Source organism: Dehalococcoidia bacterium (genome assembly GCA_035310145.1).
Taxonomy (GTDB): domain Bacteria; phylum Chloroflexota; class Dehalococcoidia; order CAUJGQ01; family CAUJGQ01; genus CALFMN01.
This window is the reverse complement of the sequence record DATGEL010000063.1, coordinates 1-55,831: the sequence shown is the minus strand read 5'-3', so window position 1 is coordinate 55,831 and position 55,831 is coordinate 1. Positions and strand designations below refer to the sequence as shown.

General features: G+C 68.8%; 55 protein-coding genes. 29 read left to right on the top strand and 26 right to left on the bottom strand.

The window, feature by feature from the left end:
• Positions 1 to 52 precede the first annotated feature (52 nt).
• The 6 genes from VKV26_12720 to VKV26_12695 all read right to left on the bottom strand — a co-directional run bounded on the left by VKV26_12720 (position 53) and on the right by VKV26_12695 (position 6,002).
• Positions 53 to 1,443, bottom strand: a protein-coding gene (locus VKV26_12720; GenBank protein ID HLZ70757.1) for an IS3 family transposase whose coding sequence is annotated in 2 segments (ribosomal slippage) — positions 53 to 1,084 and positions 1,087 to 1,443 — 1,389 coding nt in all. Because the reading frame shifts where the segments join, the coding sequence is not laid out codon by codon here.
• 107 nt (positions 1,444 to 1,550) lie between these two features.
• A complete protein-coding gene (locus tag VKV26_12715) occupies positions 1,551 to 1,865 on the bottom strand; it encodes a hypothetical protein (protein ID HLZ70756.1) in 315 nt (104 codons plus the stop codon).
• A gap of 113 nt (positions 1,866 to 1,978) precedes the next feature.
• The gene (locus tag VKV26_12710) at positions 1,979 to 2,533 is read right to left on the bottom strand and encodes a hypothetical protein (GenBank protein HLZ70755.1); all 555 of its coding nucleotides are present in this window, start codon (positions 2,531 to 2,533) and stop codon (positions 1,979 to 1,981) included.
• A 1,156-nt stretch (positions 2,534 to 3,689) separates the two neighbouring features.
• On the bottom strand, positions 3,690 to 4,259 hold the full coding sequence (locus tag VKV26_12705) for a MauE/DoxX family redox-associated membrane protein (protein HLZ70754.1): 570 nt from the start codon (positions 4,257 to 4,259) through the stop codon (positions 3,690 to 3,692).
• A 158-nt stretch (positions 4,260 to 4,417) separates the two neighbouring features.
• On the bottom strand, positions 4,418 to 5,101 hold the full coding sequence (locus tag VKV26_12700) for a LuxR C-terminal-related transcriptional regulator (GenBank protein ID HLZ70753.1): 684 nt from the start codon (positions 5,099 to 5,101) through the stop codon (positions 4,418 to 4,420).
• A gap of 223 nt (positions 5,102 to 5,324) precedes the next feature.
• On the bottom strand, positions 5,325 to 6,002 hold the full coding sequence (locus VKV26_12695) for a hypothetical protein (protein HLZ70752.1): 678 nt from the start codon (positions 6,000 to 6,002) through the stop codon (positions 5,325 to 5,327).
• Positions 6,003 to 6,888: 886 nt separating this feature from the next.
• Between VKV26_12695 and VKV26_12690 the strand changes: the two genes are divergently transcribed.
• A complete protein-coding gene (locus tag VKV26_12690; GenBank protein HLZ70751.1) occupies positions 6,889 to 7,551 on the top strand; it encodes a TetR/AcrR family transcriptional regulator in 663 nt (220 codons plus the stop codon).
• 200 nt (positions 7,552 to 7,751) lie between these two features.
• Complete coding sequence (locus VKV26_12685) at positions 7,752 to 9,002, top strand: Rieske 2Fe-2S domain-containing protein (GenBank protein ID HLZ70750.1); 1,251 nt, start codon at positions 7,752 to 7,754, stop codon at positions 9,000 to 9,002.
• A gap of 154 nt (positions 9,003 to 9,156) precedes the next feature.
• Here VKV26_12685 and VKV26_12680 read toward each other — a convergent pair whose 3' ends face one another.
• Positions 9,157 to 9,660, bottom strand: a complete 504-nt coding sequence (locus VKV26_12680) for a cupin domain-containing protein (GenBank protein ID HLZ70749.1) — start codon at positions 9,658 to 9,660, stop codon at positions 9,157 to 9,159.
• A 116-nt stretch (positions 9,661 to 9,776) separates the two neighbouring features.
• Between VKV26_12680 and VKV26_12675 the strand changes: the two genes are divergently transcribed.
• Entirely contained in the window at positions 9,777 to 10,244 is a 468-nt protein-coding gene (locus VKV26_12675) for a MarR family transcriptional regulator (GenBank protein HLZ70748.1), read from the top strand.
• Positions 10,245 to 10,390: 146 nt separating this feature from the next.
• Positions 10,391 to 10,741: a hypothetical protein gene (locus VKV26_12670; protein ID HLZ70747.1), complete on the top strand. Its 351-nt coding sequence runs from the start codon at positions 10,391 to 10,393 to the stop codon at positions 10,739 to 10,741.
• 388 nt (positions 10,742 to 11,129) lie between these two features.
• On the opposite strand, the gene VKV26_12665 is transcribed toward VKV26_12670, so the two are convergent.
• Entirely contained in the window at positions 11,130 to 12,365 is a 1,236-nt protein-coding gene (locus tag VKV26_12665; GenBank protein ID HLZ70746.1) for a competence/damage-inducible protein A, read from the bottom strand.
• A 410-nt stretch (positions 12,366 to 12,775) separates the two neighbouring features.
• Here VKV26_12665 and VKV26_12660 point away from each other — a divergent pair, with 410 nt between their 5' ends.
• The 7 genes from VKV26_12660 to VKV26_12630 all read left to right on the top strand — a co-directional run bounded on the left by VKV26_12660 (position 12,776) and on the right by VKV26_12630 (position 19,802).
• Complete coding sequence (locus VKV26_12660) at positions 12,776 to 13,717, top strand: MoxR family ATPase (GenBank protein HLZ70745.1); 942 nt, start codon at positions 12,776 to 12,778, stop codon at positions 13,715 to 13,717.
• An 18-nt stretch (positions 13,718 to 13,735) separates the two neighbouring features.
• Positions 13,736 to 15,070 (top strand): DUF58 domain-containing protein, encoded by a 1,335-nt coding sequence (locus tag VKV26_12655; protein HLZ70744.1) that lies wholly within the window; start codon positions 13,736 to 13,738, stop codon positions 15,068 to 15,070.
• Between the two features lie 43 nt (positions 15,071 to 15,113).
• A complete protein-coding gene (locus VKV26_12650) occupies positions 15,114 to 16,487 on the top strand; it encodes a DUF4129 domain-containing protein (GenBank protein ID HLZ70743.1) in 1,374 nt (457 codons plus the stop codon).
• A gap of 219 nt (positions 16,488 to 16,706) precedes the next feature.
• Complete coding sequence (locus VKV26_12645; GenBank protein HLZ70742.1) at positions 16,707 to 17,540, top strand: hypothetical protein; 834 nt, start codon at positions 16,707 to 16,709, stop codon at positions 17,538 to 17,540.
• A 48-nt stretch (positions 17,541 to 17,588) separates the two neighbouring features.
• On the top strand, positions 17,589 to 18,017 hold the full coding sequence (locus VKV26_12640) for a hypothetical protein (GenBank protein HLZ70741.1): 429 nt from the start codon (positions 17,589 to 17,591) through the stop codon (positions 18,015 to 18,017).
• 97 nt (positions 18,018 to 18,114) lie between these two features.
• Positions 18,115 to 18,765 (top strand): hypothetical protein, encoded by a 651-nt coding sequence (locus tag VKV26_12635; protein ID HLZ70740.1) that lies wholly within the window; start codon positions 18,115 to 18,117, stop codon positions 18,763 to 18,765.
• On the top strand, positions 18,762 to 19,802 hold the full coding sequence (locus VKV26_12630; GenBank protein ID HLZ70739.1) for a kelch repeat-containing protein: 1,041 nt from the start codon (positions 18,762 to 18,764) through the stop codon (positions 19,800 to 19,802). Before VKV26_12635 ends, VKV26_12630 begins: the two co-directional genes overlap by 4 nt.
• 195 nt (positions 19,803 to 19,997) lie before the next feature.
• On the opposite strand, the gene VKV26_12625 is transcribed toward VKV26_12630, so the two are convergent.
• Both VKV26_12625 and VKV26_12620 read right to left on the bottom strand, forming a co-directional pair.
• Positions 19,998 to 21,611 (bottom strand): Ppx/GppA phosphatase family protein, encoded by a 1,614-nt coding sequence (locus tag VKV26_12625; protein ID HLZ70738.1) that lies wholly within the window; start codon positions 21,609 to 21,611, stop codon positions 19,998 to 20,000.
• Positions 21,612 to 21,698: 87 nt separating this feature from the next.
• On the bottom strand, positions 21,699 to 22,109 hold the full coding sequence (locus VKV26_12620; GenBank protein HLZ70737.1) for a hypothetical protein: 411 nt from the start codon (positions 22,107 to 22,109) through the stop codon (positions 21,699 to 21,701).
• A 590-nt stretch (positions 22,110 to 22,699) separates the two neighbouring features.
• Between VKV26_12620 and VKV26_12615 the strand changes: the two genes are divergently transcribed.
• The 7 genes from VKV26_12615 to VKV26_12585 all read left to right on the top strand — a co-directional run bounded on the left by VKV26_12615 (position 22,700) and on the right by VKV26_12585 (position 28,878).
• Entirely contained in the window at positions 22,700 to 23,731 is a 1,032-nt protein-coding gene (locus tag VKV26_12615) for a Tad domain-containing protein (protein ID HLZ70736.1), read from the top strand.
• A gap of 117 nt (positions 23,732 to 23,848) precedes the next feature.
• Positions 23,849 to 24,301, top strand: coding sequence for a TadE family protein (locus VKV26_12610; GenBank protein HLZ70735.1), 453 nt, complete (start codon positions 23,849 to 23,851; stop codon positions 24,299 to 24,301).
• Positions 24,302 to 24,308: 7 nt separating this feature from the next.
• On the top strand, positions 24,309 to 24,776 hold the full coding sequence (locus tag VKV26_12605; protein HLZ70734.1) for a TadE/TadG family type IV pilus assembly protein: 468 nt from the start codon (positions 24,309 to 24,311) through the stop codon (positions 24,774 to 24,776).
• 50 nt (positions 24,777 to 24,826) lie between these two features.
• On the top strand, positions 24,827 to 25,750 hold the full coding sequence (cpaB, locus tag VKV26_12600; GenBank protein HLZ70733.1) for a Flp pilus assembly protein CpaB: 924 nt from the start codon (positions 24,827 to 24,829) through the stop codon (positions 25,748 to 25,750).
• A 204-nt stretch (positions 25,751 to 25,954) separates the two neighbouring features.
• Positions 25,955 to 27,109, top strand: coding sequence for a D-alanine--D-alanine ligase family protein (locus VKV26_12595; protein HLZ70732.1), 1,155 nt, complete (start codon positions 25,955 to 25,957; stop codon positions 27,107 to 27,109).
• A gap of 97 nt (positions 27,110 to 27,206) precedes the next feature.
• Entirely contained in the window at positions 27,207 to 28,055 is an 849-nt protein-coding gene (locus tag VKV26_12590; GenBank protein ID HLZ70731.1) for a helix-turn-helix domain-containing protein, read from the top strand.
• A gap of 19 nt (positions 28,056 to 28,074) precedes the next feature.
• Positions 28,075 to 28,878 carry a GNAT family N-acetyltransferase gene (locus VKV26_12585; GenBank protein HLZ70730.1) on the top strand — a complete coding sequence of 268 codons (804 nt, stop codon included), beginning with the start codon at positions 28,075 to 28,077 and terminating at the stop codon, positions 28,876 to 28,878.
• A 6-nt stretch (positions 28,879 to 28,884) separates the two neighbouring features.
• Here VKV26_12585 and VKV26_12580 read toward each other — a convergent pair whose 3' ends face one another.
• Complete coding sequence (locus tag VKV26_12580) at positions 28,885 to 29,541, bottom strand: response regulator transcription factor (protein HLZ70729.1); 657 nt, start codon at positions 29,539 to 29,541, stop codon at positions 28,885 to 28,887.
• A complete protein-coding gene (locus VKV26_12575; protein ID HLZ70728.1) occupies positions 29,513 to 30,832 on the bottom strand; it encodes an ATP-binding protein in 1,320 nt (439 codons plus the stop codon). The genes VKV26_12580 and VKV26_12575 overlap by 29 nt, the downstream gene beginning before the upstream one ends.
• A 131-nt stretch (positions 30,833 to 30,963) precedes the next feature.
• Between VKV26_12575 and VKV26_12570 the strand changes: the two genes are divergently transcribed.
• The 5 genes from VKV26_12570 to VKV26_12550 all read left to right on the top strand — a co-directional run bounded on the left by VKV26_12570 (position 30,964) and on the right by VKV26_12550 (position 33,836).
• Positions 30,964 to 31,617, top strand: a complete 654-nt coding sequence (locus tag VKV26_12570) for a PRC-barrel domain-containing protein (GenBank protein ID HLZ70727.1) — start codon at positions 30,964 to 30,966, stop codon at positions 31,615 to 31,617.
• Positions 31,618 to 31,910: 293 nt separating this feature from the next.
• Positions 31,911 to 32,273 (top strand): metalloregulator ArsR/SmtB family transcription factor, encoded by a 363-nt coding sequence (locus tag VKV26_12565; GenBank protein ID HLZ70726.1) that lies wholly within the window; start codon positions 31,911 to 31,913, stop codon positions 32,271 to 32,273.
• Positions 32,248 to 32,766, top strand: a complete 519-nt coding sequence (locus tag VKV26_12560; protein HLZ70725.1) for an SRPBCC domain-containing protein — start codon at positions 32,248 to 32,250, stop codon at positions 32,764 to 32,766. Before VKV26_12565 ends, VKV26_12560 begins: the two co-directional genes overlap by 26 nt.
• Before the next feature lie 134 nt (positions 32,767 to 32,900).
• Complete coding sequence (locus VKV26_12555) at positions 32,901 to 33,476, top strand: dihydrofolate reductase family protein (GenBank protein ID HLZ70724.1); 576 nt, start codon at positions 32,901 to 32,903, stop codon at positions 33,474 to 33,476.
• A 90-nt stretch (positions 33,477 to 33,566) separates the two neighbouring features.
• Entirely contained in the window at positions 33,567 to 33,836 is a 270-nt protein-coding gene (locus VKV26_12550) for a DUF2277 domain-containing protein (protein HLZ70723.1), read from the top strand.
• 7 nt (positions 33,837 to 33,843) lie between these two features.
• Here VKV26_12550 and VKV26_12545 read toward each other — a convergent pair whose 3' ends face one another.
• The 3 genes from VKV26_12545 to VKV26_12535 all read right to left on the bottom strand — a co-directional run bounded on the left by VKV26_12545 (position 33,844) and on the right by VKV26_12535 (position 37,078).
• The gene (locus VKV26_12545; protein HLZ70722.1) at positions 33,844 to 34,542 is read right to left on the bottom strand and encodes a phosphatase PAP2 family protein; all 699 of its coding nucleotides are present in this window, start codon (positions 34,540 to 34,542) and stop codon (positions 33,844 to 33,846) included.
• Between the two features lie 104 nt (positions 34,543 to 34,646).
• On the bottom strand, positions 34,647 to 36,284 hold the full coding sequence (murF, locus tag VKV26_12540) for a UDP-N-acetylmuramoyl-tripeptide--D-alanyl-D-alanine ligase (protein ID HLZ70721.1): 1,638 nt from the start codon (positions 36,282 to 36,284) through the stop codon (positions 34,647 to 34,649).
• Positions 36,281 to 37,078: an alpha/beta hydrolase gene (locus tag VKV26_12535; GenBank protein ID HLZ70720.1), complete on the bottom strand. Its 798-nt coding sequence runs from the start codon at positions 37,076 to 37,078 to the stop codon at positions 36,281 to 36,283. The genes murF and VKV26_12535 overlap by 4 nt, the downstream gene beginning before the upstream one ends.
• A 264-nt stretch (positions 37,079 to 37,342) precedes the next feature.
• On the opposite strand from VKV26_12535, the gene alr reads away from it, so the two are divergent.
• From alr to VKV26_12520, 3 genes are all read left to right on the top strand, one after another.
• Complete coding sequence (alr, locus tag VKV26_12530; protein HLZ70719.1) at positions 37,343 to 39,985, top strand: alanine racemase; 2,643 nt, start codon at positions 37,343 to 37,345, stop codon at positions 39,983 to 39,985.
• A 71-nt stretch (positions 39,986 to 40,056) separates the two neighbouring features.
• Positions 40,057 to 40,398 carry an AbrB/MazE/SpoVT family DNA-binding domain-containing protein gene (locus VKV26_12525; GenBank protein ID HLZ70718.1) on the top strand — a complete coding sequence of 114 codons (342 nt, stop codon included), beginning with the start codon at positions 40,057 to 40,059 and terminating at the stop codon, positions 40,396 to 40,398.
• A 1-nt stretch (position 40,399) separates the two neighbouring features.
• Positions 40,400 to 40,756 carry a type II toxin-antitoxin system PemK/MazF family toxin gene (locus VKV26_12520; GenBank protein ID HLZ70717.1) on the top strand — a complete coding sequence of 119 codons (357 nt, stop codon included), beginning with the start codon at positions 40,400 to 40,402 and terminating at the stop codon, positions 40,754 to 40,756.
• A gap of 323 nt (positions 40,757 to 41,079) precedes the next feature.
• Here VKV26_12520 and VKV26_12515 read toward each other — a convergent pair whose 3' ends face one another.
• From VKV26_12515 to VKV26_12480, 8 genes are all read right to left on the bottom strand, one after another.
• Positions 41,080 to 42,132 carry a class I SAM-dependent methyltransferase gene (locus VKV26_12515; protein HLZ70716.1) on the bottom strand — a complete coding sequence of 351 codons (1,053 nt, stop codon included), beginning with the start codon at positions 42,130 to 42,132 and terminating at the stop codon, positions 41,080 to 41,082.
• A gap of 167 nt (positions 42,133 to 42,299) precedes the next feature.
• Entirely contained in the window at positions 42,300 to 42,464 is a 165-nt protein-coding gene (locus tag VKV26_12510; protein ID HLZ70715.1) for a hypothetical protein, read from the bottom strand.
• Between the two features lie 80 nt (positions 42,465 to 42,544).
• Positions 42,545 to 42,916 (bottom strand): hypothetical protein, encoded by a 372-nt coding sequence (locus VKV26_12505; protein ID HLZ70714.1) that lies wholly within the window; start codon positions 42,914 to 42,916, stop codon positions 42,545 to 42,547.
• A gap of 123 nt (positions 42,917 to 43,039) precedes the next feature.
• On the bottom strand, positions 43,040 to 43,426 hold the full coding sequence (locus VKV26_12500) for a cupin domain-containing protein (GenBank protein HLZ70713.1): 387 nt from the start codon (positions 43,424 to 43,426) through the stop codon (positions 43,040 to 43,042).
• 96 nt (positions 43,427 to 43,522) lie between these two features.
• A complete protein-coding gene (locus tag VKV26_12495) occupies positions 43,523 to 45,112 on the bottom strand; it encodes an HD domain-containing phosphohydrolase (protein ID HLZ70712.1) in 1,590 nt (529 codons plus the stop codon).
• Between the two features lie 120 nt (positions 45,113 to 45,232).
• Complete coding sequence (locus VKV26_12490) at positions 45,233 to 45,880, bottom strand: HAD family phosphatase (protein HLZ70711.1); 648 nt, start codon at positions 45,878 to 45,880, stop codon at positions 45,233 to 45,235.
• A gap of 33 nt (positions 45,881 to 45,913) precedes the next feature.
• Positions 45,914 to 46,264: a hypothetical protein gene (locus VKV26_12485; GenBank protein HLZ70710.1), complete on the bottom strand. Its 351-nt coding sequence runs from the start codon at positions 46,262 to 46,264 to the stop codon at positions 45,914 to 45,916.
• Positions 46,265 to 46,409: 145 nt separating this feature from the next.
• A complete protein-coding gene (locus tag VKV26_12480; GenBank protein ID HLZ70709.1) occupies positions 46,410 to 46,619 on the bottom strand; it encodes a hypothetical protein in 210 nt (69 codons plus the stop codon).
• Between the two features lie 147 nt (positions 46,620 to 46,766).
• Between VKV26_12480 and VKV26_12475 the strand changes: the two genes are divergently transcribed.
• Together VKV26_12475 and VKV26_12470 are read left to right on the top strand one after the other, a co-directional pair.
• Entirely contained in the window at positions 46,767 to 47,753 is a 987-nt protein-coding gene (locus VKV26_12475; protein ID HLZ70708.1) for an LLM class flavin-dependent oxidoreductase, read from the top strand.
• 23 nt (positions 47,754 to 47,776) lie between these two features.
• Complete coding sequence (locus tag VKV26_12470) at positions 47,777 to 48,649, top strand: VOC family protein (protein ID HLZ70707.1); 873 nt, start codon at positions 47,777 to 47,779, stop codon at positions 48,647 to 48,649.
• A gap of 17 nt (positions 48,650 to 48,666) precedes the next feature.
• On the opposite strand, the gene VKV26_12465 is transcribed toward VKV26_12470, so the two are convergent.
• Together VKV26_12465 and VKV26_12460 are read right to left on the bottom strand one after the other, a co-directional pair.
• On the bottom strand, positions 48,667 to 49,269 hold the full coding sequence (locus VKV26_12465) for a hypothetical protein (GenBank protein ID HLZ70706.1): 603 nt from the start codon (positions 49,267 to 49,269) through the stop codon (positions 48,667 to 48,669).
• 14 nt (positions 49,270 to 49,283) lie between these two features.
• Complete coding sequence (locus tag VKV26_12460; protein HLZ70705.1) at positions 49,284 to 50,381, bottom strand: phosphotransferase family protein; 1,098 nt, start codon at positions 50,379 to 50,381, stop codon at positions 49,284 to 49,286.
• 792 nt (positions 50,382 to 51,173) lie between these two features.
• On the opposite strand from VKV26_12460, the gene VKV26_12455 reads away from it, so the two are divergent.
• Positions 51,174 to 53,672, top strand: coding sequence for an IPT/TIG domain-containing protein (locus tag VKV26_12455; GenBank protein HLZ70704.1), 2,499 nt, complete (start codon positions 51,174 to 51,176; stop codon positions 53,670 to 53,672).
• A 735-nt stretch (positions 53,673 to 54,407) separates the two neighbouring features.
• On the opposite strand, the gene VKV26_12450 is transcribed toward VKV26_12455, so the two are convergent.
• A partial coding sequence (locus VKV26_12450) for an IS66 family transposase (GenBank protein HLZ70703.1) occupies positions 54,408 to 55,831 on the bottom strand: 1,424 nt, incomplete at its 5' end.

Here is a 55,831-nt window from a genome sequence, read left to right as displayed (position 1 = left end):
CGGAACCTGTCAACCTTGTTGAGACCACCCGTTGGGAAAATTAGCGGAGGATTCACTCTGGCATCGTCGTCACCTCCTCAGGCAGCGGGAACGGCGGATTGATCCAGGCAGCCGTCGGGATCGCGGGTGGGGTCGGTGGCTGCTGGACGAAGCGCTCGGGATGGGCCGCGTAGGCGGCGTCCAGGGTTTCGCGCCGGACGCGTTGCCGCCCCGCCGCCAGCCCGTAGTGGAGCGCCTCTGGCGTGTGCAGGCCGAGGCTGCTGTGATGATGTTCGCTGTTGTACCAGGGGAAGAACGTCTGGCAGAACGCCCGTGCCACCTCGACGGAGGCAAAGCGAGCGGGAAAGGCCGGCCGGTACTTCAGCGTCTTGAACTGGCTCTCGGAGTAGGGATTGTCGTTGGACACGTGGGGTCGGGAATGACTCTGCGTGATGCCCAAGTCTGCCAGCAAGCACGCCACCGGTTTGGAGGTCATCGCGGTGCCCCGGTCGGCGTGCAACGTGAGCGTGCCCGCGTCGATGCCCTGTTTGGCCGCAGTGGCGCCGATGAAGTCCTGCGCCAGTTCCGCCGTTTCGCGCAGCCCCACCATCCAGCCCACCACGTAGCGACTGAAGACGTCGAGGATCACGTACAGGTAGAAATAGGTCCATTTCGTCGGGCCCAGCAGCTTGGTGATGTCCCAGCTCCAGACCTCGTTGGGGCGCGTCGCCAGCAACTCCGGCCGGGTATAGGTGGGATGCCGCGCCTGGTCGCGGCGCTCGCGCGCTTCGCCGGCGGCGGCGAGCAGCCGATACATCGTGCGCTCCGAACACAGGTAGCTCCCTTCATCCAAGAGCGTGGCATAGACTTCGGCCGGCGCGGCATCCCGGAACCGCGCACTGTGCAGCACGTCCAGCACCGCGTGCTGTTCGGCTGGGCTGAGCGCCCGTGGTTGGTGCCCACCACCGCCGCCCCGCGTCCCCGTGGTGGGTCCCTGCTGCCGGTAGTAGCTGGCGCGGTTGACGCCCAGTGCCGCGCACGCCACCCGGATGCCCGTCGTGGCGGCGAGCGCCGTTACGGCGCTGGCGGTGGCTCCGGCAACGTCAGCCCCAACACCGCCGCCAAGTTTTTTTGGGCGGCAATGATCGCCTCGGCGACGGCGACACGGCGACGGAGCTGGCCGTTCTCCTGCTGCAGCCGTAGCACCTCGCCCGCAGCGGGATCAGCGGGCTTACGGCCACGCGGCTGCGCCAGCGCCTGGCGACCACCCGTGGCCCGCTGCTGGCGCCAGTGCGCCAGGTGCGAGTAGTACAAGCCTTCCCGCCGCAAGAGGGCGCCGACCTGGCGGGCTTCTGCACAGGCATCGGCTTCGGCCAGGATGCGCAGCTTGTAGTCCACCGTGAAGCGGCGGCGCGTGGGCCGCTCGCGGACCTCGGGATCCGGGCGTTCGGGAACTGCCGCCATCGGGGGACGGCCTTGAAGGGGGGAACGGTCTGCGGGGATTGGTTCGGCAACCATCAGGCGTTTCTCTCCCCGCCCTACACTAATTTCGAGACTTCGATTGTCTCACCTTAGGTTGGCAGAGAGGGATGCGCGCTGCGTCGCTGCAGCACAAGCGGGTTGTAGGTGACCTGGATAGTCGCTACCTCAGCACCCGTGCCAGCATCGGTCAGGCTCACGACAGCGGCATTCGGATCTAAAGTGACAATGAAGTTGCCGTCCCGATAGGCCGGTGAAACCGTGACATGCCAGCCATCACCACCCTGTGCGGCAGCTACACCCTCGGGGGCAAGACGCGTTCTGCCGCTGTGCCCGCCTGACCGACTGCTGGTTTGCCAAAGCAGCAGCCCCACGAGGCCAAGCCCCGCGCCGAGCAGCATCACCATGAGTGCGGCGAGGACTAGCGGGCGTCGTCCATCCCATCTCCGACCACGTCGCGCGGCTACGCCTATCGATGACATTGGGTACCCCCTTACCGCCAGACCGCTGTCAGTATGCCTCAAAGGAACGCTAAACCCGCCAGTCCACCGACACGCAACCGCTCATCGATGGCCTGGAGCCGGAGCATCAACACCCTCGGCTCCCATGCGTGAGCACGGGCAATGAGGATCAGTTGCAGGCCTCGTGTTAGCCCGTAAACGCCGCCGAGTACACAACCAGCGAAAGGGTCAGCCAGCCAGATCAGTATCGCGACCATCGCCCACAGTGCCCACGTGTTCACTCGCGTCAGCACCCCGACACCCAATTGCACGCCCCAGATGATGGCTGTCTTTGGCAATGAATTGCAGAGCATCGTTCCCGGGGCAACTTGTCGCTTCAGCCCCGCATAGCACCTGCGATCCGACACCAAGGCTTCCCGCGCCACGAGAGCCAACAGCATCCCCAAGACTATTTCTACCACTCGGGTGGTAGCTGACCAATCACCCACCACCACACAAATACAGGCGGCGCATAGGCCCATCGTTGCACCACCGGCCGCCGTCGCACCAGCAAATAGCCAAAGCACCCCGGTTGACTCCGTCTTGCGCACGGCAAGACACATGGTTCCCACCATGGACCATCCTCAGGCTGTCCACCAACTCTTGACTCCAGCCTCAACAGCGATGATTAGCGCCGCAATATACGCGATCCAACGGTTCAACACGATCCTCCCGTCACAACGTACGTGCAGTCATAATTACCGCTACACCAAGTATCTTGTGGACAGTTGTTCTTACACTGGTTTGTCGAGTTGGCGCATGGCGTGTATATCGTACAGCAATCGTAGTAGTAGTACCAAACTCGCAGTCCTGTGATATAGTATGCCCAATACGATGAGCCAGTAGAATCACCCGAAGGGCAGCTCGTGACGGTTCCGTCATAACAATGATCACAGGGCAAACCACACATACCTAGTTCGGCTGTTCCACTGCAGTATGTCTGTGCTAATGCCGACTTTGGTGTTACTTCCGCCAGCGAACGTGCCACCAGACCGATACCAACTGCACCGAAAACTACCTTACCGGTGCGCCTGATAAAGCTTCGGCGGATAGAGCGATTTGCTAGTCGCTGCAGGAGGTATTCGCCGCTCATTTCCAGCCTCCTACTGCCTGGCTATGCATGCTGCGAAGACAATTCTGAGTCCGATAGAATGAGCTCGCGTCGCATATCAACGTGTGACTCTACGGTCACTAAGCTTTCGAGATGTTCGAGACTATTAACAATGCCTATTGATCGTATTGTGTTAGCATTATCCAGTAATATCGCGTACGGTGTCATAGTCACACCTAGACGTTCGTGCAGCTCTTGAGAGACTGTGAATACCATACCGTGGCGTTTGAATCGGTTGATATAGTCTGCAACGTCGTTGTCATCGCTTGTTCTCTTAATGCCAACTACTGTTGTATTAATTACGCCTTTGTAGGCTTTTGCGAACACAACGAGTGACGGGAGTAGTGATTGGCAGATAGGGCATGTGGGCGAAGTGAACAGCAGAAGGTTACTGGTGGACTTCGAAGGTCGCGCATGGCGCTGTGTACCATCTATACCAACAACTGAAAAGGCGTCGATTACTGTACCAACCTCCGGACCATGTGCAGATGCCTTGGCATGAGGTGGTCCAGATCGCGCTAGCAATACACCGAGTTCTCTCGCTAGACCGAGAACTGCCGCTAAGAGAAGGATGTTAGCGAGCAATGATGTGATCACACCGGCTACGAGAAGAGCACTCACTACTTTGCCTCACAATAGTAACGATCAAGTCGGCTGATGTCCTGATGCACCAAGCGAAGAGAGCGTCCGATAGCTGTACCAATGAGGAGTTGAAGTGGTATAAACAAGGTAAAGAGCTGCTCTGGCAGCGATACCTCGCGAGGCGCAAGGGCTGGCCAGAACGAAGCACCGACCACCGCGATGCAGCCGGCGAGTAAAGCGAGCGACGCGACGCTGATGACATGCGGCCAGCTAACACGCTGGGTCGGCAACAGGCCGCCACAGCCGCAAGCGTCTGAAAGGCCGACCTTAGCCCATACAGCCAGCACGACGGCGAAACTTGCCAAGAGTCCACAGGCGGCGATCGCAGGGACGGGCGAGTCGATCGGCAAGAACAAGCCGATTCCGATGAGGAACTCGCTCAGGATTACCAGCCAGACGATGCGTCTAGCCACGCGCGCGGTAAAGGGAAGGCGACTGGTAAGCAGAGTGGCTAGCTGCGCTGGCTGCCAAGCTTTCTCCAGCCCTGCACTGATGAGTATCCACGCAAGACTGCCGCGGCCGAGGAGAATGACCAGAATCCCTATCATGGTTGGCCTCCCAGAGGCCGGGCAGGGCGGGGGCGCTGACGGCTACAGTCTGCAGGCAACCAGCAGCCCTGTCTGTAGTGAATGCCGTATGGCGATGTAGGTAATCCACCACAGAACCTGTGCGGAATTCCTGACAGCACCGCTGGAATACCATCCGCTCAGCCACCAAGGAGACATCGCCGCCAAGCAGCATCCACCAAATGCGGGCGGTTTCGAGAGTGCAGTTTCTCGCACAATCGCCCGACGTAGCTATCCACGGTGCTGGGTTGGATCTGAAGCGTGGTGGCGATGGCTTTGTCTGTTTCGCCGGCGGCCACCAGCGCGAGCACTTGCTGCTCGCGCGGCGTCAACGTCACTGACGGCTCCATGTCCTGCGGCCGCTCGAGGAGGGTCCGTGCCGCGAGTTGCACACGGACGCAGTTGGTAATGGCGCCGGCGCAGACGAAGATCCCGGTGCGCCGGGTGAACGCCAGCGCCTCGCACAAAAGCGGGATCGGTCGGTTCAGCTTGACCAGGTAGCCGCCCACGCCCAGCGCAGTCACCGCGGCCATGGTTTCCAAGCTGAAATACGCGCTGCGTAGGACGACTCGCGCGAGCGGAACGGATCCCACCACCTCGCCGGCCAAGCGCAGGTCCAAGCCCGTCTCGTCACTCGGATCGAGCAGCACCACGTCCGATCGCAGGGCGGCGGCTACGGCGGGCGGGCAGTCCTCGGGTGCGAAGACGCCGACGACGGCAAAGCGGCCATCCGCCTCCAGAAGGCGCCGGACCATCGCTTGTTGCGTCGGATCGGGGTCGAGCACCAACGCACGCATGCGACCGTCTTCGTCCATGCGGGCCATGGCACACTCCTCCTCTCTCCCTGCACCGCGGTTCTGACAGCAGCCGGCCCCTCGTCGCGGACAAACCGATGCTGGAAATACAATGCGTATAGAGATGAAGCCGTGATACAGTGGCCCGATTATGCGGCGTGCAGCGACGGTTGCCTAGCTGGAACAAGACGCCAGCGGTTGGCGCGTTTGGACACCGGTGCACGATCGTTGCCAGACCCAATGCCGCGATGCCTCAGGCGATGCCGCGCCGCACTGCCTCGGCACAGAGCTGCCCCACCGTCTGCGCGCCGAAGCGTTGCTGCAGCCGCTCACTGATACGCTGGACGTTGCGGGCGCTGATCTTCCTGCCTTCAGCAGTGAGCGCCGCGGCGATCGCCTTCACGCTCTGGCCGCCGACGAGTCCGCGCAGCAATTGCTGCTCCAGCGGGTTGAGGTCCGGCGTGGGGAGCTGCGGGCCGAGCAGCCGCGTGGCGACGAACTCAGTCCGCAGGGCCTCGACAATCGGCACGGCGACGACCACGACCTCTCCCGCGCCGGCCAGCGCCAGCATATCGCCCAGATCCGATGAGCCGATGGCTGCCTTCGGCAGGACATCACGCACCCCGAGCAGCAGCAGATCGCCGAAGGCAGTCGCCTCCCAGGACGCGGTGCAAACAACCACGCACGCCTGCGGAGCCATGCTTAGCAGCTGGCGCAGGTAGCGCAGATCGAGGCGTCCATCGCTCAGCGGGTCGACCACGATCAGATCAGGCCGTAGCGTATCCAGGGCAAAGCCGACACGCAGCTTGGCCTCGCCAACGATGGCAAAGCGCCCGTCGGCCTCCAGCAGGGTTCGCAGGAGCTGGCGCTGCCTCGCGTCGTCATCGAGGATCAGCGTCCTGAAGGGAGGGTCGCGGTGCGCAGCGGTCATGAGGGCGGCGATTCTGTTCGCGGCAGCGGCAAGTCAGCAGCGGTGCCGGGCAGCACAACGGCGTCACGCTAGAAAGAACGCGGTGCGCGCACGCATTGGCACGCGCTGAAGGACGGTACACAATCGGACAGGACGGGGGGAGATCCGACCGTCTGTCAGCGGACCCTGCGTGCCGTCCTGCGGTAGCCTCCGAATGCGTCGAAAACCAGCGTTAGTTTTACACCGACTACGATATCGCGCTCAGTGCGTGACTCCAGGAGCACAGCCGCTACGCTGGGCGGCATGCGCGACCATTCCCCGGTTGGCTCCGGCTATTGCGGCGTCGGAGTGGCCCCACACCTTGTGCCCGTGTGCCCGTTTCACCAAGAACCGCTGTGCGAGGCCTGCCACGCCGAGGTGCTGCGGTTCGTGACTGAGATGCAGGTACGCGGCCGTGGCCGCACCCGCGCCGGCGTGGGCAGCGTCAGAACTCAGCACCCCGACCACTCGTGTGGCCGTCGCCGTTACGCCAGCTAGCGCTGACGAAGCCGGGCCACGTACCGGCGAACGTGACGTTCGTGCATGCGTATGAGCCCCGCGGCGACCCATGGCGCAGAGTTGTTCGTGATTGCACGCGGTACATAGATGCCCTCTGCACTCGTTTGCAGTGCGCGCACCCACGCCCGCGCCTCGTAAGAGCTGCGGCAAAGGTTCGGCACGTTCTCATCGGTCAGATACTTCACGCACGGCCCTCGCTGCGCCGCGTAGCCGGTGGCCAGCGCCTGCTGCGAGTGGCCGTCGCGGGGGCAATCCGGCGGCGCCGGACGTGCTGTATCCTGAAGGCAGGCGGCGCGGGGCCGGGGATCAGCGGTACGAACAGGGCGATAGGGATCGGGCGATTCGCGGGATGATGGTGCAGCGAGGCCGGCATGAAGAGGTGCGGCGACGTACGCAGGCCGAGCGGCGGGCTGCATCACGGCAGCGAGTGATCGACGCCGCGATCGCGGTCATCGGCAGGATGGGGTACAACGGTACGACGCTGGCCGAGATCGGCCAGGTCGCCGGCTGCAGTCGCGGGCTGCCGCACCACTACTTCGGCTCCAAGCTGGAGCTGATGGGAGCCGTCGTCGCAGAGCTCAGCCGTCGATTCCAGGAGCGGGTGTTGCAGCCGCCGCCCGCCAGCCAACCGGGGCTGGACGCGGTGCTCGGCTTCGCTCAGGACTATCTCGGGTCGATTGCGGCGGCCGGACCCGAGCGGATGCGCACCGTCCACGTGCTGATGCTCGAGTCGCTCTCGGTGGCGCCGGAGCTGCGGCCGTTGGTGGCCGCAATGTCAGAAGCGCTTCGGGCCCAGATCCGCTCGCTTATCGACGCTGGCATCGCCGACGGCACGATCCGGCGGGACGCCGAGCCGGGGACGCAAGCGGTGCTGATCCTAGGTCTGCTGCGCGGCGCCGCGCTGCAGTGGATGGTTGATCCTGCCGGTATCGACCTCGATACAACACGCGGCGAGATCGCCGCCACGATCCGCGGCCGGCTCGCGCCCGACCGAATTCCAAGTGTGCTGTAGACCGGACGGCACGCTCGGCTCAGCTTCTGACGCCGACCCTGCAGTTCGCCCGCAAAGATACTTGCAGGGCGTTCAACAAACGGCCTACAATCGCGGCGCGTTGCCGTCGACCGGGTGCGGCGCGGCGCTGCGCGGCTCGAAGGGCACAGCCCGGCCTCATCCGGGGTCGTGGAGGTGACCGGGGACGGAGGAGCGAGACGATGTTGAGTGCGCAGGACAACGAGCTGCTCACGCAAACGGGCAAAGGCACGCCGATGGGCGAGCTGTTTCGCCGCTTCTGGCTGCCCGCGCTGCTGCCCGAGGAGCTGCCTGCGCCGGATTGCACGCCGGTGCGCTTCCGCATCCTGGGCGAAGACCTGGTCGCCTTCCGCGATACGAACGGCCGCATCGCGTTTGTGCAGGAGGCCTGTCCGCACCGCCGGGCGAGCCTGTTCTTCGCACGTAACGAAGAGTGCGGCCTGCGCTGCGTCTACCACGGCTGGAAGTTTGACGTGGCGGGCAACTGCGTCGAGATGCCCACCGAGCGGGCAGGCAGTGGCTTCAAAGAGAAGATCCACATCACCGCCTACCCCGGCGCCGACTGGGGCGGCATGATCTGGATCTACATGGGTCCGGCCGAGCGCCAGCCGCCGCTGCCGCTGTACGACTGGTGCGTGCGGCCAAACAACCCGCACCTGCGCGTGTGGAAGTGGATGCAGGAGGCCAACTACGCGCAGGGGCTGGAAGGCAACATCGACTCCGCGCACGTCACCTACCTGCACCGCTGGTTCGACCGGCCGATCCCCGGCGCGCGGCAGCAGATCCTGGACGGCGCTCCCGAGATCGAGGTGCAGGAGACGGACTTCGGCTTCGTCTACGGCGCGCGGCGCGACGTGGCCGACGGCCGCTACTACTGGCGTCTGACGCCGTTCGTGCTGCCGGTCTTCACCACGATCCCCGGACCGGCCGGCGGCCCCGGCGCCGGCTTCTTCGTGCTGCCGATGGACGACGAGCATAGCTGGTGGTGGACGATCACCAGCACGCCGCGCCCGCCGAGCACCACAAACGAGCCGCCATACATCGATCTGATTCCGGGCAGCTGGCGGCTGACGCGCAACAAGGATAACAACTACCTGATCGATCGAGAGATGCAGCGCTCCGTCAACTACACGGGACTGCCTACCAACCGCGTGCAGGACGCGGCGATGACCGACTCGATGGGTCCGATTGTGGACCGCAGCGACGAGCACCTGGGCAGCACGGACGTCGCCATCATCTTCATGCGCAAGCAGTTACTGCGCCTGGCGCAACGCCTCGACGACGGGGTCGAGCCAGAGCTGCCGCTGCATCCCGAACGGCACCGCGTCTGGCCGCTGGATACGATTAGCGACGAGCCGCGCATGGGGCCGATGTGGGACGCGCACTACGCGGAGTTCCAGGCGCAGTTCGCCGCCGAGCCGGCCACGGTGTAGGCGTTGCGCCGGCGCACGGACGGAGCGGAGCGTGCCGCGGCCCGCCCGTGCCGTTGAGCCACAGACGGCGCGCGTGCGCCATGGCAAGTCATCCGCGCAGGGAGCCGGTGGCCGGGAGTCGGGTGCGCTCGCCGCCACCCGGGCGAACGGCCGTCTAGTGGCCGGGCGGTGGGCCGAGCAGCTCAACGCGATACGCAGTGGCCAGCGCGGCTAACCGCGCGAAGTCAGGCGGACCGGCCTCCGCGGCGTCGATCGGTGCGCCCGCCTCGACGAAGAAGCGCTCAAGCCCGGCAGGCAGATTGAGCTGCAGCAGCCGTGCGGGCCGCTCACCGCCGACGGCGAAGTGGTGCGCCACACCTCGGGGCAAGAAGACGAAGCTGCCGGCGGTCGCAGCCCAATCCTGGTCGCCGCAGGTGAAGGTGGCCTCGCCTTCGAGCACGTAGAAGGCCTCGTCTTCGGCGTGGTGGATGTGGGGCGGGGCGGCGAAGCCCGGCGGCGCCACCTGTTCGATCAGGCCAAAGCCGCTGCCGGCGCCCGATGCCTTCAGCGTCATTTGCGTGCCGAGGAAGGCGAACGTTTCGCCTTCCTCACGCCGGAACGCGTACCCTGTTGCCCTGGGCGTAGAGTTCGAGGTATTCGAGATATTCGACGCGCTCATCGCCGCGTCCTTTCGCGCGTTCGGCTGCCGTGGCTCGGGTCGTGGCGAGCCAATTAGGAAGTAGTACTGACTATATAGCCAGTATACTTTACTATCTGTCAAGGGGGGAGATGGGCGTGCAGCAAACCCGGCGCGAGCGGCTACGCGACCTGGAGCGTCAGAACCTGTCGCAGTTGCTGCGCATGCCGTACCAGGCGTTCATCGCGGAGCTGCACGCCCGCCTGGCCGACGCCGGCTATCCCGATATCCGGCCCGCGCACGGCATCGTCTTTCAGCACCTGCGCGCCGAGGGGGTTCGGGTCACGGAGCTGGCCGAACGCGCCCAGCTCACCAAGCAGTACATCGGGACCCTGGTCGCAGATCTGCTTGCACGCGGCTATCTCGAACGGGTGCCCGACCCCGCCGACGGCCGGGCCAAGCTCGTGCGCATGACGGAGCGCGGCTGGGAGCTGACCCGTGTGGCGGAAGCGATCATCGCGGAGCTGGAAGCCGGCTGGGTCGAGCGCGTGGGGCCACAGCGCCTGAAACAGCTCCGCCATCGCCTCGAACATCTGATCCTCGCCCTCGACCACCGATTGCCCTGACTTGCCGGCGGCCGTGGCACCAGAGCGTACGCAGCGTCCCTAAGTTGAGCAGGCCCCACATGGCCACGCTTCACTCTTCGCCTTCCCTGGAGCGAATCGGGCACGGTGTATGCTGAAGACAGGCCGCGGTGAGCGGAGGGCAGACTATGGCGACCGAAATTGTGGACGAAGCCGAGCGCATGCGGCGCGTGCCGGGGATCATGTTCACCGGCGCACCGGGGCATCGCAAGGCGCGCATCATCGGGCACCGCATCGACGTCTGGTATATCATCCAGTGCTGCCGCGACGCCGGCGGCGACCGCGCGCGTTTGCCCGAATATCTGGAAACGCTGACGCCGGAGGAGATCGACGCCGGCCTGCGCTACTACGAGCTGTATCCCGAGGAGATCGACAAGCGGTTGGAAATCAACGCGAAGATCGCCGCCTATGCTGAAGCGCATCCGGGGCCGTTCTTTCCGCCGTTCCCTCAGGAATTGAATGACCTTCTTGATATGTAGTGGACGTAGTACGAGGGCACACCATCCGGGAGCTGTCGCTCAAACGCCAGGATTTGCGTCACCACATATGGCGCATCGTGCGTGCGCATCGACCACGTCGCGCAGATGACGCCAGCGTGACCGAGCACCTGCCGCTCGAATGCTCGCGTCAATTCTGGATAGTCTTTGACGTCCGACGTAAGCACGCAGCGCCCCTCGCGCCCGGCGTACGCCAACACCTCTTCATCTGGCCTACCCTGCAAGCCACACTCGTTGGCGGTGCGCACATCTACGCCGGCGCGGCGAAGCAACTCGGGCACAAGGTTCGGGACGTTCTCGTCGGTCAGCTATTTCACGCACCATCCCTGGCGGGTGGGAGTGGCGTTGTCTAGAGTGGGCGGAGCATGCGCTACGGCCGCGCCAGCACCGAGCGGCGGATCAGCAGCAGCGCGTTGGTGACGGCGCGTCGGCGGGCGGCGTCGCGGCCCTGCGCGAACTGGTAGCTGAGCACCGACGGCTCGCCGGCGCCGTCCGCGAAGCCGACGTGCATCGTGCCCACCGGCTTCCCTTCCTGCTCGTCCGGACCGGCCACGCCGGTGACGCTCACACCAAGGTCCGCGTGCAGCGCCTCGCGTACGGCGCTCGCCATCGCCTTCGCGCACTCGGGGCTGATTACGCCGAATTGGTCGATGATCTCGCGCGGCACGCCGAACTGCTCCTTCACCGCCGTCGCATAGCTGACGATGCCGCCCCTGAAGTAGGCCGATGAGCCGGGCGTGTTCGTGATCGTGGCGCTGAGCAGGCCGCCCGTGGCGGACTCCATCGCCGCCAGCGTCAGCCCGCGCTCTTTGAGGATTTTGCCGACGGCCGACTCGAACGACTCGTCGTCCACGCCCCAGACGGCGTTGCCGAGGATCGTGCGCAGATCGTGCTCGACCGGCTCGATCAGCGCCTCGGCCTGGCGCGGCGTCGGCGCCTTCGCCGTGACGCGCACGTGGATGCCGTCCACGCGCGAGTAGACGCCGATGCTGGGGTTCGTGTTTTGCAGCAGCGGGCTGATCATCTCATCCACGCTGCCTTCGCCGATCCCCGAGGTCTTGATCGTGCGCGAGACGATCACGGCGTTGGACGAACGGCCGCGCAGTTGCGGCTCGACCTCCTTCTCCCACATGCGCGTCATCTCGGCCGGCGGGCCGGGCATGGCAAGGATGATGCGGCCGTCCTTCTCCGCCCACCAGCCCGGCGCCGTACCGCGCGGGTTGGGGAGCACACGCGTAGAAGCCGTGAGCCAGGCCTGCTTCAGGTTGCGCTCGGGCATCGCGACGCCCCGCCCGGCGAACCACCTGCGCAGGTGGTCCTCCTGCTGGGCGTCGAGGTACGGTTCCTCGCCCAGCGTCTCGGCGATCGACTCGCGGGTCACGTCGTCTTCCGTCGGGCCGAGGCCGCCGGTGCAGACGATCAGCTCGGAGCGGCCCCACGCCTGCGTGAGCAGCTCCACCAGCCGGCCGCGGTTGTCGCCGACCTTCGACATCCAGTACAGATCGATGCCCAGCGCCGGCAGCCGCGAGGCGATGAACTGCGCGTTGGTGTCCAGGATCTCGCCGAGCAGGATCTCCGTGCCGATCGAGATGACCTCGGCCTTCATCGCCGCACCTCCTGCATCGTGTCGAGCCGAGCATAGGGACGCCCAATTGAGGCGGTCAACCGCGGCAAGCAGCGGAGGTGCCCAGCGCAGCCCGCCCAAACCACACCGAAGCTTCCCCTTGCCATTCCATAGCTTCCCCCTCCCTATTCCATGGAGAGGGGGGCGCGCGGGCAGCGTGGCGGTGCCGTAGTCGTATTCCATAGCTTCCCCCTCTCCATGGAATGGAGAGGGGGCCAGGGGGTGAGGCCACTCCTGCTATACTCCCTGAGCAGCGAGGCTACGTCGCCGCGGCTGATGCCGCGAACTCACACGCGGCTGGAGGTTGGATGAGCGAGCCGAGCGCGGCCACGGAACAGACGGCGGATTGGTCGCGCGGCGCTCCCACGCGGGCCGTGCCGCGCGATCTCGATCTGGCGGGCGTGGCCGCGCTGGCCGAGCGGCTGCGACAGAACATCGGCCGCGTGATCGTCGGCAAGGACGGCGTGATCGAGCTGGTGCTGGTGGCGCTGCTGAGCGAGGGGCACATCCTGCTCGAGGACGTGCCCGGCCTCGGCAAGACGATGCTGGCCAAGTCGGTCGCCCGCTCGCTCGGCTGTTCGTTCAAGCGCATCCAGTTCACGCCGGACCTGATCCCCACCGACATCACCGGCATCAATTTCTACAACCAGCGCAGCGGCGAGTTCGAGTTCCGCCCCGGCCCGATCACGGCACAGATCGTGCTGGCCGACGAGGTCAACCGCGCCACGCCGCGCACGCAGAGCGCCCTGCTCGAAGCGATGGAGGAGCGCCAGCTCACGGTCGAAGGCGTGACGCTGCGGCTGCCGGCGCCATTTTTGGTGATCGCCACGCAAAACCCGATCGAGCTGGAAGGCACCTTTCCGCTGCCCGAGGCGCAGCTCGACCGCTTTCTCCTGCGGCTCAAGCTCGGCTATCCCAGCGAGCGCGAGGAGCGCGCGATTCTGGATCGCTTCGAAGAGGAGAGCCCGCTGGGCGAGCTGCCCGTGGTGGCCACGGCGGAGGAGTTGATCGCCGGCGCCCACGCCGTCACGCGCGTGCACTGCGAGGGTATCGTGCGTGACTACATCGTGCACGTGGTGCAGGCCACGCGGGCGCACGCCGGCCTCGAGCTCGGCGCCAGCCCGCGCGCCAGCCTGGCGCTGTTCCGCGCGGCGCGCGCGCTGGCGGCGGTGCGCGGCCGCGCCTACGTGATTCCGGACGACGTGAAGGCGCTGACGCGGGCCGTGCTGCCGCACCGGCTGATCCTCTCCTCGTCGGCGCGGCTGCGCGGCCGCGACGCCGCCGGCATCGTCGCCGAGGTGCTGGATTCCGTGCCCGCGCCCGTGCTCGAATAGCGAACGAAGAGCCGACCGATGATGGTGCAGCGCCAGGCGCCGCCGCTGGCCGTGGCCACGGCCAACAACCGCGACGACTTCCGCCGCCTGGTGCGCAACGTCTGGGTGCTGACGGCGGTCGTGCTGCTGCTCGCCGGCATGGCCCTGCAGCGGCCGGTGCCGGCGGCGGTGGGCATGCTCGTGCTGCTTGCCGGCGCCGTGGCGATCGTCTGGAGCCGCCTTTCGCTGGAGCGGTTGACCTACGAGCGGCGCTGGTCGGCGACGCGGGCCTTCGTCGGCGAGGAGATCGAGGCGGTCTTCAGCGTGCGCAACGCCAAGGCGCTGCCGGTGCCCTGGTTTGAGGCGCGCGAGCTGGTGCCCGACCAGTTGCCGCCCGCTGGGGCGCACATCCTGCCCGCGGCCTGGCCCGGCGCCTTCTACTACACGCACACGACCTCGCTCGCCTGGTACGAGCGCGTGAGCTGGCGGCAGCGTTTCCTCTGCTCCGCGCGCGGCTACTATGAGGTCGGCCCCACGCGGCTGCGCGCCGGCGATATCTTCGGCTTCTTCCCGCGCGAGGCGCGGCTGGAGCTGCCCGAGCGCATCACCGTGCTGCCGCGGCTGGTGGAGCTGGGCGAGGTCGATCTGCCGGCGCGGCGGCCGTTCGGCGAGGCGAAGGGCGGCAACCGCATCTTCGAGGACCAGAGCCGCCTCGCCGGCGTGCGCGACTACCGCCCCGGCGACCCGCTCAAACGCATCGACTGGAAGGCGACGGCGCGGCGCGGCAGCTTGCAGTCACGCCTCTACGACCCCTCGGCCACGCTTACGCTGCTGATCACGCTGAGCGTCGATACCTTCGCCCACCCCTGGGAGGGCTACGACCCGCTCCTGCTGGAACGGGCGATCTCCACGGCGGCGAGCATCGCGGCGAGGGGCGAGGAGGAGCGCTTCGCCGTCGGCCTGATCGCCAATGCCAGCTTTCCCGGCGCCGACCGGCCGATCCGCGTCGCCGCCGGGAGAGACGAGGGCCAGCTCACGCGCCTGCTCGAAGCGCTGGCCATGGTCACGCCCTTCACGATCGTGCCGCCCGAGGAGCTGCTGGCGCGCGAACGGCGGCGGCTGCCCTTCGGCGCCAGCGTCGCGCTGGTCGCCGGCTACCTGACGCCCGCGCTGGCGCAGCAGCTCGACCGGCTGCGGCGCGACGGCCTGGCGGTGGCGATCTACTGGGTAGGAGACGAGCCGCCGCGCCAGGCGCCCCGCGGCGTCGCCGTATACGACCTTTCGGCGCGGCTGCGCGCCTTCGAGCGCGAAGACCCGCTGGTCTACGGCGGCGAGACTGCCGGCGCCCGCCGCCTCGTACGCCGGGCGATATAACATATAACAACATATAGCCATTAACCATGAGGATGGGGGGCCAATGAGCCGGCGGCTGGTGCTCGTCCTCTCGTTCCTGCTTATGGAGTCGCTGGCGCTGTTCGTCGTGGGCGCCGTGCTCAGCGGCGCCTCCGGCGGCGAGGGCATGCTCTTTCCCGCCTACTTCGCGGCGGAGGCGGGCGGCTTCTTCCTGGTGCGTGGCCTGCTGCGCTTCGACCTGTCGCATCGCGCGCTCGTGATCGCCGGCGGCGTGCTCTCGATCGTCTGCCTGGTCACGATCGGCGGGTTGGCCTTCGATCCCACCGCCTTTCCGCCCGGCTGGGCCGGCGTCTTCCGCTTCCTGGGCAACCCCGGCGACACGGCCAACGCGGCCGGCCCCACCGCCGTTTACGGCAGCGCCTTCCTGTTGATCGCCTGGGGGCGCGGCGTCATGCTCTCGCAGGAGCGGCTGGAGCGGGCGCAGGCGTTGCGCTCGTTTTCGCTCGGTCTGGGCGCTCTCGTACTCGGCCTGCTCGCCGGCCAGGACTCGCGGGCGCGCGGCGCCGTGAACGCCGCCTCGATCCCGCTGGTGGCCTTCGGCCTGCTGACGCTGGCGCTGCTGCACCTGCGCGAGGCGCGCCCGGACGGCGTCGATGCGTTGCGCGGCCCCTGGCTGCTGATCACGGCCGGCACGATTGCGGTCCTGGCGCTCGCGGGCGCGGCGATCGGCGTGCTGCCGCTCGGCCCGGCCGGCTGGCTCTACGACCACGCGATCGAGCCGGTGCTGGCCCTGGGTCTGCTGCTCGTCTCCTGGGCGCTGATCGTGATCGCCTATCCCTTCGCCTGGTTGATCGCGCAGTTCCTCTATCGCATCTTCGGCAACATCAAGTTCACGCCGCCCAAGCCCGCAGACGTGAACACGGACGACAGCTCGCAACTGCTGAAGAACGGCGCACAGCACGGCACCTCGGCGCTCCTCCTGGTGCTGTTCAAGCTCGTCTTCGTGCTGCTGCTGGTGGCGCTGCTCAGCTACCTGGCCTATCGCCTGTTCTACCGCCTGCACCGCGCCCCGGCGGACGACGAAGAGCGAGAGGCGCTGGCGCACGAAGGCAGCCTGCGCGGCGATCTGGCCGCCCTCTTCCGCCGCCTGCTGCCACGACGCGAGCATCCCGCGGCGCCGCCCGAGCCGCCCTTGCCCGCGAACCTGCTACGCGTGCGCCGGCTCTATCTCCGCATGCTCGAACGGGCGAGCCACCGCGGTCACCCGCGCCCGCCGCCGGCGACACCGGACGAGTTCGAGCCGGAACTGTCGCAGACGCTCGCCTCATCCGCGTCGGCCGCGCTCACCCACGCTTTCGTCGAGGCCCGCTACGGCCGTACCGCGCCGGACGAGGCCGGCCTGCACGAGCTGGAGCGCGAGGCGGAGCGGCTGGGTTGAGCGCGGTCGGAGGCCCTCAACCTGTCCGGACGCTCTCGGCGGAAGCTCCGCGGCGGGCGCGAACCCGTGGCCAGGCGCCGGCCTCTGCCGCCTGCGGATGGTCCTGCATTTGACCGTACCGGCCAGAACCGGTGTGATCCCCATGCCGCGCCCGCGCCTGGCGGCTGTCGCGGCTGGGCTGCGGCTCAATGGGAAACGATCAGCGTGAGACGCGTATTCATGGGGCGGACAAGGCTCGCACTCCTGGCGATCGCGGCGCTGGCGATCTTCGCGGCCGCGCAGACGCGGGCGCAGCACGCGCTGGCGGTGACGTACGCGCCGGGTTGGAACCTCGTCTCCGGTCCGGAAGGGTCGCACCTGGTCGGCGCCGAAGGCGACATTTTCACCATGCAGCCCGGCGACGCCGACTACGAGGCGTTTCCCGCCGACACCCCGTTGAGCGGCGGCTTCGGCTACTGGGCCTACTTTCCGCAGGGCGGCTCCCTCGAGGCGACGATCGGCGTCGCGGAGTACTCGGTTACGCTCGTGCCCGGCCAGTGGACGCTGGTCGGCAACCCGAACTCGAAGGCGAGCGTCACGCTCTCCGGCGACTTCACGGCGCTGATCTTCGTGCCGGAGGACGGCTACGTGAGCGTGAGCTCGATCCCGGTGGGCGCCGGCGCCTGGGTGCTCGGCGCCGGCCAGCTCACACTCAGCGCGCCGGCCGGCGCCGTGCCGGTGGTGAAACCGCTCTCCGTCACCGCCTTCGTCGATCCGGTCGAGACGACGACGAGCTACCTCGCGCCCGGCACGCTGGTGCTGCAGATCGACGTGCAGCGCAACGGCCTGCCCGTGCAGGGCGCCACGGTTTCCGGCTCGGTGGCCGTGGGCGGCGATGCGTCCAGCATGTCGTTCGGGCCGGACGTGCTGCGCGGCCAGACGGGCGAGAGGCTGCGCTTTCCCACGCCGGCGCTGCCGATCGGCACGCAAGTGCTGATCCACGTCGACGCGACGTTGGACGGCGTCAGCGCCTCCACCGACACGTTCTTCGCCGTCACCAGTACGGGGCGCTGAGCGCGATGCGCCGGATTCGCGCGGGCTGGAGTTGAGCGGCGGAAAACGATGCTGTACGTCGGGCTGTTTCGGGTCGATCGGGCCAAGGACCTGGAGTTTTGGGCGGTGCTCTGGCAGGGGCAACCGCCGCCGGCCGATTTCGATCTGGTGGCTGCCTACAACCTGCTTACCGATCTGCGCGTGATCGTCTTCCGCGCGGAATCGCTCGCCACGCTTCGCTGGCTCGACCGGCTCAACCTCGTCGGCCACTTCGAGGCGCACCCGACGCTGGACCAGACCGAGGGCTACCGCGCCGCCTTCGCCCGCGATCTGGCGCAGTTCGATGGCTTTCTCAGCGCCCGGAATGCGCCGCGCCCCGCGATCGACGGCGCCGTCGATTTCCGCCGCCGGGCGATGGCCGCGCCGTCGCTCTGGGCGGCGCTGCGTCTCGGCCGCGCCGAGCTGGAGCGGGAACCCGGCGCCGCCGGCTCGGCATAGCACCCGGCTTCCGGCCGGCTCGGCGGCGTGCCGCGCCTGCGGAATTGGAGTACGCTGTCCGCATCGTTGGCGGTGCTTGTGCGGCCGGAGCTGCGAGATGGCGGCGATTGCCCGGCGGTCGGCGCTGCCGCGCGCCGCGCGGCATGGCCCATGCGGTCTGCTGCTGCTCGCTGCCGCGCTCGGCCTGCTGGGCGCCGCCCGGCTGCCCGCCGCGCAGGCCGCCGCTCCCGACGATCCGGCCGCCGTCTATCAGCGCTACGTGGCCGCGATCAACACCGGCGACGGCGCCGCGGCGCTGGCGTTGCTCAGCGATGATGTGTTCATCTCCGGCACCGTCCTCTGCCCCGAGTATCAGCCGTGCACAGGCATGGAGGCCGCCCGCCGCGAGGTGCAGTTCGCGATCACCCTGCACGCGCGGGCGACGGCGGGCGAGCAGCGCACCAGCGGCACGTTGCTGCACGCGCGCCTGGAACTGCGCGACGACGAAAGCCGCAGCTACTACCTGGTGAGCGTGGTGGCGCACGGCGGCCAGATCGCCGCCTACGTACAGCAACCCGATCCCGATCCGCCGATGGACAGCTACATCGCGTTCGTGCGCCGCGGCTCGCACGCGCCCTCCGCGCGGCCGGAGCTGGCCGGCGGCCCGCGACGCCAGACGGATGTGGCCGCGTCGTTGCTGGCGCTGCTCGGCGTGGCGCTGGGCGGCCTGATCGTTGCCGGCGCGTGGCTGGGGAAGCGGACGCTGTGAGACGCCTCCGCTGGCCGGCGCTGCTGCTGGCGCTGCTGTCGCTGAGCTGCGCCCCCAGCGTACCGCGAGCGGCGAAGCGCAGTGCCGCGCGGCCGGCCGGACGGGATGCGGCCGTCACGCCGACTCCCGCCGGGCACATCGTGCATCCGCCCGCACGCAACCGCGCCGCCATGGCCTACGACGCGGCGCGCGACAAGGTCGTGCTGTTCGGCGGTCTCGATGCCACCGGGATCTTCCTGGACGACACCTGGACCTGGGATAACGGCTGGGTGCAGCGGCGCAGCGCCGAAAGCCCGTCGTACCGTTACGACGCGGCGATGGCCTACGACGAAGCGCGCCAGGTGGTGGTGCTCTTCGGCGGCTGCTGCGACGGCCTCGACAACAACGGTCTGAGCGATACCTGGATCTGGGACGGCGCCCAGTGGACGGAGGCGCATCCGCCGGCCAGTCCGCCGGCGCGCAGCCAGGCGGCGATGGCCTACGACCCCCGCTCGCGCCTGGTGCTGCTCTTCGGCGGCGAAGTCCTGCCCGGCAACGATTCCAGCGACGATCTCTGGGGATGGGATGGCGCAACCTGGCGCCGGCTCACGCCGGAGAGCGGTCCATCGCCGCGCGTCTATGCCGGCCTCGTCCGCAATGTGCACGGCGACGGGTTGCTGCTGTTCGGCGGCTACCGCGCCCCGGCGCCGCCGAACGATACCTGGTTCTGGGATGGCGCCGGCACGGTTTGGAAGCAGCTCAGCCCCGCGGCCAGCCCGCCGGCGCGCTACAATCCCGTGCTGGCCGAGGATGCCGCCCGCGGTGAAGTTGTGCTGTTCGGCGGCGAGTATCTCGGCCGGCCGCTCGCCGACACGTGGATCTGGAACGGCGTCGATTGGAACCAGCGCCTGCTGGTGCGCGGTCCACCGCCGCGACAGGACGCCTCGATCGCCTACGCCGCCGCACAACGGCAGGTGCTGCTCTTCGGCGGCTTCGGCGCCACGCGCCGGCTCGATGACACGTGGCTGTGGGATGGCGCCTCCTGGACGGAATGGTGAGCCGCGCCTACCCTCGCCGCGGCCGGCCCTCTTTTCTCATCTCGCTTGCCCTCGCCCACTCCTGGGTGAGGGGCTATCCAGCAGACCTTGATGGAGAGGAGGCCGGTTAACCGTTCGTCGATCGGACGGCTCGGCGCTGGATCGCCCTTCCCCCAGGATTGGGGGAAGGGAAGGGGATGAGGGCCGACGGGCAGCTCAGTCGCCCACGCGCGTGATGCGCAACTCGCGGTCGAAGGCGCGGCGGCAGGCGCGGGCCAGCCCTTCCTCCCACTCGTCGGCGATCAGCGGCACGTCGGGCGGCAGCACCACCAGCAGCGCGCCCGGCGGCGCCAGCACGCTGAGCGGTGTCTCCGCATCCACGCCAAAGCGGCGCAGCCAGCGCGCCAGGCCCAGCGCCAGCGCCATCGACTCGAAGGCGGCGCCCTCGGCCGGCGGTCCGAAGCCGCGGGCCGGCTCGATGCGGCTGCCCGCCTGCGCGGCGATCAGCTGGCCGATCTGCACCGCCTCGCGCTGGGTGTAGCCGTTCAAATCGCCGTTGGTGAGCAGGTAGAAGGCGTGCTCGGGCCAGCGGTAGAGGGAGATCGCGCGGCCCGCGTCGCACAGCGCCGCCGCGGCGGACAGCAAGTCGCGTTCTGCCGCGGAGACGGACGCCACCGGCGCCAGCTTCTCCAGCAAGCGCAGCGCCAGCGGCTCGACGCCGTCGCTGGGATGCGGGCCGCGCAGCCCGGCGTAGAGCGGCGCCGCGCGGCCCGCCTCGTCGAGTGGGTCGAGGCTCTCATGCGTGAAGTCGCGCAGGGCGCCGGTGACGTAGCGCTCGCGGAAGGCCTCGATGCCGGCGCGGCGCACGTCGCGGATCACCGGCGAGCGGTGGTGCACGCGGAACGCCTCGTAGGCCAGCCCCTCGCGCAGCCCTTGCCCACAGACCAGCAGCGAGCGCGCCCCCGTGGCCTGCAGCACGCCCTGCACGATCAGCGCCCCGGCGGCGACGATCTCGGCCCGCTCGGGGGCGAGGCCGGCCACACGCCGCCGCTGTTGGGCCGTCTGGCCGGCGAGCAGCCGCGCCAGGTCGCGCTGGCGCGAGGCATCGATCGCGTAGCCGTGCAGGCGCAGCGACGGCGCGCCGGAAGCCTTGCGCACGAGCTTGGCCAGGGCGCGGATCGTGCCGCCCGCGCCGGCGAGCGTCTCGCCCGTGGCCAGCTTGCGTACGCCGGCCTCGCGCAGCGCCGACTCCACATGCTGCCGCAGCGCCGCCGCCTCGCCCGGCGCAGGTGGGTCGCCGCGCAGGAAGCGCTCGTGCAGCCGCAGGGCGCCCAGCGGCAGCGAAACGGCGCGCTCCAGGGCGTGGCCACGCACGAAGGACAGTTCCAGGCTGCCGCCGCCGAGATCGAAGACCAGGCCGTCGTACACGGGCAGGCTGTTCGCCGCCGCGAGGTAGCCGTAGAACGCCTCTTGCTCGCCGCTGAGCACGGCGATCGGCACGCCGCTCTCGCGTTGCAGCTCGGCCGCCACCTCGGCCCCGTTGGCCGCGTCGCGCAGGGCGCTGGTGCCCACGGCCAGCAGCCGCTCGACGCCGAAGCGCTCGGCCGCCACGCGAAAGGCGCGCAGCGCCACCAGCGCCCGATCGATCGCCGGCCGGCCGATGGCGCCGCTCTGCTGCAGGCCCTCGGCCAGCCGCAGCGAGACCTGCGCCTCGTCCACGATCAGGGGAATGCCGTGCACCTGGCGCAGGCAGAGGATCAGGCGGCCGGTGTTGGAGCCGAGGTCGATCACGCCCAGGCGCGTCAGCCGCGCGGGAGGATGCTCCGTCACGCGGTCAGTGTAGCATCGGGCGCGCGCCGGCACCGTGACCCGCAGGCGGGCACGGTGCCGGGCTGAACCTGGCGGAACACGCCGCTGTTAGTTGCCGTCGATCCAGAAGGACGACACCGCCGATAGCCCGCTCGACTCGCCGGTGATCGTCACCGTCCACAGGCCCGAGCTCAGGCTGTCCAGCCAGTCGCTGGGGCGGAAGAAGAAGGCGCCGGTGCCGTCATCCTGGGCGGAGGTAAGCCAGGTCGAGTAGCCGGAGACGGTGACCGCCTGGCCGCTGGGATCGGTGAAGGCCATGTAGACCGCTTCGTCGGACTGGAAGCCGCTGAACTCCACCAGCCGTTGGTCGCTCGCCTGGCCGTGGAACGGGCTGAAGCTGACAATGCCGACGACCTGGGCATGAACCGCGGCCGGCGCATGGCTGGTGACGGCCGGCAGAGCGCCAAGCGCCAGCAGGGGAGCGATCGCCAGGGGCAGCAGGCGGGAGAAACGGGACATCTCGATACCTCGCTCTTCACGGGCCGACGTCTGTCGGCGTTTTGCGGTGCGGCGCCGGGCAGCGCCGGTTCCTGCCACAAGTAACGAACGGATCGGCGCCCTGTTGCTGGCGCCAGCGGCAATAACAGTCACGATTCGGCAACAACCGTGACACAGCGATGTCACAGCCCGCCTCAGGCCGGGGCCTGCGCCCGCCTGCCCGCTGCCTGGCCAGGATGGCAGGCGCCCCGCTTCGGTGTGCAACCCGTGTGCATGGTTGGTCCCTGGATTGCCGATCTGCCAATCGCCGATCGATCGCGATCTGGCCCGGCGCCTGGGTGCGCCGGCAGCGCTGCAGGCGGCGGCGACGTGTGCCTATTTGTGCCTATTAATGGAACGTGGCGTCCGCGGCAGATCGGCGCGGCTACGCCGTCGCCGCCGTCTGCGCGTGAGCCGGAGCGGCGGTTGGCCGAGGAACGATTTGGATACAACGCCGCGGCCGTTCCCACAGCGGCGTAACTTCCCGCGCCGGAAGGCGATTCTTAAGGTGACGGCCTGCACGGCGCAGGCGAGCAACCCGCGGCCGGAGGATTCCGGCTGGTGAGGTCAATATGCACGCATTGCGATGGCTTCGAGGCAAAGAACCTTGCAACCGCGGCGGGCGCGACGGCGAACGCGGTCAGTCGCTGGTGCTGTGGGCACTGGCCCTGGTCGCGATCGTGGGCATGGCGGGCCTGACGCTCGACGGCAGCAACACGGTGGAGAACCGCCGCAAGCTGCAGAACGCCGCCGACGCCGCCGCCTTCGCCGGCGCCTACGACCTGCCGGTGAGCAACACCCAGGCGACGACGGATTCGGTGCAGTGGCTGACGAAGAACAACTTCGGCAGCGCGAGCGACAGCGTCGTGACCAACGCGGTCAGCTCGACGAACTTCACCAATGACACGATCACCGTCTCGCTCAAGCGCAACGTGCCCTTCTCGCTGGCGAGGGTGCTGGGGATCACCAGCGCCAACGTGACGGCCACGGCCAAAGTCGTGATCGGCGGCGCCAGCGAGTTCACCTACTGTCCCGGCAGCGGCAATAGCTGCAGCGGCAGCTTTTTCCCGTACACGGTCTGGAACAATAGAGTCGATACCAATTTGCCGCATCAGGTGAACGATATCGTCACCTATCGTTCCACGAGCTGGATCGCCGAGAACGTCTACCAATACCGCACCAACCCGGCCTGGAATACGAACGCGAACGACTTCAAAGGCTTCCTTTGCTTCATCCCGCCGGGCTGCGACTACACCGTTGTTCTCGGCGAAAACCGGACAAAAGGTGGCAACCGCTGCGGCCAGGAGCCGGTAAGCCAGCTTCAGGCGATTCAGAAGAGCGGATCGCCGTACATCGTCTTGCCGATCACCGACGCCTCCTCCGGCAGCGGCGACAACCAGGTGCTGCACGTCATCGGCTTCGTCACGCTGGACATCAGCGTCGACACCACCGGGCTGCCAAACGGCTGTCCCAACGACTTCACCGGCAAGATCATCAAGTTCACCAGCACAGAAGGCACCTTCCAGTCGGGCGACCCGCAGCCGCCCACGTACGCGCAGTGCGGCACCGGCATCGGCACCTGCACTCCGCACCTGGTGCAGTAGCGGCCAGAAGTGCAGCAGCCGGCCGCTGGGGCTAAAGCGAACGGGTGGAACGGTCGATGCTTAGCGGTAGTCCCGGCAGCGCCCATGAGTCGCAGAGCGAGCACAAGGATAACGTCGATGCTCTGGCCCACTGCCCGCTGGCGTCCGCCCAGCCGCCGCGCCGGCCGCGCCCTGCGGGAGGGCGGCCAGGCGATGGTCGAGTTCTCGCTGGTGATCACGCTGATGCTGGTGCTGATCTTCGGCCTGATCGACTTTGGCCGCGCCTATATCTGCTACGTCGAGGTCAGCAACGCCGCGCGCGAGGGTGCCCGGCTGGGCGTCACCCACGCGACGACTTCCGCGATCCAGGCGCAGGCCAAGAGCACGGCCGGCCCCTTCGGCGATGCGAACTTCAGCGCGAACGTCAGCTACGTGACCTCGCCGGGCCTCGATTCGCAGGTGCAGGTGGACACCTCCTACAACCTCTCCTTCATCACGCCGCTGGGCGGTCTGGTCAAGCTGCTGACCGGCGGCACGATCGCCACCGGCCCCTGGGTCATCTCATCCACGTCCCGGATGCACATGGAGTGATGTGGCGATGACCGTGCATCGGACGGGAAGCGAGAGGCGTTGGACGGCGCGCAGGCTGCCGGCAGCCGTGCGCCGCCTGCAAGCGCAGCGCGGGCAGGCGTTCGTCGAGTTCGCGCTGGTGCTCACGATCACCTGTGTGCTGCTGTTCGGCGCCGTGGACTTCGGCCGCGCCTACACCTGCTGGGTCGACGGCACCAACGGCGCCCGTGAGGGCGCGCGCCTGGCGATCGGCGGCGCCAACCAATCTACGTCGGAGGATCGCGCGGTCGCCTCGGCCGGCACCTGCTTCGGCGTGACGCCGACGGCCACTTCCAGCAACGTGGGCGGCAGCAGCGGCTCCGATGTGGCGATGACGGTCCAGTATTCGCTGCCCTTCGCCACGCCGGTGAACTCGCTGGTCAAGCTGTTGCCCGGCGCCCCGAACTGGGGCAGCAGCATGACGATCACGGCCACTGCGCATATGCGCATCGAGTAGCAGCGCGGGTATGGCAGCGGCCAGCACCCGGCACAAGAGGGGGGAACTTCATGGCGACCACGTGGCCCGCACAGCGCGCAAAGGCATCGGGCAGCCGCCGGGTACTGATCATCTCGGTGGTCTTCGGCTTGCTCAGCGCCTTCCTCGTCTGGCGCTTGCTGAGCAGCGCCGGCGCCAGCAGCACCGGCGGCACACTGGTGCCCGTCATCGTCGCGCGGCAGGATATTCCGGCGCGTACGGTTGTGACCGACGGTATGGTCACCGTGAAGCAGGTGCCGTCCAGCCTGCGCCTCGCCACCGCCTACACCGACAGCAAGCCGCTGGTGGGCAAGGCGACGAAGGCCGCGATCGGCGCCGGCGAGCAGGTGCTCACGGCGCGCATCGCCGCCGATCCGAAGGAACTCGGCTTCACCGGCACCGTGCCGCCCGGCCTGCGCGCCGCCTCGATCCAGGTGACGGAAGTCGCGAGCGTCGGCGGCCTGGTGCAGCCGGGCGATCTCGTGGATGTGATCGGCGTGTTCCAGGTCAATGACAACGGCACGAGCGGGGCGCCGCTGGGCAAATCCGACGCCAGCAAGCCCACGCATATGATCGCCGCCACGATCCTGCAGAGCGCCACGGTACTGGCGGTCGCACAGGCGAGCGAGAACGGCTCCACGCAGCCGTCGAGCGGCAAAGTCGCGGCCGGCAAGACGCAGGCCGAGGCGAAGACCGTGACGCTGGCCGTTTCGCCGCAGGACGCCGAGCGCCTGGCCCTGGCCGACACGATCGGCTCGCTGCGCCTCTCCGCGCACCGCTTCGACGAGTCGGACGGCCAGTCGATCAACTGCATCGAGAACTCGGGCCAGTCGCTGATCCAGGCGCTGGGCCTCGCCTGCGGCGTGCCGCTGCCGGTGCCGGTGGCCTCGCCGAAGCCGGCCGCTGGGCCGCAGCCGGCCGCCTCCCCGGCTCCTTCGCCGGCCGCTTCGCACTAGCGCACGGGTTCGAGCAGCACCGCAGCCCGCGAGCCGCCCAGCATAGGGCGGCTCGCGGGTTTTGTCCTGCCGGCGGCGCCCGGTGTGGCCCACGCGGCAGAGGCGATGCGGCTCGCACCCGGTCCGCGCGAGGGCGGCCGGCGCGGTCGCTCGTTTCCTGCCGCTGTTATATGGTTACCGCAGTTCTGCTGCGGGAGCGCCCGGATGGCTCGTCGCGTCGCCCTCTTCTTCGGCAGCCGCTCCGTCGAGCACGGTGTCTCCGTGGTTACGGCGCGCACGATCTGGGAGGCGCTGCGCGCCGCGAGCTGCGAGACGCTGCCGCTCTACATCGCGCAGGACGGCGCCTGGTGGCTGGGCCATGACTTTCTGGAGACGCAGAGCTTCGGCCAGGAGCTGTTCAACAACGTCGATCGCTGGGCGCGGGCCTTCACCGGCCAGGCCGCGGAAGTCACCCTTTTGCCGCGTCCGCAGGCCGGCGGGCCACGCCTGCTGACCGCGCCCGGCAGCCGCCACGCCGAGACGCCGTTCGACGTCGCCTTCCTCGCCACGCACGGCACCAACGGCGAGGACGGCACGCTGCAGGGGCTGTTCGAGCTGGCTGGCGTGCCCTACACCGGCTCCGACGTGGCCGCCTCGGCCGCCGGCATGGACAAGACGCTGATGAAGCGCGTCTTCGCCGGCGCCGGCTTCCGCCAGCAGCGCGCGATCACGGTCACGCGCGAGCAGTGGGAGGAAGACTCGCCCGCGGTGATCGCGCGGATCGAGGCCGAGCTGCGCTATCCGCTGTTCGTCAAGCCGAACGGCCTCGGCTCCAGCAAGGGCGTGAACCCGGCGCCGGACGAGGACCAGCTCTTCCTGGCGATGGGCGTGGCCGCCGAGGTAGACGAGCGCATTATCGTCGAGGAGGCCGTGGAGGCGGCGACCGAGATCAACGTGGCCGTGCTGGGCTACCGCGAGCAGGTGCAGGCTTCGCTCTGCGAGCAGCCCGCTGGCGGCGACTGGCAGGACTATGGCAAGAAGTACCTTTCGGGCGGCGCCAAGCTGTTCGGCTCGGTGGCCGGCGTCGGGCGCAAAGTGCCCGCCGAGATCCCCGACGCGCTGGCCGAGGAGATCCGCGCCCAGGCGAAGCGGGCCTTCGTCGCGCTTGGCTGCGCCGGCGCCGCGCGGGTCGATTTCCTGCTCGACGGCGAGGGGAACGTCATCCTCAACGAGGTCAATACGATTCCCGGCGCCCTCTCGCTGGAGCTGTGGCGGCTCTCCGGGCTCGATCCGGCCAGCGTGGTGACGCACTGCCTCGAGATCGCCGAGCGCCGCCACGCCGAGCGCGGCCGCAACAACCGCCATATGAGCGCGATCTGAGCGCCGTTGCCGCCCCCGTGGGATGATAGGGCCGGCGTCGCGGCGCAGCATGCGTTCACGATCGCGCTGCGCGTGAACGCAGATCGGTGGAGAAGCCGTGTCCGAGTTTCAGCCGGTCCTCTTCCAGATCATCAACACGCCCGAGCAGCTCAAGGCGCTCGCCGACCCGCTGCGCAACCGCGTGCTCAGCATTCTCTGCGAGCGCGAGGCGACCAACCAGCAGGTGGCGACGGCGCTGGGCGAGCCGCACGCCAAGGTGCTGCACCACGTGCGCTATTTGCTGGACGCCGGGCTGATCGTGCTGGTGGACCAGCGCATCAAGGGCGGCAACGTCGAGAAGTATTACCGCGGCGTCGCGCGCTGGTTCGGCGTACGCGCCGGGCCGGACCTGCTGCCCGCCGTCACCGCCGGCGAGTTCGAGGCGCTGAGCCAGGAGGTGATCGCCAGCGTGGCGCGTTTCACCGAGGCGGGCGAGCGGCCGAACTGGGAGGGGCGGCACGCGCGCCTGCCGCGCGAGCGGGTCGACGAGTTCCACCGGCGGCTGCTGGCGCTGATCGCGGAGTACTGGGGCGGTCCGCGCGCCGCCGACCCGGACAACGACGCCGTGCCGCCCCAGGAAGACCCCGACGCGCCAATGTGGGCCTTCGCCAGCGTGATCTACCGTGACCCAACGGACCCGGCGCTGCACGAGGAGCCGGGTCCGCCGGACCTGGCTTCGGCCGGCGTCGACGCGGCGCCTTCGCCGCGGAGGGAGCGCATAGTCAGGGGCGAACGACGGTCCGGCGGGCGATCCGGCTCCGCCAGGGAGCTGGAACAGATGGCGGCCGCGCCGGGAGATGAACGCTTGGCCGCTCACCCCGGTTCGGGCGCAAAGCGCTCCCTGCGCGGTGGCAGCGGGAAGCCGCGCCGCCGGCAACGTCGCCCCGGTGCGGCGAGGCCGGAGTGAAGGCCGGGGCAGGTGTGGCATGGGCTGGCACGTGACGCCCGATGCCGGTACAGACGCCGCGCGGGCGCTGCTCAACCGCGACCGCGCCTGGAACGGCTACGCGCTCGCCGACCTGGAGCAGCCCTTCCGGCAGTACAGCCGCTTCGCCCTGGCCGCGCGTGAGGGCGAGACGCCTTCCGCCGGCTGCCTGGCGCTGCAACACCCGGCGATCACGGTGATCGTCCCGCAAGGCGAAGGCGAGGGCGTGGCCGCCATCTTTGCCACGATCGCCGGCGATCTGCCGCGCGGCGCCGAGCTGTCCGTTCGAGCCGGGCATCGGCAGATCGTCGAGCGCTATTACGCGCCGCGACCCGGCCTGCACGAGATGCTGCGCATGCACACGGACGCCGCCGCCTTCCACCCGCCGGTTGCCAGCCCGCCACGGCCGCGTGCGCTCGGCCGGGCCGATGCGGCGGCGCTGTTCGACCTCTACGCCGGCTACGACGAAAACGTCTTCCGCGAAGAGCTGCTGGACGGCGGTTGCTTCTTCGGCGTGGAAGCGGATGGGCGGCTGCTGGCGGCCGGCGGCACGCACGTCGTCTGTCCAGGAGAGGGCGCGGGCGCCGTGGGCAACATCTTCACCCGGCCGGAGGCGCGCGGCCGCGGCCTCGCCCGCGCCGTGACGGCCGCGGTGACGGCGGCGCTGCTGGCGAAGGGGTGTCGCGACGTGGTGCTGAACGTGCGCGCCGACAACGCACCCGCCATCCATGTCTACGCCGCGCTCGGCTACCGCGAGCACTGCCGCTTCTGGGAAGGCTGGGCGGAGCGGCGGCCGCTGGGCTGAGCGCGCTCAGGCGGGCGGCGCGCCGAGGCCGAGGCGCGCCGCGAAGGCCGCGGCCTCGCTGCGCCGGTTCATGCCCAGCTTTTCGAGGATGTGGCTGACGTGGTTGCGCGCCGTGACTTCGGAGAGCACGAGCTGCTCCGCGATCTCGCGGTTGGTGCGGCCCTGCGCCACGAGCGCCAGCACCTCGCGCTCGCGCGGCGAAAGCTGCGCCAGCTCGGCGTTCTCCTCCTGCCTGGCGAGCTGCACCAGCCGCTCCGTGACCTTGCGCGTGACGGCCGGGTCAAGCAGCGACTGCCCCGCCGCCACGGCGCGCACGGCGCGCAGCACCTCGGCGCGGCCGGTGTTCTTCAACAAGAAGCCGGAGGCGCCGGCCATCAGCGCCGCCAGCACCGACTCCTCCGTGCCGAACGAGGTCAGCATCAGCACCGCCGCGCTCGGCAGCCGCTCCTTCAGCTCGCGGCAGGCTGCGATGCCGTCCATCGCGCCCATCCGGATGTCCATCAGCACCACGTCGGGCTGCAGCGAGGGCGCCAGCGCGACTGCCGTCTGCCCGTCGGCTGCCTCGCCGGCGACGCGGATGTCCGGCTCCAGCTCCAGCATCGCCCGCAGGCCGATGCGCACGACCTCGTGGTCGTCAACCAGCAGCACGCGGATCGGCGGCATCGCTACGCTCCTGGGGGATCGGTGGTATGTTCGATCCGTACGGTACGGTGACGGTGAGCGTGGTGCCGGCGCCGGGGCGCGAGGCGAGCAGGATACCGCCGCCCACGCGCGCCGCCCGCGCCTGCATGTTCTTCAAGCCGTAGCCGCGCGCTGCCGGCTCCCCGGCGTCGAAGCCGGCGCCGCTGTCGGCGATCTGCAGGTCGAGCGCCCTGGCGCCGTAGCGGAGGCGCAACGTGACGGCGCCGGCCCGCGCGTGCTTGAACACGTTCGCCAGCCCCTCCTGCAGCACGCGGTAGACCTCGCCGACCGTGGCCGGCGGGAGGGTACGCTCCTCGCCCTCGACCGTGACCTGCGCCGGAATGCCGGTGATGGCGGTGAATTCACGCGCCTGGTTCTGCACCAACGCGGTCAGGCTCTGCTCGCCGGCCATCACGCCGGCCAGGTCGAAGAGCAGGTTGCGCGTTTCCAGCAGCGTGCCTTTGGCGAGGCGCACCAGCGCCTCTAGCCGCTCAGCCAGCGCGGCATCGTGCGTCTCGCGCTCGATCAGCGCCGCCGTCTCCAGCCCCAGCGAGAGCATGTAGACGTTCTGCGAGATGCCGTCGTGCACCTCGCGCGAGAGCCGGGCGCGTTCCTCCTGCGCGACGCGCTCCAGCTCCAGCGCCCGCTTCTCCAGCGCCAGCACTTGCTCGCGGCGCTCGGTCTCGGCGGCCACGGCGCGCTCGCGCCGCTCGCGTTCGAGGCGCACGATCAGGTTGGCGATCAGCACCGAGGCGGCCATTGTCGCCAGGCGCAGCTCCATCGTCTTCTGGTCGGTCACGCTGCCCGGGTGGAAGGTGCCGCGCGCCAGGCAGGAGACGACGAAGTAGGCCGCCGCCGTGGTTGCGCCGTAGAGCACGCCCCAGCGGCCGGGAAAGACCAGGGCGAAGGCGAGCAGCGCCGGGTAGTACAGGATGTAGGCCGAGCTGGTGAAGCCGTCGGCCAGAACGATCGCCGCCGTGATCGCGGCCGCGTCGTAGACGCTGACCAGCACGGCGAGGCCGAGGCCCACCGGCCGGCCGCGCTTCAGCGCCAGGTGCAGCCAGGCGTTGAGCGCGATCGAGCCCGCGATCAGCAGGTTGATCCCCGTCTGCGCGATCGGGCCGCTGCCGGGGTGGTAGTCCTGCGCGACCAGCGCGGCGAGCAGGAGGAACCAGCGCGCCGTCACCAGGATGGCGAGGCTGGCGCGGCGTTCGCTGTCCAGGGGGCGGCGCAGCGCGGCGATCACGTGTTTGATAGTACCGCAGCGCGCCATGCAGCGGCGTCGGGCCGGCTGCCGTTTGCGCCGATCGAGTATGGCGGCCTACCGCGCCGGAGGGGTTGGCGCGAGCCCAAATGCGCGTACGCTCGATGCAGCGACGGCCCCGCCGGCGAGAGGAGCAGGACATGGGTACGAAGAGCGATCTGCGGATCGGCAGCGAGGTGTACGGCGCCGACGGCAAGCTGGGCGAGGTGCACCGCGTGATCGTGGATGCGCAAAGCGGGCACGTCACGGATCTGGTCGTGAAGCACGGCTTCCTCTTCGGCAATGAGCGCATCGTGCCGCTGAGCTGTGTGACGAAGGTCGAGGAAGGCGCCGTCTATCTCGACGCGGACAAGCAGGCGTTTGAGCGCTTCAACGGCTTCACCGACGACCGCTACCGCGCCCCCGATCCGGATTACGTCGGCCCGCCCGGCTTCAACAACACCGAGTTTCTGCTGGATGCGATCACGGCGATCGGCGTGGCGTCTTACGGCCAGGTCGAACCGCCGTTGGGCTACCCCGGCGGCGAGCAGATCTCGCCGGACGACCTGCAGCGCGCGGCGATCCGCGCGGGCAGCGATGTGCTGGACGCCGACGGCGAGAAGATCGGCGAGGTCGGTGAGCTGAGCCTCGACCAGGACGGCGGCGCGCCGCATCACCTCACGCTGAAGCGCGGCCTGTTGTTCAAGAACGAGGTGGATCTGCCGGTCGCCTGGGTGCAGGAGATCGGGGACAAGGGCGTGCTGCTGAACGTGACGAAGGCGGAGCTTGAACAGCGGCTGGCGCGCCAGGCGTAGCGGGCGGCGGCCGTAGCGGCGGACCCTCGTTCCCCCCATCCCCTTTCCCCCAATCTCTGACATCGCGCGGAGCGCGATTTGGGATGAGGGAAAGGGGCGATCCGGCGGAGCGGGCAGCGGACGGCGTCGGGTTAACCGATCACGAAACGGATCGCCCGACGCTCGATCGCCCCTCGCCCAGGATTGGGAGAGGGGGACGGGGGTGAGGGCCGAAGGGCTGCGCTTGACAGCCCGCCGCAGCCGTTGTATTCTACCGATGAGTTAATTAACCAGATGGTTGATTCGGCATGCCGGTGGACCCCCTCGATACCACCTTCGCGGCGCTCGCCGATCCGACGCGGCGCGCGATCCTGGCACAGCTCGCCGGCGGCGAGGCGTCGGTGACCGCGCTGGCCGCGCCCTTCGCCATGAGCCTGCCCGCCGTCTCCAAGCACCTGAAGGTGCTGGAGCGCGCCGGCCTGATCACGCGCGGGCGCGCGGCGCAGTGGCGGCCCTGCCGGCTGGAGGCAGCGCCGCTCAAGGACGTGGCCGACTGGGTGGAGCAGTACCGCCGTTACTGGGAAGCGAGCTTCGACCGTTTGCACGACTATCTGCGCAGCGTGCAGAGCGACCAGACCAGGGAGCAACCCGATGACCGAACGCACGAGCAGCACTGACGCGGCCGCGCCCGAGCTGACGATCACCCGTGTCTTCGCCGCGCCGCGCGAACTGGTCTTCAAAGCGTGGACGGAGCTTGAGCGCCTGCGGCAGTGGTGGGGACCGCAAGGCTTCACCTGGGTGACCGGCACGCTCGATCTGCGGCCGGGCGGCGTCTTCCACTACGGCATGCGCGCCCCGGACGGCGCCGATCTGTGGGGCAAGTTTGTCTACCGCGAAGTCACGCCGCCGGAGCGGCTCGCCTTCGTCAGCGCCTTCTCTGATGCGGCGGGCAACACGGTGCGCGCGCCGTTCAGCGCCACCTGGCCGCTGGAGATCTTGAATGTGCTGAGCTTCGCCGAGCAGGAGGGCCGCACCACGCTCACCATGCAGGGCTACACCGTCAACGCCACGGAGGCGGAGCGCAAGACGTTTGCGGAGTGGCGCGACTCGGTGCAGCAGGGCTTTGCCGGCACGTTCGCCCAGCTCGACGCCCACCTGGCGGCGGCGTGAACCTCGCCTCAACATCAGTTATCTATGTCGTGAGAACGTTCGCAACCGCGAGATCCGCGGCGCATCGGCGGACACTGCCGCCCCGCCGCACAGCGAGACACGGGCCGCCGCGGCCCGGCCGCAGGAGGGAAATCATGGGCAAGCTGGTCGTAACCGAGTTCGTGACCCTGGACGGCGTGATGGAAGATCCGGGCGGGGCCGAAAAGAGCCGGTATGGGGGCTGGAGCCTCCGCTTCTTCAGCGATGAGGCGGCGAAGTTCAAGTTCGATGAGCTGTCTGCCAGCGACGCGCAGCTGCTGGGGCGCAAGACCTACGAGGGCTTCGCCGCGGCCTGGCCGTCGATGCAGGACGAGTTCGCCGACCGCATGAACGGCATGCCCAAGTACGTCGTCTCGACCACGCTGCAGAAGGCCGAGTGGAACAACTCGCAGATCATCCGGGACAACGTCGTCGAACAGATCACGCGGCTGAAGCGGCAACCGGGCAGGGATCTGCTCGTGGCCGGCAGCCGCACGCTGGTGCAGACGCTGATGCAGCACGGCCTCGTGGATGAGTTCCGGCTGCTGGTGCATCCGATCGTGCTGGGCGACGGCCTGCGTCTCTTCGGCGATACCGGCGGGGCGAAGACGATGAACCTGGTCGAGTGCAAGCCGTTCAGCTCGGGCGTCGTTGCCCTCACCTACGCGGCCGGCGCAGGGTCTGCCGAATAAGCGCGCCGTGCCCGCCCGGCCCGGTTAGAGCTTCGCCGGGCGGGCACGGCGACCGCCGCTTCTGCCGCTGCTGATCGGAGGCGGAAAACGATGTGTCGCAACATCAGGACGCTGTTCAACTTCGAGCCGCCGGCGAGCGACGACGAGCTTCACGCCGCGGCGCTGCAATTCGTGCGCAAGATCACCGGCTTCAACAAGCCGTCGCAGGCGAACGCCGCCGCCTTCGACACGGCGGTCGAGCAGATCGCGCGGATCTCCGGGGAACTGCTGGGCGCCCTCGCTTCCACGGCCGCGCCGAAAGACCGGCAGGCGGAAGCGGCCAGGGCAAAGGCCCGCTCCGCCCAGCGCTTCGGCCGCTGAAGCGGTGTTATCCGCTCTCGTGCGCGGCGAGGGCGGGTGAGCGCGGCAGCCGGGCACGGCCGCCGCGCCAGATCAGCAGGCGCAGGATCGCGGAGAGCACGATGGCCCCCCAGAGATAGCCGCCGAGCACGTCGCTCGGCCAGTGGGCGCCGACGTCGATGCGGGCGAAGCCCATCAGCAGCACGATGCCAAGGCAGCACGCCCGCACAGAGAGGCGCAACCAGCGCGGCAGCGGCAGCACGGCGACGAGCGCCGCCAGCGCCCCGTACAACATCAGCGATGTGAACACGTGGCCGCTGGGGAAGCTGTAGCCGGTCGCGCGTTCGTGCACCGCGACGAGGGCAGGTGCCGGCCGCGGCCGCTGCGCCACCTCCTTCAGCACCGTGACCAGCGACCACATGGCGGTGCTGAACTGCAGCGCCAGGCAGGCGACGAAGCGGCGCGTGAGCAGGAAGACCATCGTTGCCAGCAGCATGATCGCCGCCGGCGCCAGGCCGTTGCCCAGGAGGTTTTCCAGGCGCACGAGCGCGTCTTCGCCCGGCCACTCCAGCGCCTGCAGCGCCACGGCCAGGCGCACATCGCCGGGAAAGTGCGCGGTCGCGCGCGCCGCAAGCGTGAGTGCAATCGCCACGCCGCAGGCGCCGAGCCACAACGGCCAGAACCAGCGCTCTGCCTTGCGCGCCACCACTACGCTCTGAACTGCCACGCCAGTCTGCCCCGGTGGAGCGAGGAGACCATCTCCCGTAGCGTAACGATCCCGGCCGTCGCAGATGTTAACCCGCCACTTCGCCCTACGCCCTACGCACCCCGTCACTGGTACTGGTCCGGCAGGTCGTTTTCGAAGAGCACGGCATCGCCGGGGCGCGCGTGGCCGCGCAGCCAGCCCTGCGCCTCGCCCAGGTGCGCACAGGCGATCGCACACGCCGCGGCCATGCCGGTGGTCAGCGCCCCCTCGCGCACCCAGCGGCCCGGCGCCTGCCCGACGACGAGGATGACGTCGCAGACCTTCGCCGCGTGGGCGCCGAACTCGCGGTTGCGCTCCGCCTCCACCGGCCCCAGCTCCACAATGCCCGGCGTCACCAGGAAGCGCCGCTCCGCCGGCAGCTCGGCCAGCAGCTCCAGTGCCGCGTGCGCGCCGTTCACGTTCGCGCTGTAGGCATCGTCGATCACGGTGAGGCCATCGCTCTCCTTGACCACGAGCCGGTGCTCGACCGGCTGCGCCGTGGCCAGGCGAGCGGCAGCGCTCTTCAGCTCGACGCCGAAGGCGCGACCGATGGCGAGCGCGATCAGCAGGTTGGGGATCAGGTGCCGGCCCAGCAGGCGCGTGCGCACCGTGACGCTCTGCTCGCCGTCCGTCACGTCGAAGCGCATCAGCTTCGGCGTCAGCGCGACGTTCGAGACACGCAGATCGGAAGGTGGCTGGTGCGTTTCAGCGCCGGCGCGGACGACGGTGACGTGCACGGTCTTGTTGGCCAGCGCCGCGCAGTAGGCGTTGTCGATGTTGAACACGGCCGTGCCGCCGGGCCGCGTCTCCTCCACGATCTCGTACTTGGTCTTGATCGTGTTCTCGATCGAGCCCATCCGCTCTAAATGCTGCTCGTTAATGCCGGTGATCGCGCTGACCTCGGGCGGCCCGACGAAGCGGCAGAGGTCGCGGATGTTGCCCGGCTCGTAAGCGCCCATCTCCACGACGAAGACCTCGTGGTCGTCGCGCAGATCGTCGTTGATCGTGCGCGTGATGCCGAGCGGCGTGTTGAAGCTGCGCGGCGTCTTCAGCACGCGGTAGCGCGACTCCAGCACCGTGGCGACCAGTTCCTTGGTCGTCGTCTTGCCGTAGCTGCCGGTGATCGCGACGATGCGCGGATTCACGGCGCGCAGCCGCGCCCGCGCCTCCTCGCGGTAACGGCGGCGGTTCGCCGCTTCCACGGGCCAGGCGAGCAGGTTTGCGCTCACGGCCACGAGCGGCCCCGCGGCCACGCACAGCCAGACGAGCACCGGCACGATCAGCAGCGCCATGCGTCCCGGCACGCCCAGCGCCCAGCCGAGCAGCATCGCCAGCGCCGCCAGCAGCAGGGCCGCGACGCCGGCCGCGCCGAACAGTCGCCGCACACGCATCGTGAAGGCGAGCGGCTTCTTCGCCGGCGGCTCGGTGGCGATCAGCGGCGCGATCGGGCCCGAAGCCCCCGCCAGCACGGCGAGCACGACGGCGCCGCCCACGGCGTTCGCCGCCAGGGCCACGGCGAAGGCGGCCAGCATCAGCGTGGCGACGGCGAGCGAACCCGGCGCGTACTCACGCCACCAGCTCCGCGCCGCCCAGCGCAGTGTGCGGCCGTTTTCGTATTCTTCGAGCTGCAGGATCTGCACGGCGCGCCGCAGCCGCCGCCAGGCCCACCAGCCCCACGGCGCGGCCACGAGCACGCCCAGTGCGAGCGCCAGCCAGCCGTTCATGCCGCGCCCTCGCCGGCCTGCTGCAGGAAGGCGCGCATTTCGCTCGCCACGCGCTCCGGCTGGTCGATGAAGGGATGGTGCCCGGCGCCCGGCAGCACGACGAGGCGCGCGTGCGGAATCAACCGCGCCGAACGCCGTCCCAGCTCCAGCGGCGTCTCGCGGTCGCGGTCGCCCCAGATCAGCAGCGTCGGCGCCTGGATGCGCGGCAAGAGCGGCTGCAGGTCCTCGGCCAGCACGCGTGCGAGCGTGGGCCGCATCGCCCCGGCCGCCCGATAGTCGGGCGAGGCGTATTTCTCCGAGAGGGCGCGGGCGCGTTCCGGGCCGCTTTCGCCCAGGAGGCCGGTGCGGGCCGCGCGATGCGCCGTGCGCAGCAGCAGGCGGGTGCGCCAGCGCCGCAGCTTCACCGGGAGCGGCAGCCGTTCGCGCAGGCCGGCGCTGGCGCAGAGCACGAGGCGGTCGACGCGCTGCGGCCGCGTGGCGGCGAGATACGAGGCGATGCGCCCGCCGTGCGAGTGGCCGAAGAGATCCATCCGCTCCAGCTTGAGCTTGTCCATAAGCTGCGCCAGCCATTCGGCATGGCGGGCCACGTCCCAGCCTTCGGCTTCCTTCGGCGTCTCGCTGCGGCCGAAGCCGGGCAGGTCGGGCACGATGCAGTCGTGCGTGTCGCCGAGCGCCCGCGCCAGACCGTCAAGCGTACCTGAGCTGTTGCCCCAGCCGTGCAGCAGCACGAGCGGGCTGCCCGTGCCCGCGCGGCTATAATTGACCCGCAGCCCGGCGGCCAGCGCTAGCGGCATGAGCGGCTCCCGCGCCGGCAGCCGGGAGCCGGCAGTCGGCAGTCGGGGTCTGTGCGAAGCGGCCTGCGCGTGCGGGACGCCGCACCAAGACCGTAGGAGCGCACGGCGTGCGCCCTTCGCGCCACGGGCGCGACAAGCATGGTCCGCCAACCGATCGGCGTCGGGCACGGCGAAGTCACAGAGTCACATGCCGGCGGCTGGCCCCGCCGAGAGCGCACACCGTGCGCCCCTTCACGAATTGAACTCGCGGGAGCGTACTGACCCATGATCGACCTCGACGATCTGCTGCGGGCCACGGCGGCGCAGGGCGGCGCGCTGGCCGGCCGCGCCTTCGCCCGCGAATTCGCCGCCTTCGCCCACGACAGCCGCACCATCTCGCCCGGCGAGCTGTTCGTGGCGCTGCGCAGCCCCACCGGCGACGGTCATCAGTTCATCGACGACGCGGTGGCCCGCGGCGCCGCCGGCGTGCTCTGCGAGCGGCTGCCGGAGCGACGTGACGGCTGGGCCGCCGCCGGGGTCACGGTCGTGCGCGTCGCGGACACGCGCGCCGCGCTACGCGACTTCGCCGCCGATCGCCTGCGCTCGCTGCGCCCTTACAGGATCGCCGTCGTCGGGGCGGTGGGCAAGAGCAGCACCCGTGCCGCGCTGCTGCGGGCGCTCGGCGCGCCCGCAGGCGGGCCGGAACTCTTCAGCAACGGCAACCGCAACGACGAGCTGGGCCTGCCGCTGGCGCTGGGCGAGCTGGCGCCGGGTCAGCGCACGGCGGTGCTGGAGCTGGCCGCGGCCTCCGGCGCCGAGCTGATCCGCCTGGGCGACCTGGTGCAGCCGGACGCGATCGTGCTCACCAGCGGCGCCCCGCCCGCGGCCGAAGATGCGCCCAGTATCGCCCTGCGCGACGGTCTCGCCGGCCTGCTCGACGCGCTGCCGCCCGGCGGTCTGCTGGCGCTCAACGACGACGACCCGTACCTCGCGCGGCTCGTGGCTGAGGCGGGTGACGCCGCGCCGCGCCGGCTGCTGCGCTACGGCCTCGGCGCCGGCGCCGACCTGGCCGGAACCGTGATCGAGGAATCGTCGGCTGGCACCACGCTGGCGCTGCGGCACGGCGAGCAGACGGCTCGCCTGCGCTTGCAGGCGCCCGGCCGTGGTGCGGTCTCCGCGGTGCTGGCGGCGGCGGCGCTGGCGATCGGCTCCGGCCACGGGCTGGCCGAGATCGCCGCCCGCCTCAATGGGCTGCCGCCGGAGCCGGGCCGCCTCGCCCCACTGGCCGGCCGCGGCGGTCTGACCGTGCTGGACGATACGTTCTCCGCGAGTGCCGCCTCGCTGGCGCTGGCGCTGGAGACGCTGGCGCTCTTCCCGCGGCCGCACCGCGCGGTGCTCGGCCAGATCGCCGGCGTGCGCCACGCCGCGGACCTCGACGCGGAAACGCTGCAACGCTTGCTCGTCCTCGACCGCCTTGTGCTGCAGGGCCGCGAGCTGGCGGCGCTGGGCCGCGAGCTGCGCGCCCGCGCGGCCGCGCCGGAGCGTGTCGTGCTGACCTACGGTGCGCGGGACAGCGCGGACGCGGCGGGGCCTCACCCCCCGGCCCCCTCTCCAGGTCATTCCATCGCGCTCCGCGCGATCTCAGATGGAGAGAGGGAGGCCGCGGTTGGAGACTGGGTGCGGGGGGCCGCTCCGGCAACGGTGCTGGTGAAGGGGACAGACGCGGCGCGGATGGAGCGGGTGGTCGAGCTGCTCGTGCCGGAGGGCGGCGCACGGCTGGTGCGCCAGGACGAGGGCTGGCAGCGGCGCACGTACGTGCCCGGCGAGCGGCCGACCTGGGTGGAGGTCGACCTCGACGCGATCCGGCAGAATTTGCTGGCGATCCGCGCGGCGGCGGCGCCGGCCGAGGTGATGGCCGTGCTCAAGGCCGACGCCTACGGCCACGGCGCCCGCTGGGTGGCGCGCACGGCAGTGCTCAACGGCGCGGCCATGCTCGGCGTCGCCAGCCTGAACGAGGCGCTGGAGCTGCGCGCCGACGGCATCGGCGCCCCGATCCTGATCCTCGGCTACGCGCCGCCCTGGCAAGCGCGCGACCTCGCCTTCTCCGACATCCGCGCAACGGTCTTCTCGTTGCCGGTGGCCGAGCATTTCTCGCGCGTGGCACGCGACCTGGGCCGCGAGATCGCCGTGCACATCAAGGTCGATACGGGCATGACGCGGCTCGGCGTGCTGCCGGCCGACGTGCCCGCCTTCGTGGACACGGTGGCCGCGCTGCCGGGGCTGCGGCTCGAAGGCATCTTCAGCCACCTGGCAACCTCCGACACGGACCTACCCTTCGCCATGGAGCAGGGCGAGCGCTTCGAGGCCGTGCTGCGCGGGCTGGAGCGGCGCGGCCACGCCTTCCGCTACGTCCACATGGAGAACAGCGCCGCCGTGCTGCGCGGCTTGCCCTTTGCCGGCAACCTGGTGCGGGCGGGAATGGCCCTCTACGGCCTCTATCCCTTGCCGCGCGAAGAGACCTCGGTAGAGCTGCAGCCGGCGCTGCAGTTCAAGACGCGCGTGGCACAGGTGAAGGAGGTGCCGCCTGGCACGGCGATCAGCTACGGCCGCAGCTACGTGACCGATCGCACCTCGCGCATCGCCATCCTGCCGGTGGGTTACGGCGACGGCTTCCGCCGCTCGCCGCACAACTGGGGCCACGTGCTCATTCGGGGCCGGCGGGCGCCGATCCGCGGCGTGGTGGCGATGGACATGACGATGGTGGACGTGACCGAGATCCCCGGCGTGCAGGAAGGCGACGAAGTCGTGCTGATCGGCCGCCAGGGCGAGGAGGCGATCACCGCCGAAGACGCCGCCACCGCGCTCGGCACGATCTCCTACGAAGTCGTGACGCAGATCCTCGCCCGCGTGCCGCGCCAGACACGGTGAACCGCGCAATCCCGGCCGCGATTGCGTTCGAATTTCCGATATACTGATCGCAGTGCATATGGAGGCAGGCAATGAGCGGCAACGTGAGCGAGGCGCCGCATGCCGTCACGACGCAGATCGGCAAGCGCGGGGTGTTGGTGATCCCAGCCGCCTTTCGCCGCTGGCTCGGCATGGAGGAGTCTGCCTCGGTCCGCGTCGAGGTTCGCGACGGTGGCCTGCTCATCAAGCCCGTGCGCGAGGAGATCTCCCGCGAGGAGCGCGAGGCGTTTCTTGAGGCGGTCGGCAAAGCGTATGACGAACTGCGCGCGGATCCGAAGAGATGGGCCGCGTTCCAGGACGAGTTTGCGGAATGGGATCTCTTGACCGGCGATCCGCTCCCTCCCGAGGAGTGGCCGGAGTTGTCAGAGACGTAGCATGCGAATTGACGCGCCCAGACGGGGAGAGGTCTGGTTTCTGGATCTGGATGCGGCGCCGCCGGCGCGAGGCCATGAACAGGCGTTCCCACGCCCGGCGCTGGTCTTTTCGGCAGACACCTTTAATCGACGAGCTGGGTACCTTGCCGTGGTGCTTCCTCTCACGCGCACTGATCTGCGGAATCCAGCACACATCCTCGTCCAGCCACCGGAGGGTGGTGTCACCGCGCCCAGCTTTATCCTTTGTGACCAGATTCGGTCCGTATCACACTTGCGACTGCGGCGTCTTCTCGGCCAAGTCTCACCGACTACACTGCACACCGTCGAGCATGCCGTACGCATGATTATTGACCTCTGAGTCCTGCCGCGCTCGGCACGATCGCCTACGAGGTCGTTACCCAGATCCTCGCGCGTGCCGCGCCAAACACGCTGAGCGATCACCGCGCATCGATCGCGGGGGGCGGGAGCAGCGAACGGCGGCGAGATGGCTCCGTCGAACCCGTCGAACTCCGCCGGTCAGCTTCGATACGCTGTCAGCCTCGTCGCCTCCGCAGGCGCGTGGCTGAGCCGGGCCAACCGCGGCGATACTCACTGCTTGCGTCCGAAGCAGGAGAATCACGCCGCGATCGAGCCCGGCCGCACTGCGAGTGAGCAGACGCGCACAAGCACCCGGGTCGGAGGCTACGCCTTGCGACAGAGGTAATAGTTATTCAACAGGTCGCCCGCAACCTGCGCAACGCCCTCGACTACCAGCCCGGCTTCGGCGAACAGTTCACGGGCCTTCTGCTCGCCCCACATCGCGCCCAGCCCTTCCCCGTCCTGCGCCAGCGACACCGTCATGCAGTGCATGGTACTGATTGTGTACAGGGACGGCGCCAGCGGATGATCGAGATTCTCCTCCAGCCTGCTCGATGCGCGGATATCGACGGCCAGCAGCGTCCCGGCCGGCCGCAGTGCCCGCGCCACGTTCTTGAGCATCGCACGCGGCTGCGCCTGGTCGTGGATCGCGTCGAAGATTGTGATGAAGTCGAAGGCATCTTCGACATCCAACGAGACGACGTCCTGCTCGACGAAGCGTGTATTGCTCAGGCCGAGCTGCGCAGACTCCGCGCTACCGGCGGCGATGCCCTCTTGCGAGAAGTCGTAGCCGCTGAAGCGGCTGCGGGGGAAGGTCTGCGCCATCAGGTTGAGCGCATGTCCGGAGCCGCAGCAGATATCCGCGACATCGATCCCCGCCGTGAGCCGCTCGATGAGGCCCGGTACCAGCGGCAGCGTCGCAGCGAGCAAGGAGGCATCGAACGTCATGCCGGAGACTTCAGCCATCATCTTCTGGAAGCCGGGGAAACCCGCATAGGGCACGCCGCCGCCCGAGCGGAAGCTCGCGATGATGCCCTCCTGCACCTGCGCCAGCAAGGGAATCCCGGCCGCGAGCACCGCGAGATTGCCTGGTCCTGCTGCGCGGGTGATCACCGCCGCATGCTCCGGCGGCAGTGCGTAGGTCTGCCCAGCCGGATCGTAGGTCACGATGCGGCCGCTCACCATCGCGCCGAGCCACTCCCGCACGTAGCGCTCATCGAGTGCTGCCGCCGTGGCGATCTGCGCGCTGGTGGACGGCGCGAGGCCGGCGAGCGTGTCCAGCAGACCGGTGTGGTGGCCAATGCTCGTCATCAGCGTCAGCGCTGCCCCGTTCAAGACGCCGATCATCTGTCCTGCGAACGCCTCGACTCCGGCCATGTCCAGTTCTTGCGCGGTCATCTCGTCGCATCCTTTTTCATTGGTCCGTGGTTCTGCGGTGCTGTCCGTACCTGAACCGCCGGCGCCGCCTATGCGGGGGCAGCGCCGGCCAATGCCTGTGCGCGTGGTCGCGTCCGGCTGAACATGGCGACGCTCGCGGCCAGCGTTCAGAGCAGCAGGGCCACACCGGCGATCGGCCCTGCGGCGCCGCCCGACGGCATGAAGGCTCCGCTCGTGGCGAAGGTCGCTGCACCCAGCAACTGGAGGGCTGCCGCCGGCAGAGCGGCCCAACCGAGCCAGCGCGGCAGCACGCCGGTTTGCAGGATGACCAACCCCGCCGCGATGAAGAATGCGGCGAGCGGAATATTCGACAGATTGAAGGCAAGGTTGGTGATGTCGAAGATGGCGCGCGTCAGGTTTTGATCCCCTGCGCGGCGACGCGATAGGCCAGCGCCGCTTCGCCTACGGTGCCCACCACCACCACGGCGCTGGCCAGCACCGTGGCCCCAATCGCGATCAGGGCGAGCACGCCTTCGCTGCCCTCGGCCCGGCGCAGCAGCAGCCACAGCCCGCCCCAGAAGAAGAGGGCAGGAATGATCGTGAACGCGCCGATGAACGCAAAGGCCAGCAGGCGCGCTCGGTTATCGGTGAAAAACGTGCTGATCTTCTCGGTGCTGGCGTCGGACGAGGGTGAATCGCCGAGAACGATGATGCTGGCGACGATCAGTGCGGCAAAGATGAGGCCGCAGACCGAAAAGGCTCGATCAAGTGTACGCTCACCCACAGTAATTGCTCTTTTTTGCGAGATAGAATGCTATGTGTCACAGACGCTCGTGGTATGCGGTTGCTCACCAAAACCGGAGGCGCCTCGCAACACGCTGTGCCACTGGTGGCCGAAAGGGTCTGGTCAGTGCTGCTGGGCTTCGGTGGCCGGCGGCTTCGCAAACTCCGCGTTGGCGGGCGACCAATCGATGCTGCGCACGGGCTCATCGCCGACGACCCAGGCATCGTGCCCGGCAGGAATGATGTAGACATCGCCCGCTTCGAGGTCGTGTGCGCTGCCGTCGTTCATCTCGACGTGCAGGCGCCCGGCGAGCAGTATGCCGGTGTGCGGGAATTCACAGCTTGTCGTGCCAACGATTGGCCGCAGATCGTTGGACCAGCGCCAGCCGGGTTGCAGTTCCCCGCGCACCACAATCATGTCGCCGACGGTGACCAGCGCCCCTTCACCGGTACCGTTCGGCATCTTCCTGAGCTCGTCCGGCCGCTCGATGTTCTTCACCGTGACCGTCATGGCTTCCTCCTTCTGCCGTCTCACCGTCTCAGACGAGTGATTCGCTCTGAGATTGAGGCTAAGGCCAGCCATGCATAAGGGAATGAGGAGTTCGCCCTACGGTTGTGGGGTTTCCCAGCTCGGCAGCAGGCCGTGCTGCATCGCAAACATCGCCGCCTCTGCACGCGAGGAGACGCCGATCTTGCTGTAGATACGCTCGATGTGGTTGCCGGCGGTCTTCGGGGCGATGCCGAGCGTGGTGGCCACGGCCCGTGTGGTGCCGCCGCGCGCCGCGAGCACGAGCACTTCGACCTCGCGCGGCGTCAACCCGGCCGGGGCGGTTGGCTTCCGGCGCGCCGGATGGCCCGCCGCCGCCAACACCGCGTCCACCGCCGCGCCGTCGAATTCACCCGCCCGCGCCGCGCGCCGCAATTCGGCGCCGGCCGCCTCGCGGGTGAGCGCCGGCCGGTGCGGGCGATCTTCAAGCATGGCATGATAGGCGTCGGCCGCCTCGAGGAAGCGTCCGAGCAGCGGGATCGTGCCGCCGGCGATGCCGCGTGGGTAGCCCGTCCCGCCGGCGCGCTCGTGCGCCGCGGAAGCTACGCTGCCGAGCAGCGCCAGCCGGCTGGCTCGGTGCAGCACGCGGTCGGTGTAGTAGGCGTGCAGGCGCACGCGCTCCGTCTCGCCCGTGGTCAGCGACCCCATCTTGTCCCAGATCGTGTTCGGCACACCGTTGCGGCCCAGATCGTGCACGAGCGCGGCGCGGCGCAAGACGGTCAGGTCGGCATCCGGCAGCCCTGCCAGCCGGGCAGCCGCGACGGCCAGCGACGCCACACCGCGTGAGTGGCCGGTGAACCACGGCGATTTCAGATCGGCATAATCGGCCAGCAACTCCAGCGCGGCATCGAGCTCCGTTTCGCTAAGCGGACCGCGCCCGGCTGGCTGCCCGGCGACCACGGTCTCCCAGACGGCGTCCGTGTCCACGCCGGCGAGCAGTTCGGCTGCGCCGGAGCACCACGCCTCCACCAGCGCCGGATCGAAGATGCTGCCACTGAATTCGCGAGCGCAGGCGATGGCCGCCGCGGCCCCGTGCTCCCGGTGCCGAGTCTCCACAAGGCTGGCGAGATTGGCGATGCGGATCGGCAGCAAGATTTCGTCGCCGCCCAGCCGGCGCGGCAGCCCCTTGCCATCCCAGCGCGCGAAGGTCTGCAAAAGCGATGTGGCAACCACATCGCCCAGACCAAGCCGCTCGGCCAGCAGGGCGCTGACGGCGCAGTGCGCGAGCGAGGACTGCTCGACCACGCTCAGTCGGGTGCGAAGCAGCCCGGCGATCACGCTGGCGCGGCCCAGCACGCCGCGGTTGCTGCCGGCGTGCGCGAGCAGGAAGCGTGCCTGGCTCAGGGTGGATGGACCGACGGAAAGCGCGCCCGCGCGGAAGGCGAGGTCGTCGCCGAACACCTGCGACAGCTCGAAGGACACGCCCGTGCAGCCGGCTGCCAGGAACAACGTAACCCAGTACGTCGCATCGCGGTCCTCGCCGGAGGCGCTGAGCCGCTCGGCGAACCGGGTGGCGATCACGCAGGAACGCAGCACGTGCTCCAGGGGCAGGCCGAGCCCGAGGTCGGCGCCAAGCGCGATCGCCGCCACGACTTCGGCGAGTTGCACCCCGGAGCTGGTCTCGCGGCGATCGGCGGATGTGGCGGTCATCTCTGCGCCTTGTTGCCTGCGGATCCGCGCGTTCGGCCCAGTATACAGGGCGACGTTCGCGGCCGCGCAGCAGGTGCCGCCGGGCTCGACGTGGATATGAACCTCCGAGCGACGGCCGGACTATCCAGCAGCGCTTTGGCCAGATCCGTCGCGCGGCAGCGTGATGCCCAGCAGCCGCTCCAGCTCGTCGATCGCGCTCTGCGATTCGTCCACCTTCACCGTGCCCATGCCCAGCTCGCGCGCCGCCTTGAGATTGACGCCGAAGTCATCCAAAAAGATCGCCTGCGGCGGCGGCACGCCCAGCAACTCGCAGCAGTGCCGGTAGATGCGCGGGTCCGGCTTGCGCATGCCGACTTTGGACGACTCGACCACCACCTCGAACAGGTCATCGAACAGCGGGTTGCGGGCGCGGCCCACGGCCTGCACGTTGTTGGTGATGCAGCCGAGCTTGTAGCGCTCGTGCAGGGTGCGGGCCACGGCGACCATGTCCTGGCGTAGCGCCATGCCGGAGAAGAAGTCGTTCAGAAACGCCGCGCCGTCTACCTTCAGGCCCGCGGCGGCGGCCTCGGCCTCGAAGGCGCGGATGAACTCGTCCTGCGAGAGCGCGTTCGTCTCGAACCTGGCCCAGGCGCCGTCCGGCGGGGCGAAAAGCTGGCGGAAGGCGTCCCAGGAGATGCCGGCGCCCTCGCAGTAGGCGCGCATGCCGTTGCCCGGCGGCTCCGTCAGCACGCCGCCGAAGTCGAAGATCACCGCTTTGTACTGGGCCATGCCGCCTCCCACGCTCGGTTACTCCTCTCAACCTTAATCGCTGCCGGCCAGCACGTCAGCCCAATCGGTGCGCAGCGGCGCCACGCCGAAGTCGCGCACGGCGAGCGCGATCACGTCACGCAGCTGCACGTGGCCCGTGGGCAGGTGCGCCGCGCTCAATTCTGGCCGGCCGGGCGCCGCGCCGGGACCGAGATGCAGGTGCGGGAACGGAATCTGCGCGATGTGCTGGTGCCAATGGTAGGCGAGGATCTCGCGCTCTTCGGGATCCTCGAACGCAAGGTGATAGCTCGTGATCGCCGTCTCCCACGATCGCGCAGTCAGCGCGACAAAGCGGAAGCCGATCTTGACCACAAGCAACAAGGGAATGCCGCCTCGTACCGGCACATCCCGCTCTCGAAAGGCCAGAGCATGTTCGCCGTCTGTCGTGCGGTAGGCTGCCGGTGAAGGGAGCAATACCGAGCGGCTGACACACGAAACGGCGCGCTGAAGCCGGGTTTCCATGGCCGCGAGGGCGAGCCTCGCAGTTCGCTCAGGCAAAGCCGTACAGGATTGCGAGCGCTACAACCCCGCTACTATCGATCCCTTCGTACTCGCCCGCGTGCCAGCGCCGTAGCCACTCTTCGGCGCTGATGCCGAAGTAGTGCTGCGCCTCTGCCTCGCGCAGCGCCTGCATCTCTGCCTCGGTCATTTCGTCTGGATGGCGGCGGCGGGAGACGCGGCCGCGTGGCTTCGCCAGCATGATGAGCATCCTCGGTTGTTCTGGTTCCATTGTCGCACGGCCTGGGCCAGTTGACGCGCCATGGCCGTGGGGCTACGTTCGCCCTCGAACGAACGCCCCGTCGTGCCGCCGCCGGCGATCTTCTGCACGGCGGGGGGAGGCTGCGCCATGGCATCTGCTGCACCACGTTTCGGACTGACACTGCCCAACCGGGGCGTGATCATCGGCGCCACGACGGTGCCCGAGATGCTGAAGCTGGCCCAACGGGCCGAGGCGACCGGCTGGGACTCGGTCTGGGTGGGCGACTCGATCTTCGCCAAGCCGCGGCTCGACGCGATCGCCCTGCTCGGCGCGCTCGCCGCCTGCACGCAGCGGGTGCGGCTCGGCCCGGCCTGCTTTGCCAGCACGCCGCTGCGCGATGCGTTGGTCCTGGCCTACCAGTGGTGCTCATTGGACTTCATGAGCAACGGCCGCACCATTTTCGTCGCCTGCCAGGGGCAGCCCGCGGCGGGCGGCGGTGACTTCACCGAGGAGTTCCGCGCCTTTCGCATCGACCCCGCCTCGCGCATGCGGCGCATGGAGGAGTTCGTCGAGATCCTGCGCCTCGTCTCCTCGCGGGAGCATGCCAGCTACCACGGCGCCCACTACGAGTTCGATGACCTGACCGTGCTGCCGCGGCCGGCGCAGCAGCCGCTGCCGATCTGGCTCGTCTCCAACCCCGACCTGAAGAAGCGCCGTAACGTCGAAGCGGGCTTCGGCCGCGTGGCGCGCCTGGGAGACGGCTGGATGGTGACGGCGAAGACGCCGGAGGAGGTGAAGCAGTCGCTGGCGTTGATCCGCGGCTTCGCCAAAGAGCAGGGCCGCGAGCTGGGGCCGGACTTCGAGGTCTGCGTCTACTACAACTTCAACGTCAACGAGGACCGCGACGCCGCGCTGGACGAGTCAAAGCGCTTTCTCGACAGCTACTACAGCGTCGACTACCATCCCGCCTTCCTCGAGCGCTGGGTGGCGGCCGGCTCGCCGCAGCGCTGCATCGAGGAGATCCGCGCCTTCGTCGATGCCGGCGCCACCACGATCACGCTGCGCCCCACCGGCTACGACCAGGAGCGCCAGTTCCAGCGCGTCAGCGAAGAGGTGTTGCCGGCGTTCGCCTAGCCGCCCGGCCGCGGGAGAGAGAAATGATTACGCGCTTCGACCACGCCGTGATCGCGGTGAACGATTTGCCACGGGCGCTCGCGCGCTTCCCCGCTGAGCTCGGGCTTGATGCGCAGCCGGGCGGACGGCACACGGGCCGCGGCACCGAGAACGGCATCGTGCGCTTCGGGCTCGACTACCTGGAGCTGATGGCCGTTTACAACGCCGACGAAGTGGCCAAGGGCCGCGCCGGCGGCGAGGTGCTGCTCAGCCTGCTGGCGCGCCAGCCCGGCGGCTTGCTCGGCTACGCGCTCGCCACCGACGACATCGACGAGTTGGCCGGCCGCGTGCGCGCCGCCGAACTGAACCCGCTTGGCCCCTTCGCCATGCAGCGGGAGCGCCCCGACGGCCGCGTGCTCAAGTGGCGCCTGCTGATTCCGGGCGGCGTCTCCTGGCGCCGGCCCTGGCCGTTCTTCATCCAGTGGGATGCGCCAGACGCCGAGCGGCTCGCCTGGGAGCAGCCGGGGCAGCATGCGCTCGGCGTGCGGGGCGTAGCCGGCGTCAGCGTGCTGGTGCGCGACCTGGCGAAGACGCGGGAGCTGTACCGCCGAGCGCTGGGACTTGAGCTGGTGGCGGAGGATGACGTGCCGCAGCTGGCGGCGCGGCGCGCCCGCTTCGCGCTCGGCCCGCTGACAATCGATCTGCTTGCAGCCGACGGCGCCGGCGCCGCCGACACCGAGCTGCAGGCCCAGGGCGAGGGGCTCTTCCAGGTGACGCTGCGCGGCCCGCTGGCGCAGGCGAGTGCCTGGCTGGCGCAGGTTGGCGAGGTGCCGAGGCCAGCACCCGGCACCTTCGACGGCATGCTCCTGCCATCCGCGGCAGCCTTCGGCGCCAGGTTGGCCGTGGCCGAGGGCTGAAGTCGAGGAGACCGGCCTCAGCGGTCGAGGTTGGCCAGCGCCGTCTTCAGCTCGCGCGGCGTCAGGCCCAGACGCGGGAAGCTCCACCAGGCGTACATGATGCTCTCGGCGGCGCGGGCCGGCTCACGCTCGTCCGTGTGGCCGAGGCCGAGCGTATGGCCCAGCTCGTGCGCCAGCGCCCCAGTCTGCGCCAGGCGGCTGTTCCAGGGCAGGCCCGGGTCGTAGCCGGGGAAGTGATCGTCGGCGAACATCACCAGGCTGGTGCTGGACTGGACGACGAGGTAGTCGCCGTTGGCGCCGATCACATTGCCGTGCGCCTGGTACGGCCCTTCGCCCCAGAGGCCGTAGCAGACGTACGTCTTGCCGTCGCGCCCCAGCGGGTAGAGCTTGCCCAGCTCGGCCGCCGCCTTGTCCTGCGTGCCTTGAAAGTAGTACTCGGCCGGCCTGGCGCCGACGAACTCCACGATCGGCAGCGTCTGGAAGACGTCGCGTTCGAGGCAGGCGCGCCACCAGCGCATCGCCTCGCCCAGCGCCCGCCAAAGCGCGGGAGCGAACTCCGGCCGCAAGGCCGCGGCCTGGTCGTTGGGGACGAAGAGCACGGGCTGCAGCGTGCGCGTCACCGGGCGGCCGCCGCTCATAGTTCGCCGCGCAGCGCCGGGCTGCCCGAGCGGTTCGCCACATCCACGCCGAGCCGCGCCAGGGCCGGCACGCGCTCGCCCAGCCGCTCAAAGCCTTCGCCGCGCGTCTCGCCGGCCAGGAAGCGGGCGTGGATGCCCTCGACGATCACGGCCAGCTTGAAGAAGGCAAAGGCCAGGTAGAAGTCGACATTGGCGAGCGAGCGGCCGCTGCGGCGCTCGTACTCGGCCACCAGCTCGTCGCGCGTCAGAAAACCGGGCACGGCGGTCGAGATGCCGCTCGACATGGCGAAGCGGCGCAGCTCCGAGTCGCCCTCCTGCACCCAGTAGACCAGCGCGTAACCCAGGTCGGCCAGCGGATCGCCCAGCGTGGACATCTCCCAGTCGAGGATGGCGGCGATCGAATCGGGCTTGCCGTCGGCGAAGATCATGTTCTCGATGCGGTAGTCGCCGTGCACGATCGTGGGCGCCGGCGACTCCGGCACGGCACGCGCCAGGCGGCGGCGCAGAGCTTCGAGGTCGGGCAGCTCGCGCGTCTTCGAGCGCTCCCACTGCTCGCCCCAGCGCCGCACCTGCCGTTCCATGAAGCCCTGCGGCCGGCCGAAGCTCTTCAGCCCCACGGCCTGGACATCGACGGCGTGCAGCCGCACCAGCGCCTCGACGAACGCCTCGCTCATGCAGCGGCGGCTCGCGGGATCCGGCGCCAGGCCCGGCGGCAGCTCCTCGTGCACGATCACGCCGTGCACCCGCTCCATCACGTAGAACGGTGCGCCGATGATCGCCGGGTCTTCGCAAAGGTGCAGCGTTTTGGGCACGGGCACGTCGGTCGGGCCGAGGGCGCTGATTACGCGATACTCGCGCGCCATATCGTGCGCCGTGGGCAGCACGTGGCCCAGCGGCGGCCGGCGCAGCACCCATTCGCCGTGCTTTGAGCGGATGTAGTAGGTGAGGTTCGAGCGGCCGCCGCCGATCAGCTCGGCCGAAAGCGGCGCTTCGGCGGCGGGAATGAAGCGCGGCAGATAGGCGGCCAGCGCCGCGAGATCGAGGCCGTCGGGGCCGGAGGTTTGTTGATCCCGCGCCGCCGCATCAGCCGTCATCGCTCCACGTCTCCCCATGCGGCCGTGTGCGCCAGACCGCGACGCCAGCGTACCACTTGACGGCATCACACCGACTCCCGGTATTTCCAGCCGATGCATGCGGCAGCGTTATCGAAGGCTGTCGCCATTCCTTTACTGTTCGCACGTTTCATCCGTGTGCGGATGTTGTAATAATGCACGCGGTTGGGCGCCCGCTATCGAACACATCGTTGCGCCAGCATCATCTTCAGCTTCCAGTCACGCCTGCTCACCGTCGGTCGTGGACGACCGAGAACCGCTCGCCGCGTGTCCCCCAGATGTTCCGTGAATCCTCCATCACCAGCTCGATGATGAGGTGTCGCCATGCATCGCATGCCTGTCCGCATACTCCTCGCCGGGCGTCGCCAGTCGTTCATTAGCCTCGTCCTGCTGCTGGCCGCGGCTCTGCCAGCGGTTGCCGTTGGTCAGGTTGCATCTGCTCCACCGTCCCCTACACCAGCTCGCACACCACAAGCAGCCGGAACCCCACCGGCCGCCTTGCCGCTCGGTCAGCCAGGACAATCGGTCACTCTGTCCGGCAGGGTGTCGGTGCTGTACGGGGATCCCGTTCCCGGGCGTACCGCTGCGGCAGCCAACCAGCGGGGCACCACGCGGTACTACCTTACCCTGCCAGGACGACCCATTCAGTTGGTGTAGCTGGCCACCGACGCGCAGTTGGCACTGCCGAAGGGAGGCCTCCTCTCGCTCGCTAGCCGTAACGTTAGCCTTCGTGGCATCACCCTCAGTCCGCGCACCTCACGCGGTACACCGCGTGTGACGGTTCGAACCATCACGGCAGCCGCCAACTCGCCCAACCCATCCACTTCCTCGACCTATGCTTCAGCCGATGTCGCGGACGACGCGCCAGTTACGAAGCTATGGCTCGTGGTCGGCTGCAAGTTTCAGGATGTCTCCACGGAAACGGATACCCCGTCTTATTTCTCTGAGCTCGTAGGCGAGGCGTATCCCTTCCTGGGAGACTACTGGGAACGTGTCTCCTACAATCAGATCAAGCTGACTGGCAGCACTGGCGCCGACGGCTGGTACACGATGCCCGGCAATCGCAGCGTCTACTATGACTCCAGCGGCACCGCTGAAACAGGGAAGCTGTACACCGACTGCGCGACCGGTGGTACAACCAGCACCGATCCTAACAACCGGATCACCGCTGGTGGCGTTCAAGTCGATGTTTCAAGCTATTACGGCGTCATCATGCTTTTCAACACCGGAATCGATAACTGCTCTCCACCACCGATGGTTGGGCCGTGTCAAAACTATGGTCAACAACTTGACGCAAACCATGCAGCGGCGTGGATAACTCCTGGTATTGATAGTGCACACAGTCAACATGAAGTCGGCCACGAGATGGGCCATGGCTTTGCCTTGCCGCACTCACACGCGAGCGCATGGGACATCATGTCATACGGCAATCATGCTACTTATGTGGGAGATATTACTGACATTGATGTACACACTATCGCCGATAACAAGATGCGCCTGGCGCAGAGCTTCAACTCATCGATCATGCCATCAGAGCTCGTCTACGACACGAGTTCCAGACCGGATTGCTCCTCCGTGACGATCGACTACCTCGGTGGTTCACAGCCGCAACCTGGAACCTGTCACTTTCTGATGGCCAAGATCCCGCTGCCGAACGGTGATTACTATACGGTAGAATCACGGCACCGGACGGCCGATGGTTATGAGGCATCGGCTCCTACTGACGGCGTGGTGGTGCACTATGTGTTCGCTCAGTCACCAAACCCGGACAACGGCGATGAGTTTGCCTTCGTCTGCCAGGCCGGCGCCGATTTGCCATCCAAGCTGTGCCCGCAAGCGTTCCCGGCAGCGGGGCAGCCAGGATACTCGTTTAGCCTCGCGCCAGGCGGGTCAGCTGCGTTCTCGGACATGTTGAACCATGTGTCGATCACCGCGGTCCAGGATACGGGGACGGGCTACGTCGTCTCCATCCCTCCGCCGCCGACGGTGACGTCGATCGATCCAATGCACGGACAGGACGTGGGCCCGGGCGGCGCTCAACCGTACCAGGTGCACATCTATGGAGCCCATTTCACCGGCGCCACCGCAGTCTACTTTGGCGAGTTCCAGGCGATGGACAACAACGGAGACATCGGCCCTGGCCAGGGCTTCACCGTCGATTCCGATTCAGAGATCACGGCCTGGAATCCAGGGAGCGATGGAGGCGATCCGGCGCACCTCCAGGTCATCACCGCCAGCGGGTATTCCACTATCTCATCGGCGGACGTATTCACCTTCGACGATCCGCCCCTCACGCTGCAGCCGGGCCTCACGATCACGAGCATCACACCATCCTCCGGGTCCGTTGCCGGCGGGCAGACTGTCACAGTGAAAGGCTCCGGCTTCATGCCACAGGGCGGCTCGTACACGTTCAGCGGCTTCACTATGCTCGACCTGTTTGGCTTTGGTGGCGTGCGGGGAGGGAGCGTGCAGGTGATCGACGACAGTACTGCGACCTTCGTCACAGGCGCCGTGACCTATGGACAGACGGTTCATGTCGCCGCTGTCGCGCGCACGGCCTCCGGTACGGCCTATTCGCAGCCCACGAGCGGGGATCTCTACACCTTCACTGGCCCATCGCGCCCGGACACGCCGACGATCACGAGCGTGCAACCGAACGTCGGACCCGCGGACGGCGGCAGTAGCACCAACATAGTAATTACCGGGACGAACTTGGCCACGGCCGGGGATGTCCAGTTTGGCGACCTGAACTCCGCCTACGACTTCGATCCGCACGCGGGTCAGATCACGGTTGGGAGTGCAGACGTGCCGCCGGCGCCGTGGGGGTATCCTGGCCCGCCGACGCCCGCCGACGTGGTGGTCGTGACGGACGCCGTGTACACCTCACCACTGGCCCTCGCCGATCAGTACATCTACACGAGTTCCGGATCTTCGCTGGACCTGCCGGATGCACGCGACTACGCCGGCATGCTCGATGCAAGAAACGGATCGGTCACCAGCTCGAGGGCAGCGCCACCGGTGATCACCGCGCTGTCCAGCAACGTGGCAGGTATCGCTGGTGGCGAACGGCTCGTCATCCAGGGCTCTGGCTTCACGGGGGCAACCGGCGTGCGCTTCGGCCGCCTCAAGACCACGCAGTTCACCGTGGACTCAGATCGACAGCTGACGGTCGTGGTGCCGCCGGATCGGCCAGGCAGCGTCCAGATCTCGATCGTTACGCCGCATGGGCGCTCGGCTGCTCACCGCAACACGCGCTTCGGCTATCATTTCTGACCTCCGCGTTGGTCAGGGATGCTGCCCTGGGGCGAGGTGGGAGTGATCGGCAAAGGCTGGGGGGTTGGGGATATAGGTGCGGCGCTCGCGCACAATGGGAGAGTTTACATGGCCCGGTGCCACATCCTCCTGATGGCGGCGGTTCTGGCGGTCTCGACCGGTCTTCTCGCCTGCACCGTTCCGCCATCCGGTGAATCGGTGGCCCCAGGTGACGACGGGAGCGCGCCCACCGCGCCCCCTGCCGCTGCTGTACAGCAAGGCGTAGTCTCGGCGCCTACCCGATCAACCATCGCGGTAGCTCCGACACCGTTCATCGGTCAGCCTGGCGATGAGGTGTCTGTCAGCGGCACTCTCCATGTGCTGTTCGGTGACCCAGTGCCGGACCCCGCGACAGGCCGCTCCGGTCCGGGGTTCACCCGCTTCTACCTCGCCCCAGACGATCCGCGCTTTCCCCAGCTATTGCTTATCGTTGATGGCCCAGAGCCGCTGCTTTCTCAGGCCCTCACGTCCTCAACACCGGTGCGAGTTCGCGTAACGGGGACGCTGCTCGACCCAATCCCCCCACCGGCAGGGCTACAGACGGTACGCGTCCACGTAACGTCGCTCACCCCAGCGTAACTCCCAGCCCGTTGAGCATCCTCTCGCCTGAAAGCACCGGTGTACTGCCGGCAACATTGGCAGCACGGACCACTGCCAGCTCGGCCTTTAACATGCGTTGGTAATTGAATAGCGGCGCTACGGCGGGAGCGGTGCGGGCACGCGGCCGGTGCGGAAGGTGGTCAGCAGGTCGTCGAGCAGCGCACCGCCACGTTGGCGAATGGTGCGCGTCACGCTGGCGAAGGCGGCGAAGGTCTCCGCGCCCCGTTCGTTCTTCGAACACTGCGAGACCTTGCGGGCAATCACCGCCGGCCGCAGCGCCCGCTCCGCGCGGTTGTTGGTCGGCTCAATGCGCGGGTCGCTGAGCAAGCGCAGCACGCTGCCCCGGGCATGGTGCCAGCGCAGTTGGTCCAGCAGCCGCTGGTTGTCCGGGTCCGGCAGCGTGCGCGGCGCCAACAGCGCCGTCAGCCGCGCCTCCAACGCCGCCACCTGCGCGGCGTAGTCCTCCGCCATCGGTGCCAGCTGCTGCGTCTGCCACAGCGTCTGCGCCTCGCGCAACAGCCGCCGCAGCGAAAGCCCCAGCGAGCGGCCGCGTGCCCATTTCATCTCCAGCACCAGGCTGATCGAACGCTGGAGATGGGCCAGGCACTTCTGCTGGGCGACGGCGGCGAGCGCCTCCGCGTCGTAGCTTTTGCCGCGGTCGGTGATCAGCACGCCCGCGAAGGCATCACCGATGATCTCCCGCACCTCCTCGTTGCGATGCCGCGCCCGGATCTGGTAGACCGTCTCGCTGTCGGACTCAAACGCCATCAGGAAGGCGGCGCTGCCGCCCACCCGCCAGCCGGTGTCATCGGTGTGCACTCGCGCGGCCGTCGCCACCGCGGCCCGCAAGGCGGTGTACGCCTCGCCCACCGGCCCCGCGACCCGGCGCTGCGCATCCTGGACGAGCGCACCCTCAGTCACCGCCGCGCCGGTGAGAAGCTGGAGGACGCCTGGCACTTTGCGCAGCGGCACGCCCGCTGCATGGTGGAGGACGTGGCCGGCCGCAAGCAGCCGCTCGCCGACCCGGTCCGCCGTGGCGCCGTACTGGTCAGGCGCCAGTGCCGGGTGCTGGCCGCGCACGGCCTTGCCACAGGTCTGGCAGCGGCACACCGACACACGGTACTGCCGCACCTGCGCTTGCGGTTGCTCCGAGAGGTCGGTCACTGAGGCGAGGTCTACCCGCTCTTCGACCAACGCGCCGCCGCAGACGGGGCACGCCCGCTCGGTCACCGGCACCGTGATCGGCGGCTCACTCAGGTCTGCGGCCAACGGGGCGGCGCGGAAGTGAAAGGGGCCCTGGCCCGGCTTGCGTCCCGGGCGTTTGGGGTCGGCGACGCGCGTGTCCTTGCTGAACGGCGCCGCCTGGCGCTTGCCGCGCCGGGTGAGTTGCTCCAGTTCGGCCCGCAGGGCGGCAATCACCGCCTGCAGTTCGCCCACCTGCCGCTCCAGCGCGTCGATGCGCTGCTGCTGCTCGACGGGGTTCAGGAGACGGACCTTCGCCAACTCGCCCATAGCCGCTA

What these genes read in the sequence shown, in the direction of transcription:
- VKV26_12715 (HLZ70756.1), bottom strand. Translation starts at nt 1,865, where the DNA reads ATGGTGATGCTGCTCGGCGCGGGGCTTGGCCTCGTGGGGCTGCTGCTT.
- VKV26_12710 (HLZ70755.1), bottom strand. Translation starts at nt 2,533, where the DNA reads ATGGTGGGAACCATGTGTCTTGCCGTGCGCAAGACGGAGTCAACCGGG.
- VKV26_12705 (HLZ70754.1), bottom strand. Translation starts at nt 4,259, where the DNA reads ATGATAGGGATTCTGGTCATTCTCCTCGGCCGCGGCAGTCTTGCGTGG.
- VKV26_12700 (HLZ70753.1), bottom strand. Translation starts at nt 5,101, where the DNA reads ATGGCCCGCATGGACGAAGACGGTCGCATGCGTGCGTTGGTGCTCGAC.
- VKV26_12695 (HLZ70752.1), bottom strand. Translation starts at nt 6,002, where the DNA reads ATGACCGCTGCGCACCGCGACCCTCCCTTCAGGACGCTGATCCTCGAT.
- VKV26_12690 (HLZ70751.1), top strand. Translation starts at nt 6,889, where the DNA reads ATGATGGTGCAGCGAGGCCGGCATGAAGAGGTGCGGCGACGTACGCAG.
- VKV26_12685 (HLZ70750.1), top strand. Translation starts at nt 7,752, where the DNA reads ATGTTGAGTGCGCAGGACAACGAGCTGCTCACGCAAACGGGCAAAGGC.
- VKV26_12680 (HLZ70749.1), bottom strand. Translation starts at nt 9,660, where the DNA reads ATGAGCGCGTCGAATATCTCGAATACCTCGAACTCTACGCCCAGGGCA.
- VKV26_12670 (HLZ70747.1), top strand. Translation starts at nt 10,391, where the DNA reads ATGGCGACCGAAATTGTGGACGAAGCCGAGCGCATGCGGCGCGTGCCG.
- VKV26_12665 (HLZ70746.1), bottom strand. Translation starts at nt 12,365, where the DNA reads ATGAAGGCCGAGGTCATCTCGATCGGCACGGAGATCCTGCTCGGCGAG.
- VKV26_12655 (HLZ70744.1), top strand. Translation starts at nt 13,736, where the DNA reads ATGATGGTGCAGCGCCAGGCGCCGCCGCTGGCCGTGGCCACGGCCAAC.
- VKV26_12650 (HLZ70743.1), top strand. Translation starts at nt 15,114, where the DNA reads ATGAGCCGGCGGCTGGTGCTCGTCCTCTCGTTCCTGCTTATGGAGTCG.
- VKV26_12645 (HLZ70742.1), top strand. Translation starts at nt 16,707, where the DNA reads ATGGGGCGGACAAGGCTCGCACTCCTGGCGATCGCGGCGCTGGCGATC.
- VKV26_12640 (HLZ70741.1), top strand. Translation starts at nt 17,589, where the DNA reads ATGCTGTACGTCGGGCTGTTTCGGGTCGATCGGGCCAAGGACCTGGAG.
- VKV26_12635 (HLZ70740.1), top strand. Translation starts at nt 18,115, where the DNA reads ATGGCGGCGATTGCCCGGCGGTCGGCGCTGCCGCGCGCCGCGCGGCAT.
- VKV26_12620 (HLZ70737.1), bottom strand. Translation starts at nt 22,109, where the DNA reads ATGTCCCGTTTCTCCCGCCTGCTGCCCCTGGCGATCGCTCCCCTGCTG.
- VKV26_12615 (HLZ70736.1), top strand. Translation starts at nt 22,700, where the DNA reads ATGCACGCATTGCGATGGCTTCGAGGCAAAGAACCTTGCAACCGCGGC.
- VKV26_12610 (HLZ70735.1), top strand. Translation starts at nt 23,849, where the DNA reads ATGCTCTGGCCCACTGCCCGCTGGCGTCCGCCCAGCCGCCGCGCCGGC.
- VKV26_12605 (HLZ70734.1), top strand. Translation starts at nt 24,309, where the DNA reads ATGACCGTGCATCGGACGGGAAGCGAGAGGCGTTGGACGGCGCGCAGG.
- cpaB (HLZ70733.1), top strand. Translation starts at nt 24,827, where the DNA reads ATGGCGACCACGTGGCCCGCACAGCGCGCAAAGGCATCGGGCAGCCGC.
- VKV26_12595 (HLZ70732.1), top strand. Translation starts at nt 25,955, where the DNA reads ATGGCTCGTCGCGTCGCCCTCTTCTTCGGCAGCCGCTCCGTCGAGCAC.
- VKV26_12585 (HLZ70730.1), top strand. Translation starts at nt 28,075, where the DNA reads ATGGGCTGGCACGTGACGCCCGATGCCGGTACAGACGCCGCGCGGGCG.
- VKV26_12580 (HLZ70729.1), bottom strand. Translation starts at nt 29,541, where the DNA reads ATGCCGCCGATCCGCGTGCTGCTGGTTGACGACCACGAGGTCGTGCGC.
- VKV26_12575 (HLZ70728.1), bottom strand. Translation starts at nt 30,832, where the DNA reads ATGGCGCGCTGCGGTACTATCAAACACGTGATCGCCGCGCTGCGCCGC.
- VKV26_12570 (HLZ70727.1), top strand. Translation starts at nt 30,964, where the DNA reads ATGGGTACGAAGAGCGATCTGCGGATCGGCAGCGAGGTGTACGGCGCC.
- VKV26_12560 (HLZ70725.1), top strand. Translation starts at nt 32,248, where the DNA reads ATGACCGAACGCACGAGCAGCACTGACGCGGCCGCGCCCGAGCTGACG.
- VKV26_12555 (HLZ70724.1), top strand. Translation starts at nt 32,901, where the DNA reads ATGGGCAAGCTGGTCGTAACCGAGTTCGTGACCCTGGACGGCGTGATG.
- VKV26_12550 (HLZ70723.1), top strand. Translation starts at nt 33,567, where the DNA reads ATGTGTCGCAACATCAGGACGCTGTTCAACTTCGAGCCGCCGGCGAGC.
- murF (HLZ70721.1), bottom strand. Translation starts at nt 36,284, where the DNA reads ATGAACGGCTGGCTGGCGCTCGCACTGGGCGTGCTCGTGGCCGCGCCG.
- VKV26_12535 (HLZ70720.1), bottom strand. Translation starts at nt 37,078, where the DNA reads ATGCCGCTAGCGCTGGCCGCCGGGCTGCGGGTCAATTATAGCCGCGCG.
- alr (HLZ70719.1), top strand. Translation starts at nt 37,343, where the DNA reads ATGATCGACCTCGACGATCTGCTGCGGGCCACGGCGGCGCAGGGCGGC.
- VKV26_12525 (HLZ70718.1), top strand. Translation starts at nt 40,057, where the DNA reads ATGAGCGGCAACGTGAGCGAGGCGCCGCATGCCGTCACGACGCAGATC.
- VKV26_12520 (HLZ70717.1), top strand. Translation starts at nt 40,400, where the DNA reads ATGCGAATTGACGCGCCCAGACGGGGAGAGGTCTGGTTTCTGGATCTG.
- VKV26_12515 (HLZ70716.1), bottom strand. Translation starts at nt 42,132, where the DNA reads ATGGCCGGAGTCGAGGCGTTCGCAGGACAGATGATCGGCGTCTTGAAC.
- VKV26_12500 (HLZ70713.1), bottom strand. Translation starts at nt 43,426, where the DNA reads ATGACGGTCACGGTGAAGAACATCGAGCGGCCGGACGAGCTCAGGAAG.
- VKV26_12495 (HLZ70712.1), bottom strand. Translation starts at nt 45,112, where the DNA reads ATGACCGCCACATCCGCCGATCGCCGCGAGACCAGCTCCGGGGTGCAA.
- VKV26_12490 (HLZ70711.1), bottom strand. Translation starts at nt 45,880, where the DNA reads ATGGCCCAGTACAAAGCGGTGATCTTCGACTTCGGCGGCGTGCTGACG.
- VKV26_12480 (HLZ70709.1), bottom strand. Translation starts at nt 46,619, where the DNA reads ATGCTGGCGAAGCCACGCGGCCGCGTCTCCCGCCGCCGCCATCCAGAC.
- VKV26_12475 (HLZ70708.1), top strand. Translation starts at nt 46,767, where the DNA reads ATGGCATCTGCTGCACCACGTTTCGGACTGACACTGCCCAACCGGGGC.
- VKV26_12470 (HLZ70707.1), top strand. Translation starts at nt 47,777, where the DNA reads ATGATTACGCGCTTCGACCACGCCGTGATCGCGGTGAACGATTTGCCA.
- VKV26_12460 (HLZ70705.1), bottom strand. Translation starts at nt 50,381, where the DNA reads ATGACGGCTGATGCGGCGGCGCGGGATCAACAAACCTCCGGCCCCGAC.